A 57671-nucleotide genomic window follows, 5' to 3' on the forward strand; every position below is an offset into this window, starting at 1 on the left:
CAGAGCGAGCACGCCGGCAAGGTGTTCCGGCTTGTTGTCTTTGAAGTCGAGATTGAGTGTGATCAGCGGCCAGTCGCCGTGATTGCCGCGCTTGAGTGCATCTTCAACAACAGGGCGAACGCGCGCGAAGAAGTACTGCTCCATGGTGGGCTCGTGGCCGGTGACGGGCTCGCCATGCGCGACAACTGACCAGCTTTTGCCCGTAACCCGGTTGGTATACCAGGCGAGGTCCTGCTCGATGGCGACAGGCGTGCCGGCGGAAAGCGCGCGATCGATGCGATCACTCCACCACTCCCAGTAGGGGTAGCAGTTATGCGCATCCATAAGAGTGCGCGAACCGGGAGCAGGTATCTTTTGAGCCACGGCAACCGAGAAAGCGGAAAGAAGCAGCAGGCAGAGAAGCTGATGAATTCGCATCGACGGGAATGTCCTCATTGAACGGCTGGAGAAATATAGATGGGGTTGGAGATCAGCACAAGACTGTTGTTTGAATCGCGCACCTCGGCGCGAAGCCAATGGCGTGCGCCGTCAGACTTCCACGAGAAGGGCAGTGTCTCGGTGCCCAACTCGGTTTTCAGCGGTGCAAGCATTGGCGTCTCGCGCCCATCAAGAAAGAGTTGAACAGATGAGCGTTGGCAGTTGGCGACGTGCACATCGAAGTTGATGACGGCCCCGGCCGGCGCGTGGATTTCATCGCCCATTTTTGCAGGAGCTGAGCCGGGATCGGCAGAGGCGAGTTGGGCGTCAAGATCGATGATGCGATCGCGCGAGCCGGTGAGATCGACGAAGACACGGCCTTTACGAATCCCGTCAAGGATGGCAGAAACGGAAAGCTCGTCAGCTTCGACGACAGTCATCGGCAAGCCGATAACTGTTGCGTCGGGTGCCGCAGAAGGGCCATCGTGGTTGTCGCTGCCCGAGATTGCGATGAGCCGTGCGCCTTGAGAGATATAGCGGTTCCACATGTCGGCGCTCGAGAGCAGAGTCCGGCCGCCATTGATGACTTCAACACTGGTGAGCAGGCTCAGGTCGACCGGCGTTTGCGGCTCCCACGCGCACCCCATGCAGATCTCGCCTCCGGGTGCATCGGCGTGATTGACGGAGGCGATCGCGCCGTGGGCGCGCGCATCGCGTAGCACCGCGTTGACATCGTGGCCGGGCTGCACGCGGTAGTCGATGTATTGGGTGGTTCCGAAAATGTTGAAATGGCCCCAGAAGGTGGTCATTTCGCGGCCCGGGATGAGCAGCAGCTTGTCGAAGTACGGCTGCAGTTCACGCATGGCTTCATACTGCGATGAGGCGTTGTGGTCGGTGATGGCGATGAAGTCGAGGCCGCGCTGGGCGGCGGATTGCGCCGTAAAGAAAACAGGGCAGGGCACACGGTGGCCCGACTGCGAAGGGCAACTGCCATCGCTATGCGCGGTGTGCATGTGCAGATCGCCGCGATACCAGCGTTTGCCGGTGACGAGTGCAGCGGTGGTAAAGCCTGAATCTTCGATAGCAGAGTTAAAGCGGATCTCAGCGCGGTAGGAAGCGGAGACGTTAGGACGGATGTTCGGCACGGACAGAAGCAGCTTCCACTCGCCGGCTGGAATGGGCCCAGGCAGATACGATGGGGTCGCGTCACTCTCGGCGATGGTGAAGTGAGACTTGTTGCCTCCGCTGTTGCCGCGGAAGCGCTGCGGATCGGCGATGCCGAGGTCAAGTGTGGTCTTCTGGTCGCGGCCAGTGTAGGAGAAGTCGACCGAGATACGATGAACGCCCGCAGGAACCTTGAAGGGAACTTCAATATAGGTATGGTTCTGCGCGCCGGTCACGGTACCCTGCAGCACGAGGTCGGGATGATTCTGCTGAGCGGAGAGAACACTTGCGAACAACAGAGCAGGTAATAGAAGCATGAAGCGCAAAACATGCATGCGGAATTGTCCCGTACAGCGAGATGAAAAGCGATCGGGTCCGGGAAAGGCCTTCGCCCGGACCCGATCGGTTATGGCAATTCTAAGTTAGAAGTTGACGCGAATGGCGAACTGCATGACGCGCGGGTCAGCCGAGAGCGATGTGATTGAGGCAACGCTTCCGCTGCTCGCATTGCCACTCGGCTGGCCGAACACCGGGTGGTTGGCGAGGTTGAACACTTCCCAGCGAATCTGCGAATTCACTCGCTCCGTGAACGGAATCGTCTTGTAAAGGGCGAAGTCGAAGAGCTGAGTCTGTGGACCAACAAGCGTGTTGCGGCCCACGTTGCCGATCGTGTAAGCGCCGGGATCGGCATAGGGGGTTGTGAGCCCCGGAGCAGCAGCACCGCATGCGCTGTTCTTCGCGTCGAAGAACCAGCAGGTCTGCTTATGGACGTAGTGCACGGGCGCCACCTGGTTGGGAGGAGCCGTCGCAAAGCCATACGCATCGAGCAGACTATTTTCGCTGGACCACGCGGCCTGGAACGGATGTCCGCTGTAGAACGTGTAGACTCCAGAGGTCGTCCAATTGCCGAGAACCCACGCAGCGGGTCCGCTCGTCAACATGGCTTTTCCTCTGCCGAACGGAAGCTCGTAGACATAACTCGCGGAGATGCGATGCCGCACATCGAAGTCGGCATTGCCGTACCACATGCCGTAGTTGCGTCCGTTCGGGGCGTCCCCGGAGTTGGATTCCAGTTCCTCCGGAGCGTTATCGAGGGCATGCGCATAGGTGTATGCCGCTCGCACGCTGAGGCCGTTGTGCATGTCGCGCGTCAGGGCGGCTTGCAGGCCGTGATAGTTGCTGAACCCGACAGGGTCGAGGTACTCGACCTGGCCGAAGTTCGGATACGGCACCACGCCACCCGGTGATTGAGGCGTTGTGACGACCTGGTTGCCCTGGATCTCAACCTGGTTGTAGTTGCGCAGCACATCGAGGCTGTCGGAATGCGTGCCGACGTAATCAACCTCTGCGAGCCAGTTCGGCGTGATCTGGCGCTGTACGCCGAAGCTCCACTGCTGGACGCGCGGGACGCCGATGTTGGGATTGATAGCTCGAATGTGGAAAGACTGGAGTTGGTTGAAGTCGATAGTGGAGGGATCGAGGAAATTCGATGGGAAACCGACCGAAGGCTTGATGACAGGTGCGACGTTGCTGGCGATCGTTTTGTTGACGAGGAACGGAGGATTCAGCGCCAACTGGTTTTCGCTGCCTACCCGCTCGAGCGCCGTATAGTAGATCCCGTAGCCGCCCCGAACAACAGTCTTGTCGTTCAAGCTGTAAGAGACGCCGACGCGGGGACCGAAATTCGTCTTGTTGGTGTTTACCAGCGCGCGTTCGCTGAGTGAGCCGCCACTCTTGGCGAAGACCAGCGAGCCCGAACCCTCGGGATTGAAGTTTGCCGTTCTGTCTTTGGCCTCAACCGCGGGAGCGGCGAAGTCGTAGCGAAGACCGAGGTTAAGCGTGAGACGCGGCGTCACCTTCCAGTCATCTTCTGCGAAACCTGACGCCATCCAGAGACGCTGGTCAACGAAGAATACGTTCGTAAGCTGCGTGGATGCGGCCGCGCCGAGCAGGCCGTCGGCATACGACAAACCGCCCGTGAAAATACCGGTGAAGCCCAGGTCCCCACGCGTGCCGGGCTCGTCCTGGAAGATGTTACGCATGGGCAGGAAAAGCACTCCGCCGAACTTCATGGTGTGCTGGCCGCGTGTCCAAGCGAATGTGTCGTCGTACTGATAGAGCATGGGTATCTGCCGCTTGGGTAGGAAGTCCGGAGAGCCCAGGAAGGTCTTGTTCGTGAACTGGGTAAGAGGGACGCCCCCGCCCGAAGCGCTGTTGATCGGGATTCCGGGAACGAAGTTGCCGGCGTACTGCGTGAGGCTGTGCGGCTGCTGTTCGGCGTAGGAGAAGTCGCGCACCCAACCGAAACGGAAGTCGTTCACCATGCGCGGATTGAGGACGCGCGTCCAACCGAGCACGACGCTGGCGCCCTTGAGCTGCTGGTTGCCCCAGGCAGAGGTGGAGGTTCCGTCCGCGAGTCCGCCGAAGTAGCCCGGAATCTGACGCGTGCGGTTGAAGTAATTGAAGCGGGCGAAGACGTTGTCCTTTGGAGTGGCTGTCCAGTCCACGCGCGCGTCGTAGCTGTCGTTGAAGTCGGTGAGCGCACCCGTGCGCGAGTAATTGTTGAGCTCTGGGTAGGTTGCGCCGCCGTTCTTGAAATTCGGCTGAGGGAACAGCGCCATCAATGCGGCGACAGACGTGTCGATGCGATCATTCGGAATCTGATTGTTATTGAACGCAGTGCAGCCGCTCTTGACGTTGTACGGAATCACGCAGGTCGTCGGATCGTACACGGTCGGATACGGAGCGACGCCGGCGGCCGCTGCGGCCTCAGGGCTGAAGTCGCCAATGCGCTCATTTGCCAGCGGCACGGTGGAGATACGCGAAACACCCTGCTTCACGCGGGTGCCTTCATAGTTGAAAAAGAAGAAAGCATGATTGCGGACGATGGGCCCCCCGAGGCTGGCGCCGAACTGGTTCTGGTTGTCCTGGGCCTTCTTCGCGAGCGTCTGCTTGGAGAAGTAGTCGAACGCGTCGAAGTACTGGTTACGCACATACTCGTACGCGGTCCCGTGGAATGCGTTGGTGCCGCCCTTGGTATTCACCGAGACCACGGCGCCGGGCGCGCGGCCATACTCGGCTGAATAGGGATTGGTGATGACGTTGAACTCCGAGATCACGTCGACGGAGGGATGGGCAGCCTCGGTGCTGAGCTCCTGCACGTTTTCTGAGAAGGTATTGTTGTCGATGCCGTCGAGGATGAAGTTGTTCTGCAGCGAGTGAACGCCATTCACATTAAACGTGCCGACGCGGCCTGACGACGTGGCGCCGCTCTGATTTGTGTAGCGATTAATCTGCACGCCGGGGACGGTGCGCAGCAGGTCGTCCCAGTTGCGCAGGAACAGAGGCGTGTCGGAGATGGTCTCGTTGCTGACGATTGTACTGATGGAGGCGTCGTCGCGCGAGAGGTCGCTGGTGTTGGCTGTAACCTCTACGCTCTGCTGGGCTGTTCCCAGTGCCAGGTGAACGTCAGAACGGCTGCGGAAGCCGACGTTGATGGTCTCGGATATCTTCTGCGTGGCGAACCCGGGCGCAGCTACGGTCAGTGTGTAGTCGCCAATGGGCAGGTCGGCGAAGAAGTAGTTGCCATCGTTATCGGTTGTAATGCTCCGTTCATATGCGGTGGCTGGATTTGTAAGAGTCAATGACGCGTTGCTCACAACGGCTCCGGAGGGGTCAGTGACGTGACCGCTCAGGGTTCCGGTGTTCACCTGGCCGTGGGCAAAAGCGGATACGAGAACGACGCAAGCGATGAGGGCGAGCAGTCGGACGCGCAATGTTCCAACGGTGCGCTTCGTGATCTCGTACGCATGATTGCGCAGAGTCGTGGGGTTCATCTGGCACTCCTTGGTGGAAGTTTGGTTTTTGTGGAATTGCCGGGGACGGGTCCAGCCTCAGGTTAAGAAGGAGTGGAAACAAGGGGAACGGGTAGGGCGCGAGAATCCCGTGTATACACGTGTAAGTCACTCGCGCAGCTCATTGAAATCAGGCGGCTTTGTACAACGTGAATTTCCTGCAAACGAGCGCGCGCCCACACGGGTTCAACGGGGTGGAATTCATCTGTTGTTTACATGAGGGCTCTATCGTTTAGAAGCAGGAGCAGCAGAGAGCCCCCTTCTTCTGTTGTCCTGCTAAAGACCAAAGACATTTCCCCATATGCTCTCAGCGAAATCTGAAACGGTCTTTGCGGACTCTGCGGAATGGATGCAGGACGACCCCCGCTGGCGCGTGGCGCAGCAGGTGGCGGGTGGCCCGCACTTCGCGCGCTCGCCCTTGCTATCGCGCTTCCTGTTGTATGTCGTGTCGGAAACGCTGGAAGGCCGCCATGCTGCGATCACCGAGCACAAGATCGGCGTGGCAGTCTTCGGCAGGCCTGTCTCCTACCGCACGGACGACGACAATATCGTGCGTAACTATGCGCGGCAACTGCGCAAGCGTCTTGCTGAACACTTTGCCCGCGAAGGCAAGGATTCGCCTATCCGGATCGAGATCCCGGTGGGTGGATATGTGCCGTCCTTCCCCGAAGTGGATATTGCGCCACAAATAGAACAACCCGATGTGGCACATGAAGTGATTCCAGCGAGCGGCATCGCACTTGGCCCGTTGCACCGTCGCCCTTCGATTTCGCGCAAACTCGCGTGGCCATTGGCAGCGCTGATAATCATCCTCGCGGGATTCGTTGTCTGGTTTACTGGTGGCGGCCACACCGACCCGCGCTCTACCACCATTGATCATGCGCATGCGCTGTGGCGGGCCGAGATGCCCTCAAACGGCATTACTTATGTCGTTCCCACCGATGCCGGCTTCAATTTGATGGAGGATATGGCGCATCGCTCGCTCTCGCTGGCCGATTACATCAAGGGCCAGTACGCCGATATGCCGCCGCAGTCCATCGACGCGCATACGAGACAGGATCTCGGTACGCAGCCCTACACGGATTTCGTGAGCCTGCAGGTCGTGTCGATGCTGGCGCGCCGGCCCGAGTACGATCCGAAGCGGGTTCTGCTGCGCTTCCCGCGCGATCTGCGAGTGGACGATCTGAAGAAATCCAGCGCAGTGATCATCGGGTCGGCCGACTCCAATCCCTGGGCCTCGCTCGTAGATGCCAACGCGAACTTCCGCATCGTTCCGCAGCCGGAAATGAGCGGTGCCGCCATCATGAATATGCATCCTGAAGGTGGCGAGCAGAAGACCTATCGAAGTCACTGGGGCGAACCGGCACACGAGACCTTCGCGCTCATCCTTCTGCAACCGAACCTCAGCGGATCTGGGTACCTGCTGCTGATTGAGGGGCTTGACATCGCGGGAACGCAGGCCGCAGCCGAACTGCTCTTTTCGCAGCCCGGTATCGCCCCAATTGTGGAGCGCGCTCTGCGCAAGGACGGATCGCTACGGCCCTTTGAGGTGCTGGTGCGCGCCACCAGCATCCAGTCCAACGCAGCTGGAACCGAGATTGTTGCTTCGCGCATTCATTGAGGGGATTCCAAAGAGTTACGAGTTGGCTGAGCAAACAAAAGGCGAACGGGCTAGAATGGCGGGATGCACTTCCCCGCTGAGCTCTCCTGGGCTCACCCCATTGTCCAGGAATGGTTCGTCACACGTTTTGAAACGCCCACGGAGCCGCAGGTTTACGGATGGCCGAGCATACTGGCCGGCAAGCCGACCCTGATCTCGGCTCCCACTGGGTCGGGCAAGACGCTGGCGGCGTTTCTGGTGTGCATCGACCGTTTGTTCCGCCACGCGCTGGACGGATCCCTGGGCGCGGCAACGCAGGTGGTTTACGTTTCGCCGCTGAAGGCGCTCTCGAATGATATTCAGAAAAACCTGCAAGAGCCTCTGCGCGAGATTCAGTCCCTTGCCTTGGAGCGCGGATATCTTTCACAGGAGATACGCACCGCTGTGCGCACTGGGGATACCCTGGCGCGGGAACGCGCGGCGATGCTGCGCAATCCGCCGCATATTCTGGTTACTACGCCGGAGTCGCTCTACATTCTGCTGACTTCTCGCCGCAGCCGTGAACACCTGCAGCGCGTGGAAACAGTCATCGTGGATGAGATTCATGCGGTAGCCGACGACAAGCGCGGCGCGCATCTCGCGCTTTCGCTGGAGCGGTTGGATGCGCTGGTCTGCGGACGCAATCGTCTTGCTCCAGGCATGTTCTTGACCGGGCAGGCCGCGCCGCCCCAGCGTATCGGGCTTTCGGCGACGCAGAATCCGATCGAGCTGGTCGCGGAGTTTCTGACTGGTAGTGGGCACGAGAGGGCAGAGATTGTGCAGGTGGGCCGCAAACGCCAAATGGACGTGGAGATCGAGGTGCCGACCGATGAGTTGTCGTCCGTAACCTCGTACAAGATGTGGGAGGAGATCTTCGACAAGATCGCGGCGCACACTGAGACGCATCGATCAACGCTGGTCTTTGTGAATACGCGCAAGCTGGTGGAGCGCGTCGCGTTCGCTCTGGCGGAGAGGCTCGGCAACGAGCACGTTGCAGCGCATCATGGATCCCTGTCGCGCGCACTGCGCCTGGATGCCGAGCAGAGACTGAAGAACGGCGAGATCAAGGTGCTGGTGGCTACGGCCTCGCTTGAGTTGGGCATCGACATCGGCAACGTGGACCTGGTGTGCCAGATCGCGACTACGCGATCGATCTCGGTAGCCATGCAACGCGTGGGCCGGGCAGGGCACTGGCGCGGAGCGATTCCCAAGGGAAGGCTGTTTGCTACGACCCGCGACGACCTGCTGGAACAGGCTGCGCTGGTGCGCCGCATGCGTTCGGGCGAGTTGGACAAGCTGGAGATTCCGCCGCAGCCCATCGATATTCTCATGCAGCAAATTGTGGCGGCGTGCGGAGCCGAGCCGTGGGATAAAGCGTCGCTGTTCGAAGTGGTGCGCCGGGCTCATCCATATCGCAAGCTGAGCTGGGAGCAATACGACGAAGTTGTTTCCATCTTGTCGTGCGGCATCGAGTCGAGCCGCGGTCGATACGGCGCCTACCTTCTGCATGACGGGATTCATGGACAGTTGCATCCGCGGCGCGGTGCTCGCATGACGGCCTTGACGAATGGTGGAGCGATACCGGAGACCGCACTGTTCAATGTGATCCTTGAGCCGGAAGGAGTGCAGATCGCCACGCTGGACGAGCACTTCGCCGTGGATTCGAGCCCTGGAGACGTGATCCTGCTGGGCAACACAAGTTGGCGCGTGCAGAGAATCGATCCCGCGGGTCAGGTGCATGTTGAGGATGCACACGGCGCGCCGCCGAGCGTGCCGTTCTGGACGGGCGAAGCTCCGCAGCGGACCGATGTGCTGTCAGATGGTGTGAGCGAACTGCGCACGCAGATTTCTGACATGACTCCGAGTGTCTCGCCGGACTATGTGTCGCTCGCGCATGCAGAAGTGGCTTCGACTGTTGAGTGGCTGCGCGAAGAATGCGGACTGTGCCAGTCGGGAGCACTTCAACTGGTTGGCTATATCGTGTCGGGACGCGCGGTGTTGGGGGCTGTTCCTACCAAGCAGGCGATCATCGCAGAGCGCTTTTTCGATGACGGCGGCGGGATGCAGTTGATTTTGCATGCGCCGTTTGGTGGACGGATCAACAAGGCGTGGGGCTTGGCTCTGCGCAAGCGGTTCTGCCGTGGGTTCAACTTCGAACTGCAGGCCGCGGCTACGGACAACGGGATCAACATCTCGCTTGCCGAGCAGCATAGCTTCCCTCTTTCTGATGTATTTCAGTTCCTGACGGAGATCACGGCGCAGGAACTTCTTGAGCAGGCGTCGTTGGCTGCGCCGGTGTTCAAAACGCGCTGGCGGTGGGCCGCGAACCGGAGCCTGCAACTGCTTCGCAATTCCAAGGGCAAGCGGATACCGCCACAGGTCCAACGGACGAGGTCAGAGGATCTGCTGGCGAGTGTCTTCCCGCAAGCAGCTGCTTGCTTCGAAAACATTGAAGGCGATATTCAAATTCCGGATCATCCGCTGGTTCGCGAGGTCATGCAGGATGTCCTGCAGGAGGCGATGGATCTTCAAGGCCTGCTGGGGGTGCTGCGCGGCATCAACGATGGAAGTATTCAATGCCTGGCGGTGGACACACCGGTTCCGTCGCAGTTTGCGCATGAGTTGCTGAATGCGAATCCGTATGCATTTCTAGACGAGGCAGGATTAGAAGAACGCCGCGCCCGGGCAGTCGCCCTGAATAAGGGCATTCCGGCCAGCGTGCTGGAACAGCCAGGCAAGCTTGATGCCGCGGCGATCGCGACGGTGCGTGATGAGTGCTGGCCCGATATTCGCGATCATCACGAGCTGCACGATCTGCTGATGAGCCTGGTTGCATTGCCGGTGCAGATGGTGGAGACGGAGAAGGCAGTCCACTGGCCCGCATTGTTTGGCAGGCTCCTCTCGGATGGGCGCGCCGACATCATGCGTTGCGGCGACAATGCATGCTGGGTTGCTGCGGAGCGCATGCCGCAGGTCCGCGTTCTGTGGGGTTATGAGCCGGGCAGTCACTCTGAACGAGAAGAGGCGCTGCGCAAATGCGTGCAGGGTTGGATTCAGATATTGGGGCCGGTCACCGCAAATCAGTTTGCGTGTATGTTGTCGCTCGATGCCAAAGAGGTGTTTGCGGCTTTCATTGCTCTCGAAGTGCAGGGATTGCTGATGCGGGGCAGCTTTGAACGGCCCGTCACGACCGATGATCTCGAGACGGAGTGGTGCGAACGGCGCATCCTGCAGCGTATTCACAAGCTCACGATCGGCGCACGGCGCAAGCAGGTTGAGCCAGTTTCACCCGAAGCTTACTTTGCATGGTTGCTGGGCTGGCAGCACATCGCGCCGCAGACGCAGCTTACCGGTGAAGAGGGGCTGCTGGACGCGCTCGCCAGGCTGGAAGGGTTTGAAGCACCGGCGGTGGAATGGGAGAAGAGCATTCTACCGGCGCGTGTAGCGAACTACGATCCACGCTGGCTCGACCGGCTGTGTCTTTCGGGCGCGGTCGGCTGGGGCCGGGTCTCGCCGCACCCGGCATTTCGTGCTGAAGACGGGAGCGGGCCGCGTAGAGTGATTCCGACGAACAGTGCGCCCATCACGTTTTATGTGCGCGACTCGGCCGCATGGCTGGACCTGGCTCTTCGCGAGCATGGAGTGGATCAAGCGAAGTTGGCGAACGTGCTGAGTCCGGCGGCGTTGCGTACGTGGGAACTGCTGCAACAGAGAGGCGCATGTTTCAGTGAAGACATTCAGCGGCTTCTGAATCTGAGTGCGGAAGATGCGCGGCAGGCGCTGTGGGAGCTGGCGGCGGCAGGGCTGGCGGCAGCGGATGGGTTTGACCAGTTGCGATCGATGATTGATCCCGATCGGCGCGCGGCCGTAAGGTCCGCCTATCGCAAGGTGCGGAGCGCAGCCGGGCGGTGGTCTCTATTTGGAACTGAAGCGCCCCTAGCCGCGAATGCGATGGAGAAGGCGCGCTATGACGATGCGGCGGTTGAGTCTGCCGCGCGCATGTTGCTGACGCGGTATGGCGTCGTGTTCCGCGATGTGCTTGCGCTCGAGTCGAACATTCCGCGCTGGGGAGTATTGCTGCGAATGATGCGTCGGCTGGAGGATCGTGGCGAGGTTCGCGGTGGCCGTTTTGTGAGCGGCTTTGGAGGCGAGCAGTTCGCGTTGCCTGAAGTGCTTGAGAGCTTGCGATCGGCAAGAAATGAACGCAGTCCGTTCATGGTTGCGATTGCAGGCTGCGATCCGATGAATATGATTGGCGTGCTTCTTCCTGGAGAGCGCGTGGCGGCAGTGCCGGGGAAGAGCTTCACCTACTCGACCGAGGAGACGCCGCCGCGAGATGCGGCCGCACTACAGATCGTGCATCGCCGAAGGGTGCGCATCGCCGCGCCGCTGAGCATGGAGCGCGTGCAGCGGCTGCCGGAGCGGCAGGTCAGCTTGTTCTGAATCCAGACGCTGGTATGAGCTGAGCGTGATCCAGTTCCGCTGCGTGTTGCGGTTCGTGTGGCACAATGGCTTTTCCGGAGGATCAAGGTGGCAAAAGAATCGAGAGGGCGCGTGGGTGCGGTGTGCGGATGGATCACCTCGGTGACACTGGCGGCAGCCTCGGCTGCTGCCTTCGCGCAGGGATTCACCATTGAGCAGGCGCTGAGCGCGCCATTCTGCACTGAGCTGCGAGCGGCTCCCACAGGCGGGCAAGTCTCGTGGGTGGCGGATATCGGGGGCCGTCGCAATCTCTGGGTAGCAGCGCTGGGAACCGCTGGATCAGCGAAGCAGGTGACGCACTACACCGAAGATGATGGGCAGGAGATTAGCAGCGTCGACTGGACTCATGATGGCTCTTCGCTGGTGTACGTGCGCGGCGGCGATACGGAAGGATTGAATCCCGCGGTGCCGAATCCGGCCGATTTCCAACATGGCGCGAAAGAAGAGATTTGGGTCGTTGACGCGAACGGCGGTGAGCCGCGCCTCCTGGCAGAAGGCCACGAACCCACGGTTTCGCCGGATGGCAAGACGGTTGCGTATGTGTCGAAGGGGCAGATATGGACCGTGCGGCTGGATGATGCGAAGGCGAAGCCCGAGCAGCTGATGGAGATTCGCGGATCGCAGCATGGCTTGCGCTGGTCGCCGGATGGCACGCGGCTGGCCTTTGTGAGCGGACGCGGCGATCACGGCTTCGTGGTTGCGTATTCGCTGGCCGACAAGGCCTGGACCTACATGGATCCGTCGACTGATGGAGATGAGGCGCCAGTCTGGTCTCCCGACTCCAAGCAGATTGCGTTTCTGCGCGTGCCGGGGCAGAAGGAGGATCTTCTGTTCATGGCGCATCGTGAGGCATTGCCGTGGTCGATCCGAGTTGCGGATGCTGCAACAGGAAAGTCGCGCGAGATTTGGAAGGCCGCGGAGGGCGTGGGCAGTGTCTATCGCGAGACGCCCTCGGCGGATCAGTTGCACTGGACGGCAGGCGGCGAGCTTATCTTCCCATGGGAGCGCGATGGGTGGCTTCACTTCTATGCGTTGCCGTTAACGGGAGGAACGGCGCGGTTGCTCACTCCAGGCGGTTTCGAAGTGGAGCATATCTCGCTCAGCGATGATCGCAAGACGCTGGTGTTCGATTCGAACCAGGACGACATCGATCGGCGACATGTGTGGCGTATCGGCGTGGCATCGCAGGCGGGCCCACCGGAGCCGCTGACGCGCGGCGAAGGAATCGAAACACAACCGGTCGTGACGAGCGATGGCGCAGTGGTGGTGCTGCGTTCGGATGCGCATACGCCCATGCGCGCCGCGGCAGTTCATGGACGCGATGTTGCGGATCTTGCTCCGCAGGCGGTGCCGAAGGACTTCCCTGGCGCGCGCTTCGTCACTCCGAAGCAGGTGATCTTTTCAGCGGCCGATGGCATGCAGATTCATGGACAGATCTTTCTTCCTCCAGATCTGAAGCCTGGCGAAAAGCGTCCGGCCGCGGTGTTCTTTCATGGTGGTAGCCAGCGGCAGATGCTGCTCGGCTTTCACTACATGGACTACTACTCGAATGCCTATGCGATGAACCAGTACCTGGCGAGCAAGGGTTATGTGGTGCTCGCGGCGAACTACCGCAGCGGGATCGGGTATGGCATGAAGTTTCGCGAGGCGCTGAATTACGGCGCGGATGGAGCGAGCGAGTTCAACGACGTGATGGGTGCTGGTGTGTATCTGCGTACGCTGCCGGAAGTGGATGGCGCGAAGATCGCAAGCTGGGGCGGGAGCTACGGTGGTTATCTGACCGCGCTGGCTCTGGCGCGTGCATCGGACTTGTATTCGGCCGGCGTCGACTTTCATGGCGTGCATGACTGGAACCTGGAGATGCCCACCTTCGTGCCGTCCTATGATCCACGCGAGCGCGAGCAGATCGCACGCAGAGCATTCGAGTCATCGCCGATGGCGGATGTGAAGACGTGGCGCTCGCCGGTGCTGTTAATTCACGGCGACGACGACCGCAATGTGCCCTTCGCAGAGACGGTGCAGCTTGTGGAGGCACTCCGCAAGCACAAGATAGAGTTCGAGGAGCTGATCTTTCCAGATGAGATTCACGGGTTCCTGCTGCAGCGAAGCTGGATCAGGGCATACACGGCGGCCGCGGACTTTCTCCATCGCAAGCTGAAGACGCCCGGCACAGTCGCGGCACACTGACTCTCGCGAGTTCGTTTGCCGCGATGCGGACCACAGAAATCGTGTCCAAAGGACAAAGTTCGGATGCTTCTGGATCCCCCGCTTGGCGCGCCTCATACTAGGCGCTCCTACTGACCGATGATAAGAACCCCTCCGGCGTAGTTCGGAAGGATAATCTCGCCACCGTCAATCACAGGCGGCATGAACTTGTTGAAGAAGCGGTATTTCGCATCGACCTGCGCTCCAGACCAGCCCCAATCGTCTGAATCCCACAGCTTCTTAAGCATGCGGTCGGCGCCCACGTGCACGGGATCGTAGATGACGATATGCCCTTGGACTACATTCGCGTTCGCGTCTCCACGCGGGACAGCGCATACCAGAAGGTAGCTGTTGGGGTCTCGACCGTTGCTGGAACCTGCGCAGAACCCTCCTGGCATCCCCCCAGGATTGTTTCCGCGCACATCTGCAGATGCGTAGTCCGGCCCTTCGGCGAGGTAGGCGGGTTTCTGCGTGGCGCTTAGCTTCCATTTATGCAACTGCTGATTCTCGCCCCAAACGAAGATTGTCCAAGCGTTCAGAAGTGGATCAAACATGACAACGGGCGGAGCGTGAATGTGCGCAGTGTCTCCAAACGGCAGGAAGTTGAGGTTCTTCGGATCCGGGGGGCATGGATCTATGCCCCGGCCCGGGTCCATCGTGGCCCAGACAGGTGAACCGCCCACCAGCTTTGCGCAGTTTGCGTGTGCGTTCGAGAGGTCGGCGGGCGTGGTCTTTCCCATATTGTCCGCATGCAGACAATACAACAGGCCGTCTTTGCCGCCCCCGCACACGATGTTGAGATCTTTGACGTAAGCCAACCCACCGGATCCCAGATCCTGGTCACTGCGGGCAGCCGCTGACAACTGGGGCCATACCAAAAGCACCGGCTTACCTGCCTCGGTGAGCCGCGCCTCTACCCGGGAGTTGGCCAGCGGCATCGACATTCCGCCTCCAACCGGCTTGACCTCTTCCGATGCCATCGACATCCCGGCTAGTTTCTCCGCGGGTGCGGCATTAGCGGCGCCTGCACGAGCCTGATCAGTCCAAGGACTCCAATGATCGACCACTTTCAGCGAAGCCGCAGTGGCACCGGCGGGGGGAGTATATCGAATTTTGATGAAGCTTTCTCCCCACTGCGACACTCCGTTGAATCCCCCGTTACCGGTCATGGCGTAGCAATCCTGATCGTCATCGCAAGCCAGTCCGCTCCCGGCCATCCATATGCCGGCGCCTTTCCCCTGCGTCGTTGCCATCATCGCCGTAACTTTGTTCGTGGACACGTCGAACGCAAAGCAATAGCCGGAGGACCCATTGGCAGTTTCCTGCACTGATCCCGTGCACTGCAAAACTGTTTTGACGCCGTTGGGTTTGACCAGCACAGCGGAGCTGCGAGCCTTTCGCATCTTGGCATTGAAATCAAGGCCATCGATAAGCACGGGAGGGACCACCTGTGAACCGTCTGCAACGTTCAGGACGAACATGAAGTAGCGCGCCGTTTTCGGATCTCCGCTGTTGTCAGGTGACACCCAGCAGACCTGGTAGTACCGCGCAGTGTCGGGGTCGATCACACCGGTGCTCAGGCAGCCCCATTTGTCATTAATGTTGTGAAAGTCAATCGCTCCGCTTCCCTGGACGGGCGTTCCAAGCGCAACTTGCCAAATTCCTGAACCATCATGCGCATCTACACCGCGCACCACATTGGCCATGCTGGGCAGCACCATGACATCACGCTTGCCGAGTGCCGTTTGCAGACCGGGCAGGATCAGCGGCTGCGCTTCCATTCCGCGCGCATCCCCCACCAGTGGAACAACCGTCACAAAGGAAACACCCTTCTGCTTTACGTTCGCCTGGGTCAAAACCGTTTCCTTGTCGTTCCAGCCCGATCGCGCGTTATCCAAGGATCTCGTCAGCCACGGCTGCATACTTTGCGCTGACGAAACCTTGAAAAGTGATACGAGCAGGAGCGAAAGCAGAATCTTCTTCACTGGATAATTCCTTTGCTGGGGTGGCGAAGAAATAGAGGCCTTTGACAGGCACTCAGTGCTTGAGTTGGACGGTGATAGAACTGAAATTCTTGAATTTGCCCGAGCCTTGGCGACCGCGCGGTCTGATTGGGATCTGGTACTCAACTCCGGCTGGCGCGTACGCTACATAATTCTGCGCGGAGTTATATGCATTGGGAGCGAATGTGAAAAGCGCCCACCCATCCTGATTCGTCCATACGTCCGGTCCGTGCCCTGAGTAGTCGTGAAGGTGCCGACGCGCGCCGAAGGGGGTGTGGACCCACTCGCTGCGATGGTTGATTGGGTCCGAACTGTACCCGCAGAAAAGTCCGCCGCTCCAGGTATTGCCTCCATTGCCGTCGCGGCTCCAGCACAGAAGCGAATCGTCAACATATTCCCAAGCCAGCCGGCCGATAGCGAACGTAGTCGCAAGCCACATCATGTTTCGGATCTCGGGCGCTAGTCCGTACACTTCGTAGTCCTTGGCAAAGATGAGGGCGCCCTTGCAGGGCATCGTCAACGCATCCAGGTAGAACCACAACTTGTTATTCACAACACCGAAAGCCCCGTCGGTATCGTTCGACTCAACGTAGATGTAGGCGTGGTCAGGGTCCCTGAAGCAAAAGCCGTTCCCTACCAGGGATGACAGGGGAGCGCCCTGAGATACCGCACGGTATGCGAAATGCCGCGTGAAGTCCAATACGGGCATTCCAGTCCGTCCCACAAAAGATGCGAGTGTCGCTGGGTCGCCATCATAGACTTCAGCGTAGTTCAATCCAGGGCGCGCAGCTGCCCATGCGGAGATGATGGATGGCGCAAGCCCCTTGGCTTCGTCCAGTCGGAATCCGTCGATCCCAAGCACCTGCTGCTGCCAGTGGCCCGCCTGGATCTTGCCATTCAGCATGTAGCCGTTGGAATGCTGATATGAGGCGATAATTCCATCGTCGGGACCGTCGTTGCCCGCGAACGGAATGTCGCGTGGCTTGGGGGGCGAGAAACAATCTGTGGTCTTGGGGAAAAGAGAGTGGTCGATCTTGCCGTCTGCTCCGCGCTCGTACAGCGGCGCTGGACCGCCATACTGCCGATTCACCCAATCCTGGACGACGAGGATGCCATGCGCATGCAAAGCGTCAATCGCAGCCTTCAAATCGTCGGCAGTTCCCGTCGGGTGCAGAGGCTCCCACTGGCCGACGTCAAGGTCTGTTCGTGGGTCATAACCGAGACTGAATGGATTCTTTGTGTTGAGGAATGGCGGGAACTTTACTGCATTGCAGCCGAATTTAGCCAGTTCCGGCGCCATCGCTTTGATACGTTGGCTAAGTCCCGGCTTCATTGTGCTGTAAGTGGTGTCGTAGATGATCAAAGTCACCTCAAACGAGCCGGACGGTCAGAAGAGTGTAAGAAATCTCGTATCTGGCATGAATAGATGCCGGGTGGCAAGGGAATCGATTTGGTCACTTCACGTGAAGAACAGAGTCTTGGAAATCCGCGGTGCGAGCGGTGCAGGTCCTATTTCGAAGGTGTAATCAATACAAGCGGAGACGCGTGCCGGGGAGAATCAGGCGAGATCCTATGGGGATTCTTATGCCAGGACCGCTAATCGCGATGAGCTTAACAGATGACCTCCGACAGTTCAACGATTTTCTCGTTGGCTTCCATCGTCCATGGCGGGTCTGGAACGGCGGCCCAAGTTGCCAGGTTCCACGATACTGCCGGTAACGTAAATGTAGTCGCCCCGATTCGTCGGATACGCAATCGCATTCGCCGCCGTCTGGGACTGGTTCGTGAGCGTGGTGCTCCTGGCTGGAAAGACCGTGCAGATCATATTCATTGATGTTCGGTCGAACGGCAATGTGGTTTGGGAGAACGGATCGAACCACTCATATACGGTGCCGTCGAGCGGGACGGGATCGTGCTTGTGAACTGGCGATACTAGATCTGATTCCTTGATGCGGCCGGGCGTGATGGAACCGGCCGCTTTGCTTTCCCTTAACGCGCGTCTGCAAGAGTGGCCGCCGGCGTGAGCGCCGGATTTTCAGTGTCAACTTTTAGCTCTGTATGCCTCAGGTCGCGCACGCAGTACCAAGCCATTACCGCAAGCGGAAGCAGTAGCGCACAGCCAAACTCACCGATGAAATATGCGGTGTAGGCCCGTCGAGCCGTAATGGCGTCGAAGAACATCTGAATGGCGGCGTTGTGCGTGGCGTGCGCAATGGCTGTCGGCCATATGCTGCCTGACTTCAGCCGCAGCCAGCCCATCACTATAGCGGACAAGATCACCATCGCGGTGAAGCACGCCACCTGGTATGTCTTCGGGGTTCCTTCGCCTCCATAGCCGCCCCACACGATAGCGGGTAGATGCCACAGAGCCCACACGATTCCGCTTGCGACTACGGCTGCTTGCGGTCCCAACCATCTGGAGAGTTCGGGCACCAGGAACCCGCGCCAGCCAATCTCTTCACCAAGCGAGGCGATCATCGAGGGAAGTACAGAGAGGATGCAGATGAACCCCAGGGCAGCCGCGATCACCAACCATTCAGGTTGTCCCGGCATGCCCAGCGTTAGCCGCGCGCGCGGCATGAACGTGTCTTTGGGCAATCCGCCGAGGCCGGTCAGCCAAACTGATCCGTAGGCAAAGGTGGCATACGAGATGGGGATAAGCCACCCTACCCCCAGCCACTTCAGCTTTGTGGTCCAGCCGATTGCCTTCAATGACCGTGCGGTGATTGCACTGGCTAGCAACGCGGCCACTCCGGGGCACCACATGTACGCCAGGCTCCCCGCGTGCCCAAACACGCCTCGCTTGTCCAGGGTTGATACGGCGATGGTGAGTGCTGTGACTGTGATGAGGAAGATTGCCACTCGGTTCTTTGGTGTTCGGATACCAGGTTTCTGTCCCATGCCCGACCTCCATCCGGCAAAGAGTATGGGTCGCAATACGGGAGCGAGATACGCCTGGTTCCATCGATTTCATTGAACCTGCGCAAAACATCGAATGACATATGACACAGACGGCGAAGCCGAGCCGTCCTTATCCTTCGAGTGAGTCCTCACAAAGAGCGGCATTTCAGATTGCGCATTCTTTATGTTCTCAACACGTTGGCAATCGGCGGCGCAGAGCGCCTTGTGCTCTCGCTGGGCGAGCGCATGGCCGCGCGTGGACATGAGGTGCGCGTTGTGGCGCTTGGGCCGGAGCGGCCGGACGAACTCCCTACACACCTTGAAGTGACACGGCTTGGTATGGACAAGCATCCGGCGCGCGCGTTTTCCGGTGTCACAAAGGGCGCGCGAATTCTGCGCCAGTTTCGCCCCCATATCCTGCACAGCCATAATTTCCATGGCAACATGCTGGCGCGTGCGCTGGTACTCACATGCCGGTCCGCGAAAGTGGTTGCGACTCTGCACAACGAATATGAGGGCGGGAGGGTGCGCATGCTCGCGCTGAAACTCACCGACTTTCTCACCGAGTGCAGCGTTGCGGTGAGCCAGGCGGTTGCAGAGCGCGCCCAGGAACTCCGCATTGTGCCGCCGGAGAAATGCCGTGTCATTTTGAACGGAGTAGACATAGCTTCACTCACTCCGGATGAGCAGCGGCGGGCGAGTTCCAGATCGGCCATGGGGGCGCACCGAGACTTCATCTGGCTCAGCGCGGGGCGGCTGGTTCCGGCGAAAGACTACGGGAACCTCCTGCTGGCCTTTTCGCAGGTGTATGCAGCCGCGCCGGAAACACAGCTTTGGATTGCCGGGGATGGCGACGCCGAGTACGCGGAGGCGTTGCAGATTAAAGCCGCAAACTTGGGCTTGACGCCCGCGGTGAATTGGCTTGGCGGCCGCCGGGACATTGCCGCATTGCTGGATGCCGCCGATGCTTTCGTGCTGGGCTCCGCATGGGAGGGTATGCCACTGGCCATTGCCGAGGCGATGGCGATGGAGAAGCCGGTAGCAGCCACCGGTGTGGGAGGCGTCGGTGAACTGGTCGAGCGCTGCGGGCTCACCGTTCCGCCGCGAGATCCGCATGCGCTGGCTCGAGCGATGCTCAGTATCATGAACACGCCAGCCAAGGCGCGTAGATTCCTCGGACAATCGGCGCGGCAGCGCATCGTGGACCATTTCAACATCGAGCGCAAAGCGGATGAGTGGGAAGCGCTTTACAGGGCTGTCTGCGGTGGGATTTCGTAGTAGTTGAGCAAAGATAAAGGCCGGAGCAAGTGCTCCGGCCTTTGCTGTTTTGCGGATGACTAGAACGAGAAGATCGCCTGCAGGAAAATTCTGCGGACGGCCGCGCCGGAGCTGAACATGCCACCTGCCAGCGTGGTGGAGTGCAGGAAGCTGGACGAGCCAATGGTCCCGTTGGGCCCCCCGTAGTTGACGTTGTTGAACAGGTTCAGAGCCTGCGCGCTGAACGTCAGGTTGTACTTGCGCCCGCTGCTTGTGCCGCCGCCAAACATGCCGTGCGGAGGGCCACCGCCACCGCTGAGGCCGCCAGGTCCGAGGCCGCCTCCCGGAGGTCCGCCGCGTCCGCCGCCTGGACCGCCATGCGGTCCGCCACCATCCATGTGGGGGCCGCCGGCCGGACCGCTGCCGATCTCAGGACCGAAACCGAACCCGCGGCTGATGCGCAGATTGAAGGCAACGCCCGCGGGACCAACGCCGATATTGGCAGGAATCAGTTGTTCACCCACCGTGGGGTTCTTGTCCATGCAGCCGTAGGGCGTGGAGTAGTAGCGCTGGCTCTTTGTGTCTACGCCGGGATCGCCTGCGCACTCGGCATTTGTCGCCATACCGGGCCGCTGGTTATAGAAGTTGTTCAGCGTGTCTTGAGGCCGCGTGATGTTGAACGGCTTGCCGGACTGAGCCATCAGGAACGGGTTGAAGGTAATCTTCCAGGGCCCGTTGTAATTGGCCATAGCAAAGACCTGGTTGCGAGAGACGAATGTGGCCGGGCCGTAGTCAGCGCCGATGTCGTATGCGTTGGAGGCGTTGGAACCCGCTCCACCATCGCTGTCAGCAAAACCGAGCGTGTAAAAGCCCATCAAGCTGAGCTTGGGAGTCACCCGTCCGTTCACGCTCACGATCATTTGGTTCTGATTGAAGACCGCTTCCGGGAAATATTGGTAGATGTAGCCGCCACTGGGATCGAGTGGGAACTCGTTGGTATCGAAGTTGTACTGGTTCGCGTTGATGGTCACCAACTGATGCGCGCCGAAGGAGTGCAGGTACGTGACGGTTCCGCTGGCCGTCTTGGTGATCTGCCGTTCGATGCTCGCTCCTAACTGGCTCGTGTAGGGAGAGTGATAGCGATTGGAGACCTGGTAACGCACCGGCACTCCCTGACCGCTGGCGGCGGCCCCGGAACTCGAGCAGCTTGTCATGTCGATGGTTTCGAGGGAGGTGTGCGTCGGGTCCGAGTCCTCGCAGGTGGGGCTGTTGAGCACGATCTTGCTCTGCGTCTCGTAATGACGAACATTGAGCAGGTTGGAGGTGGAGAAGCGGTCATAGAACACGCCGAACCCCGCGCGTAGCACAGTCTTGGCTGGCTTACCCTTGCCGCCGTCGAGCGCGTAGGCCATGCCGATGCGTGGCGCCCAGTCATTGTGATCGACGACGTGGTTCTGCGACTCCCAGCGAATGCCGCCCGAGAGTGTGAATCGCTGGTTTACCTTCCAGTCGTCCTGCGCAAACAGAGCGGCATCGAACATATTGGCCTGCGTGGAGGGCACCGTTTCGCTGACGCACCCTCCGTTCCCCGAAGGCGTGCAGGTGTAGCCGGCTGCGATCGGCGTGTATTCGGGATGTGCGGCAATCAGACTGTTATATGTCTGGCCGGCCGCCAGTCCATTCTCCATATTCTTGTACGCGTCCGGATCAGAGAACGTGAATGAACCGTTGTAATTCGAATTCGTGAAGTTGTTGTCCAGGTAGTCGCGAAGCCGTGTGCCGAACTTGATGGCGTGTGCGCCGTGCGAAAGCGTGCTGACGTTCTGTAACTCGAGCCGGGTAGCGTGATCGCGATATGTCTGCGTCGACAGGCCGCCGGCGACAAAGTTACCTGAAACGCTGATGGTGCGTGCCGTCGAATCAGGGAAGTGATTCTCGTTCTGACGTTCGTATTGCAGGCGAGTCTCGTTCACCAGGTGATCGTTTACCACGAAGGCATCGCTGATCTGCACGGTGTGGTCGGTGTTGGTCTCATGCCAGGAAGCCGATGGCAGCGAGCCGGCGTTCAGGTTATTCTCTTCACCCTCCGACCAGAATCCGTAGCGCGCCGTGAGCGTGTTGCGAGCGCCTAACTGCCAGTCCACTCGTCCCGAAATGTTGGTGCGGATACGCTGGTTTGGCACCGATACGTTGTAGGAAGGGACAACGACGTATGTTCCCGATGCGTCAGGGACAACCGCGTCCTGAATCAACCAGGTATTTGCGTTACCGATGTTGCGCCTCTCGCCGGCGATGAAGAAGGACGACTTCTTGCTGATGGCTCCGCTGACGGTGCCGTTGAACATATAGCTGTAATAGCTGGGAATTGTGGGGTTGGCACCGTTTTGGGCGAAGACGTGATTGGTGTTGAAGCTGCTGTCGTTGCCCATGGCGAAGACCTGGCCATGCAGCTTGTCAGTGCCAGGTTTGGTGAGGATTTCGATGCGGCCGTAGCCCAGGCGATCGAACTCCGCCGAGAACGGATTCTGATTGATGCGAATTTCGCGGATGGCGGACTTCGGCGGAAGCTGCCCGCCGGAGAAGCCGTCAATAAAGATCTGGCCGCCATTGGGGCCCGCCGACGGTCCGGCGAGAGCGGACAGTTCGCTCGACAACTCATCAGGATCGTCGGAAAGAGCGTCGAGATCCTTGCCTTTGAGCACGATGGCATTGGCATTGCCGCTGGCTTCTGTGTTCACCGTGGGCGAGTCATCGGTGACGACGACGTTCTGCTGCTCGACCTCGATGGCCATGGCAACATCGATGCGCTTGCTGGCGCCGGCGCCGATGGCGATGATCTGCGACTGGAACGGAGCGAAGCCTGCGAATTCGGCCTTCACCACGTAGCCGCCTGCCTTCAATCCGTGGAATTCATAGGTGCCCGAAGCGTCGGCAGTGGTGGTCGCCACCTCTTTGCCATCCGTCGTCATGAGTGTGACCTTTGCGCCGGGGATCAGCGCGCCGGTGGGGTCAGTGATGTGGCCGTGCAGCGTGGCCGCAGTTGCGGGCTGGCCGGCGGCCGGAGAAGCCTGCGCCTCCGCTGACGGGCCCTGTGCCGATACGTTCACAGCACAAGCCAAGGCTGCGGCAACAATCAAATGAGCGATGCAATGAAGTCGTAAGTACACGTTTGCCTCTTCGATCTACTGCTTCTTTTCGTTCGTCACACTGGACGGATTACTGCGGGCCCGCTGCGGCTTCGGCGCCACCGCCACCTCCGACGCTCCAGTTGGAGAGGAGGTTCCTCGCCTCCGGTGCTGTCAAAAGCGGTTCGACTCCAGCCAGGACTGTGATGGCGTTGACGTCAGATGAGCCGTTCGTGCTTACGACCATCACGGCTTCGCCTTTTTGCAGATCAGTGATCTTGATCGCCGGAGCCATGCTGAGCATGTGCTGCGGATCGCCCGCCCCCGCTGCACCCTGGCCACCAGGTCCGCCACCCCAGCGTGCACCTTGTCCGCCCGGGCCTGTTGTTGGAGGTGCGCCGCCAGCTTGTCCGCCTGCGGGAGGCGTGCTGTTGGGCGCTCCCGGCGCCGCGCCGCGCGATCCGCCTGCAGCCATACCCGCGCCACCGCCCTGCCAGGCTCCGGCTCCTGCGCCGCCCGTACCCTTCAGGTGAGCAGCCAGCGCCTGCGCCGCGCGGTCGGGAATGCGCCTCATCTGCGCGTCGGCAGGAATGTGAATCGTGACCGTCTTCTTTGTGGCAAGGTCCTTCACCACGAGCGACGACGCGTTGGGATCGAGGGACGAGATGGTGCCGGCGATGTTACGGAAGGTGCCGGAGACGACCGCGTCCGCGGCAATTTCAGTGCCGTCGGCATTCTTGCTGCCGCGGGCGCGTAGTTGGTCGCCGGTCTGAATCGCGCTGAGCGGCGCAGGCTTGGCATCAGCAAAACGAATCGAGTCGGGCGGGTAGCGCAGCAGTTGGGTGGAACCGGTCGTCTTAACGGTTACGGTCTTGGCGGTTGGTCCAGCGCCTGATGTGACGGTGATGGATCCGCTGCTGAGATCGACCGATTTGACGAGGCCGGCCACACCGCGCTGCCAGGCGTCATTGTCCTTCTGATGAACCTGCGCCACGTCCGCCTGTTTCATGGCGACGAGCAGGGAAGCTGTGGGCGAGGATGCGCCCGCATCGAGCTTGATGAGAACGCGATCACCCACTGCTACATCGGTGAGCTGGATCGCGGGCGCGGCGTTCAGGTCCTTTTCGCCCGGCGCCAAGCGCTTCAGCGTGGCTGTGTCAGGCACTGCCACCTGCTGTTGCTCACCCGAGTCTGTCTTCACCGTCAAAGTGGTGCCGTTGATCGCAGTGACGGTGCCGACCAGCCGCGAAGCCTGTGCGTGCAAACCTGCTGGCACGCTTATGAATACTGTCAGCGCCGCCATGAGCGCCAAAACCTTCGTGAACGCAATTCGAATCTTCATCGTGTGCGTGTAGACCTCGCCGGGTCAATGTCCCGGTCCTTGGCTGAATCGAGCTTCATTGGGGTAGACGAGACACGGGTCCAAAAGGTTGAACCCTGCGCGAATTGTCTTTGGAGTCAACAGTTTCGACCGTAGCTGCGCCGCCTGGAGAGAACCTTAACGACGAGTGCGAGAAGCGGAGCACGTGGGCTGAAGAGCTAGCTACCCCGCCACTTTCAGAGCGATTTCCTGATACCAAATCTGTCCGAGGATTAAGCCCGATCAGGCATAAGTCACCTGGCCCAGCACCACTGCACGTTTTGCGCCGGTTGCAGCCGGGACATTGCCGGGCAGACGATGCCAGGTCATCCATGCGAGCAGGGCGAATGCCGCAGCCTCTTTCGCTTCGGCGGGCATTCCGAACCCTTCGCTGGTTGCCAACTCACAGCCAAGCGATTCCAGGCGTGAAGAAAGCATCGCCATCAGCGTCGCATTGCGTGCGCCACCGCCGGAGACGATGTAATCGATCGGTCCGCCTTGCATTTTGGCGCGTATGAATCGTGCATAGCTGCGCGAAATCGATTCCGCCGTCAAAGCCGTTGCTGTCGCCAGAGCATCCTCCGGCCGCTTGCTCAACCTGCGGCACGCCTTCAGAAAGCGATCAGCAAATTCACGCCCGAACTGCTCGCGACCGGCCGTGCGCGGTGGCTTTAAGGCGAAGTATGGATCGCGCAACTCTGCTTCGACGACATCGGCCAGCACCATTCCGCGCGCGGCGATCGCGCCGTTGCGGTCGAAGTTCCTGTCGAAGAGTTTCACAGCAAGGGCATCGATGATCATGTTGCCGGGCCCGGTGTCGAACGCCACCGCATCAGCCGCGCCTGCGCCGGCGGGAATCGCCGTAAGATTAGCAATGCCGCCGATGTTCTGGAGCACCCGTCCCCGCTTCGCATTGGCGAACATCACGTAATCGAGCAGAGGCACGAGCGGCGCGCCCTGTCCCCCGGCAACCATATCGGCCGGCCGGAAGTTCGATGCCACCGGCACCCCAAGTTGCTGCGCGATCACAGCGGCCTCGCCCGCCTGCCACGTGCACGCGAACCTCTGTCCTGCGTACATAGCCGTAGTCGCACGGTGATAAAGCGTCTGTCCGTGACAGCCGATGAGGTCCACGCTTGCCTTGTGCTTCTCAACGGTCTTCCTCACGGCGTGTGCGTATTCGAGCCCCAGGCGCCAATTCAACTGAGCGAGTTCCGCGGTTGAGGTTCGAGCCGCGTTCATGGCCTCCAGCACAGCCTTGCGCAGCACGGGCGGGTAGGGAAATCCCTCATGTGCAACCAGCGCGAGCTTTGGCCTGGCGCCCCTGCTGGGCTCAATGCGGATAATAGCGACATCAACGCCATCGGCGGACGTTCCGCTCATCACGCCCGCCACGGTCATCGCGGCCGGCTTCATACGTGTTCCGCCGGAGAGGTCAGCCGCGGCGTAACCGAGTCGCTCTCGCTCAGCTTCGTCACCTTTTCGCGGAAGAGATTCACGCGCTCGCGCAGCGCATCGAACTGCTTCGCCGTGAGGCCCTTCGGGACACCTTTGAACAGCTTCGCGCGCTTGCGCTCTACTTCGGTTGCGCGCTGCAACAGCAGTTTGTGGAATGCTGTCGATTTCTCGGCTTCAGCGATCAGCGCTTCGAAGGTGCGCAGGATCAATTCGACACTGTGACAGATTTCGAGAAGATCCGAACCCACGCGCACCGCCGCGACGGCAGCTTCCTCAATGGGCATGAACTTCAAAATGCCGCCCATCTCCAGGTCGTCGGTGAGGATCAGGCCTCGATAGCCGATTTGCTTACGCAGCACTGTCTCTATCCAGAACCGAGTCGCGCTGGCTGGAACATTCGCGCTTTTGGTCTTCGGATACGCAGCATGATTGGTCATGATCATCGGCATCAGTTTGTGGAGTTCGCGATAGGGAACGAGATCTTGACTCCAGATTTCCTTGAAGGTGCGGCCGATCTCTGGCGTGACGAAGTGCGTGTCTCCAGCGGCGCTGCCGAGTCCAGGAAAGTGCTTCCCGCACCCTGCCACGCCCTCGGATGCGAGACCAGCGAGAAACTCCCGCGTGAACGCGACAACATCAGCCGGTCCCGCGGCGGGAGCGCGGGTGCCCATCACTTCCGTCGAGACGGGCAATGCGAGATCAACGACTGGCGCAAGCGTCGTGTTAAAGCCGAATGCCTTGACTGCGCGGGCAATCAACTCGCCATGTTCGCGCGCCAGCGAGCGGCGCTTCTTGCCGAGCTTTGCGTCGGCTCGTGCCACTGCCTGCGCGGAGGGCATCGGCGCAAGAGCATCGCGAAAGCGGTTCACAGTGCCGCCTTCCACATCCACAAAGCGAGCGCTGTGCAAGGCGCTGAGCCCCGTCGCTTCATCGATGAGCGCTCGCGTCTGTTCAGGGTCAGAAATGTTGCGCCTGAACAACACCACGCCTGCCGGTCGCACCAGGCGCAGCCACGCGCGCTCCAGACCCGTGAGTTCCGTTCCGCCAAGTCCCACAACCAGCAGGCTTCCCGCCGCTCTGCGCAGATTCTTTTCCATATCCTTATTCTCGGCTGTCCTTAAGTTCCTGCTGCAACTCTTCCAGCAGGTTCAACGCCTGCAGCGGCGTAAGCGAGTTGACCTCCAGGGTCTCGATACGATCAACGATGCGCTGCGACAGCGGCGTGAAGATGGTCAGTTGCATTGGCTCTGGATCGGTCTCTACCTGCACGCTCTGCCTCTCCTGCTTCTCGTGCTGCTTCAGGATGCGACGCGCGCGTTCAATGACAGCCGGAGGCAGCCCGGCCAGCTTTGCGACTTCAATGCCGTAGCTCTTGCTGGCCGGGCCGGGCTCAATGGTATGCAGGAAGACGATGCCGCTCGCAGCTTCTTTGACGCCAACACGCAGATTGCGGACCTTCGTAAGCTTTTCCGCGAGCATGGTGAGTTCGTGGTAATGCGTCGCGAACAGGGTGCGCGCACCTGTCTCTGCGTGCAGATATTCCACGGTGGCCCACGCCAGGCTCAGGCCGTCGAACGTAGCTGTCCCGCGGCCCATCTCATCAAGAAGGATCAGCGAGCGCCGCGAGGCAGTGTTCAGGATGGTTGCCGTCTCGGTCATCTCAACCATGAAGGTCGACCTGCCGCGTGCGACGTTATCGCTGGCCCCGATGCGGGTGTAGATGCGATCGGCCAATCCGAGGCGCAGACTGTCGGCCGGAACAAAGCTTCCCATCTGCGCCATCAGCACTAACATGGCGGCGGTGCGCAGATAAGTGCTCTTGCCTCCCATGTTGGGGCCAGTTATCAGAAGAAGACTCGGCCCGTCTCCGCCGGCGCTGAGAAAGATGTCGTTTGCGATGAAGCGTCCTTCGCGCGTCTCCTCCATCCACTGCTCAATAACTGGATGGCGAGCGGCCACAGCCTCAAGCACCGGCTCATCCGACAACTTCGGGCGCGCATAGCGGCGCCCTGCGGCAAGATGCGCGAAACAAGCCAGCAGATCGGCCTCAGCGACCGCGGCAGACGAGCGCCTGATGCGGGTCGCCGCATCCAGTACGAACCGGCGCAGGTCCGCAAAGATTCGCTTTTCAATTTCTATGGATCGATCGTGCGCCGTGAGGATCTTGGTCTCGTATTCCTTGAGTTCAGGCGTGGTGAACCGCTCGGCGTTTACGAGGGTCTGCTTGCGTTCGTAATCCGCTGGCGCGAGCGCCAGGTTGGACTTCGTTATCTCGATGTAATACCCGAACACGGAGTTATAGCGGACCTTCAGCGAACCTATCCCGGTTCGTTGCCGCTCTCGATCTTCAATGGCGGCAATCGACTGCTTTCCGGTCGTCGAGATACTGCGCAGGTCATCCAACTCGCTGTCGATGCCTGCAGCGATGGCGCCGCCATCGGCCATCGTCAGAGGCGGCTCCGCCACCAGCGTGGTTGCGATTCTCGCGGTTACGCCTTCGAGGGTGTCTAGTCGTTTCGCGATCTCACTCCAGAGGGGAGCCTCCATCGTCTCGATAGCCGCGCGCACTCCGGGCAATCTGGCGAGACTCGCTCCGAGCGCGCGAACATCGCGAGGTCCCGCGGAATCGAGCGACAAGCGCGCAAGCAGCCGTTCGAGGTCCATAAGGCCTTCGAAGGCGCGGCGCAATTCCTCGCGACGCAACAGGTCGCCGGCGGCTTCGCCCACGGCCTCGTAGCGCGCCTCAATCGCCATGGCATCTACAAGCGGCCGGAGAATGGTTGCGCGCAGCATGCGCTTGCCCATTGGGGTGCAGCAGGCATCGAGCGTGCGGAAGAGCGTGGCGCGATCGTCCTGACCCTGGAAGAGCGGCTCGATTAGTTCCAGGTTGCGGACTGTGACCTGATCCAGTTCCAAAGCGGTTAAGTGTTCCTGGAAACGCAGCGAATCGATGTGAAGCGCTTCGTTCTTCTGCGTGGCGCGAACGTAGTGCAGCACCGCGCCTGCGGCAATGGCGGCCGCATCGTGGCCCACTAGCCCGAAGCCTTCGAGCGAGCGCACCTTCAATTGGCGCTCAACCAGCGGCACCGCAAAATCATGCGTCCACACCCAGTCATCGACGCGAGTCTTCGTTGCTATTCGTTCAAGTCCGACGGGCGGTTCAGCGCTTGTCGGCAGAAGCACTTCACTCGCTCCCGCCATGAGGATCGCGTCGACTGCCTGCGCCTTCGCGTTCGGGCCGGTGAATTCCGCGGTGCGGAACTCGCCCGTGGACACGTCGAGAAGCGCAATCCCGCAGACCACGGGAGCAGGGCTTGCGGCGCGTCCATTCTTCGCAGCGGATTCCTTGCCGTCGCGGGCTGTTTCAAAGTACGCGCCGAGAAAGTTGTTCTGCTCCTGACCCAGGGCACTGTCAAGCGCCGTCCCGGGCGAGAGCACCTTGATGACCTCGCGGCGGACGATCTTCTTCGTGAGCTTGGGGTCCTCCATCTGCTCGCAGATGGCAATGCGGAACCCGCGCCGCAGCAGTCGCGTCAGGTAGCTCTCAACCGAGTGGTAGGGCACCCCGCACATCGGCACCTGCCGCTCGCGGTCGCGGGCGGTCAGGGTCAGCTGCAACTCGCGGCTGGCAACAACGGCATCATCGTAGAACAGCTCGTAGAAGTCGCCCATGCGGAAGAAAAGCAGCGCATCGGGGTTCTCGCGCTTGGCCGCCGTCCATTGCCGCATGAACGGCGTGAGCTCCGCGGTCTTCGGCGGCACCTCGGCCGCCGGCGCTTCGCTCTCTGGTTCCGGGGAAGTCAGCACAGGAACCTCGGGTTGGACCTCATCCCTGATCACGTTGTTTCCAGATTATCGCGAGGCTTGCGGGCGGGGCGGTTGAATCCAGTGCCGCCTGTGGACAACCTGTCCCGAACTTTTTCGCCGTGCGCGCGATACAATTGCCGCGATTCAACCACATCTTGTTTCTGGCTTCGCATCCGGAGAAACCATCTATGAGATTCCGCCTCGGCCGGTACGTGATCATCCTCACGCTCATCGTCTTAACTGCCGGCTCCTGGGCCAAAGGGCCCAAGCCAGTCACCGGGAAGCAGTTCGATTCGGCCGCCCAGGCCGCGCTGGCAGCGATGAAGAGGCGCGCCGCTGAGCTCAACATCCAGGGCGTCGCCGTGGTCTCGTTCGCACCGGGCGACACCATCCAGGCATGGTCCTCAGAGATGGCCGTTGTAGGCCACATGACCGACCATACCAATGGAGACAAGGGCAACAACCTGCTGGCCATCGCGTATGCGAAGGCATCGGAGATGGCTAATACCCTGAAGGATAGCGGCACCTCGGGCCACACTCCCATGACCGGCGAATTCGGATGGCAGGGTGGCGTGATGGAACAGACCGCCAGAGGTTACATCATTGTCGCGTTCAGCGGCGGCAAGTCTGAAGATGATGTCCAGGTCTCGAAGGCCGGCCTGGCCGTCTTGAAGGCTCGTCTTTGAGGTGGCTGAACAGGCGTCCAAAGTGCTTGACTCATCCGTTTTCAGTACGCGATATTGTCGGAAAACTAGACTCTAGGTGACTCCCAATCCACGTATCGAAAGGATTTGAACAACTACATATGTTCTCGGCTAAAGCTCGGATTCGCATACCTCGCCCCATCAGTAGGCTCGCGGTGACAGCTGCGGCAGGTTGTCTGGTTCTCACGGCTCCGCGCCTGATCAGCCAGGGAGCGCAAGGTCAGAAACTACAGCAGGGAGTCGACCAGATCAAACAGATCCTGTCTAAGGATGGACTCTACACGCGCACCACCAAGTCCGGAGACCAGTACAAATCCGTCATGGAGCGGAAATTCGAAGTGACATCTGCGAATGGATGCCAGATGGTCGTTACATCGAACATCCACGTTCATACAGAGATGCCAGCCCAGAATAAGGTGACCGACCGCAGCTCCGCCGAGGTTTATCATCCGGATTTCTCGGCGTTCAACCCAACCAGTGTGATCGTCGAGGATCCGCAGCCGCCCCAGCCCACCTGGGAGACTACCGGGTATTTGGTTCGAATCGCAATCGAGGCCGGCAAGCCGCCCATGAAGGCATCGACCCGGATTCAGCAGACGAATGAGGAGCATGATCTTCCGCCGCTGCCCACTCTTGCCGTCTACGTCAAAACGCGGGAGCAAGCTGATCGCCTGGCCAAGGCATTCGCACAGGTGGCCACTGCCTGCCGCGCCAATCCTGCGCCCTAATTCTGGCTCGGGCCCGGCCTGACCGGGCCCGAATCTCCCTAACGGAACAGCTTCAGATCGATCCCTTCGCCCATGGCCTTATATCCGGCGTCATTGGGGTGAAGGTGGTCACCTGAGTCGTACAGCGGATTGAACCTGTTTGGATTCTGCGGATCGCGCGTAATTTGGTCGAAGTCAATGACCCCGTCGAAAGTCCCGCTGGTCCGAATCCACTGATTCACGGCCTCCCGAATCTGCTCGCCCTTATCCGTCGAGTATCCGGCCCCGCCATAGGGGGTCAGGGTTGCCCCGTAGACTTTCAATCCGTGCAGATGAGCGGCATCGACAATCTGTTTCAGGCCGAACTCCATCGTCTCCGCGGTGATCTCATCCTCCGGCCCCGACAAGCGCTGGAGCCGCCCAATGTCGTTGATCCCTTCCAGAACAACCAGGTACTTCGCCCCATTCTGCGCCAGTACATCCCGATCGAACCGCGAAATCGCCGATGGCCCGAATCCCTCGTTCAACACGCGATTCCCGCCAATGCCTTCGTTGAGCACCGAAACGTGCTCCATCCCGCGCTCCTGGTTGAGGCGCCCTGCCAGCACGTCGGGCCAGCGGCGATTGGCATTCGCCGTTGACAGCGCCCCGTCCGTGATCGAGTCTCCGAGCATCACAATGGCCTTCGACCCTTCTGTCGCCGGAACATCGACGCCGCTTATGAAGTACCACGAGGTCAGCTTGGTGGGCGAGGGAAGTGTTGCCGCACCAGACACATTACCCTGGGCGATCCAGCCATCCTGGTCCGCGAACCCGTGAAAAGTCTCCGCACGCATGGTCTGTGCCGGGACGTAGAAGCTGATCGCCAGATCCGACAACGGAGCGGCTTCCATCGCCACCGGGTCCGAGTAGATCGCCGCGCCCGGCGCAATCCTCACGCTGGTAGCGCCTCCGAATGTCACGGGATGATCCGTGCCGTCCTTGACAGCCCCGCCCCCCGCGCTCACTGCCACATGGGCATCGCGCAGGGTCAGCGGATCGGGGCTGAACTCATTGGTGAACCGTACCCGCACCTGGGCGCCGCCAGCCGAGATATGAACGATCTCCCGCACCGTTGTGCCGCTGAACACTTTCATGCTCCAGCCTTCGGTCACGCCCATGGGCGAGGTGGCCCACGTCCCCACCCAATGTGTCTGTCCCTGAGCCACGGCAGTCGTAGTCAAAGCGGCCAAAACCAAGCCGCACAAGCGATTCAGCATCTGTTGTCCCTCCGTAAATCGAAGAAGAATTGAATTCTCCGACCGATCACCAGCATAACGGGCGACCTGCGACACTCGCCGCCACCTGTTGCGCCGGAACCCCAGCCTCGACCAAATGAATGACATCGCGGCTAAGGTGATTTGGATCACAGGTATACTGGAGAGTTACGGCTTAACGTAAACAACAGAATGGTTTTGCTTTGGCTAAGAGTGGCGGCGATTCTCTACGCGGGAGCGAGTATCGCCATCTTCCCCGCCGTCCTCCACAACCGGGAGCGCTGGAAGAGCGTCGCCGTCCACCTGGGTGGGCTGGCATTCTTCTTCCACTTCGTTTCGGTTGTCGAGATGCTCGCGCTGGCGCATCGCTGGGTGCCGGCTGGGGTGCGCGAAACCGAGTCGCTCCTGGGGCTTGTGGTCGCAGGCCTGTTCTTCCTGATGTGGTGGCTCTATAAGGCCATGTCGCTGGGCATATTCGCCCTGCCAGTCACATTCTTCATCGTCTTCGTTCCCGCGCTCGGCGTCGAAAAGTACGTCTTCCCGTCCTACGGCGTACGGATGAGCTGGCTCGTCGCCCATGTTGTCGCGCTGATGGCGGCCTACGCGGCGCTCGGCTTCAGCATCGTGGCCTCCGGCATGTACCTGCTGCAGGAGCGGCGCATCAAGTCCAAGGTCAAGCCGGGATCGACCAACGGCCAGACCTCGGTGGAGTGGCTGCCCCCGCTCGACACGCTTGAGCGCATCGCGCACGCCACCCTCCTCTTCGGATTTCCCTGCATGACGGTCGGGCTGGTGATTGGCTCCGTTCTCGTGCAGGAGACCGATCTCGGCGCGGCCTACTTCCGCGATCCCAAGATCCTGGCCTCGTTCATCATGTGGGCTTCCTACGTGCTGCTGCTGTTCTGGCGCAGCCGTGCTGGGCTCCGCGGCCGCAAAGCCGCTTATCTCTCCGGCGCCGTCTTTCTGGTCATGCTGGCCGTTTGGGCGGCCAACCAGTTCAGCCAGGTGCACAGGTTCGGTGCGCCATGAGCTATACCGTCCTGGGAGTGAACCACAAAACGGCCCCCATCGAATTGCGCGAGCGTATTGCCATCAGCCGCGATGAACTGCCCGAGGTCACCCGCGCATTGGCCGCGACACCCGGCGTATCCGAGTGCATGATTGTCTCCACCTGCAACCGCGTGGAACTGATCACAGCCACCGATTCGTCCGAAGTCGACCTCTCGGCATTCCTCTGCAACCAGTTCGGTCTCGACCCTGCACTGCTCTCCGGCCACATCTACCAGCATCGCGATCAGCAGGCCGTCCGTCACCTCTTCCGGGTCGCTTCCAGCCTCGACTCCATGGTCGTCGGCGAGTCGCAGATCCTCGGACAGGTCAAGGAAGCCTTCGCTACTGCGCGGGCCGCAGGCACCGTGGGTTCTGAGCTGGACCACCTTCTCCAGAGCGCCTTCTCAGCGGCCAAGAAAGTTCGTTCAGAAACCGAAATCGGCTCAAACTCTGTATCGATCGCATCGGTCGCGGTTGAGCTGGCACGAAAGATCTTCGGCTCGCTTCAGGGCCGCACGGTGTTTCTGGTCGGCGCCGGAAAAATGAGCGAGCTGGCAGCGCGGCACCTGGTCCAGCAGGGCGCCGGGACGATCCTTGTGACCAACCGCACCATGGAACGCGCGCAGCGGATGGCCGAGCCGTTCAACGGCCAGGTCATTCCGTTCGAAAAACTCTACGACTACGCCGCCGAAGCCGACATCATCATCACCTCGACCGGCGCGCCGCACCACATCTTCCGCCGCGAGCATGGCCAGGCGTTCCTGCACAAACGTCGCAACCGGCCCATGTTCTTCATCGACATCGCCGTACCGCGTGACGTCGACCCGGCGATGAACAAGGTCGAAGGCCTGTTCGTCTACGACATCGACGACCTGCAGCAGGTGGCCGCCGCGCACATTGCTGAGCGCAAGAGCATTGCCGCTGGGGCCGAGGTGCTGGTCGAGGGCGAGGTCGAGCGCTTCCACCAGCGTCGCCGCACCGTCAATGTTGCCCCTGTGATCGTCGCCCTGCAGCGCCAGGCCGAAGAACTGCGGCAGGCAGAGATACGCCGCATTCAATCGCGCCTGGGCTCGCTCACCGCGGAGCAGGCGGCCGCTGTCGAAGCCCTCACGCGTGGCCTGATGAACAAGTTCCTTCATCCGCCCATGCAGGCGTTGAAGCAGGCGGCTCGCGAAAACGATGCGGTTCGGCTTGATGCGCTCTGCGAGACCTATTCGCTGCCGAACAGCCAAGCCGGCCCTGAAGCCGTCGCCGCTCCGGCAGAGCAGTCCAACCGAACTTCCCCGGACGCCCCCGCGCCGGAAAGACAAACCAGCGTGGCAGGTCGCCGATGAACTTACGCATAGGAAGCCGTGGCTCCCAGCTTGCCCTGTGGCAGGCCAACCATATCAAGGTTCTGCTCGAAGGCCAGGGGCATACCGTCGAGATCGAAATTATCAAGACCACCGGCGACCGCCTGCAGGAAGTAACCTTCGCGCAGGTGGGCTCGAAGGGGATGTTCACCAAGGAGATTGAAGAAGCCCTCGCCGAAGGCCGCGTTGATCTCGCCGTGCACTCGCTCAAGGACTTGCCGACGGAGCTGCCGGAGCCCTTCGCACTGGCCGCCACCCCACCGCGCGTCGATCCGCGCGATGTTCTGGTCTCGGCGAAGTACGATAACCTCGCCGCCCTTCCGCAGGGAGCCGTAGTAGGCACCAGCAGTCAGCGCCGCCGCGCCCAATTGAAAGCCCTGCGCCCTGACATCGAAGCCGTCGAGTTTCGCGGCAACGTCGATACGCGTTTGCGCAAGCTGGGCGAGGGCCAGGTGGATGCCATCCTGCTCGCCGCGGCCGGGCTTGACCGCCTAGAAAAGACGGATTGGGTACGCGAGCGCCTCGAGCCGAGTGACTTCTGTCCCGCCGCCGGGCAGGGATCCCTAGGCATCGAAACCCGCAAGGACGACGAGTCCACCATCGCCGCGCTGGCCTTTCTAAACGATCCTCACACGCGCTTTGCCGTGACCGCCGAACGTGCCGCGCTGGCTGCACTCGGTGGAGGCTGTCAGGTTCCCATCGGAATCCACTGCCGCATGATGCAGGCAGGCGATGTGTGGGAGATCTTCGGCGTCGTCGCCAATCCGGACACGGGCCAGACGATCCGCGTCCATAAAACGGCAGTCGCCTGGGGCACAAATCCGCAGGACTTCGGCCGCCTCGCTGCCGAAATGTTGTTTGAAGCAGGGGCCCGCGAGTTGCTGACGAATGCGGCGCCCGTTCCCGGCGCGGCCGACTGACAATGAACCAACCGCTCGCTGGCCGCCGCATCCTCGTCACGCGCGCCCGACATCAGGCCGGCAAACTCAGCGACGGCCTGCGTGCTTTGGGCGCCGAACCCGTCGAAGTCCCCGTCCTCGAAATCCAGCCGCCTCAGTCGTACGCCCCGCTCGACGAGGCGCTCCGCAATCTCACCATCTACGATTGGCTCATTCTCACCAGCGCCAATACAGTCCGCTCAGTGGTCGAACGCACGGCGGCACTAGGCATCTCACCCCGCGAGGGCAGGTTGCCGGAGATCGCGGCGGTGGGAGCAGCCACGGCGAACGCGGCGCGCGACGCAGGACTGGACATCGCCGTTCTCCCCCGCGAGTACGTGGCTGAGTCGCTGGTCGAGGCTCTGGCTGGACGCGTGGCCAATCGCCGCATCCTGCTGGCCCGGGCGGAGATTGCGCGCGACGTAATTCCCGATGCCCTGCGCGCCGGCGGAGCCGCCGTCGATGTGGTTGATGCCTATCGTAACGGCGTTCCAGCCCAAGCGCCGGAACTGCTGTGGCAGGCCCTCGCGCGCCCCATAGCCGCCGCTGCGTTCACCAGTTCCTCCACTGCCTCGCATCTGGCCGAAGCGGCAACCAGGGCAGGCATCGCGTTTCCGCTGGCGGGAGTGCAGGCTGTCTCCATCGGCCCGGTCACCAGTCAGACGCTGCGCGACCTGGGCTGGCCGCCGGCCATCGAAGCCGATCCGCACGACATCCCTGGCTTGATCGCGGCGCTGACGAAGCTCCTTCAGAGGGTGTGAGCAAGGGGACTGGTCCTTGCTCTTGTCTTCCCACAACCGTGACAGCCGTCACGGACTCGATCCCCTGAAAGAGCTACTCTTTACCTAAGGCTGTGCTCGATGCAGGGGGAGCGCAGCCTTCGAAGTTTAAGCGAAAGTTTACTAGAAAATTAGCTACCCCTCCCCCTGTTTTTGCTTCTCCAAATCTTCGCTTTTTGGTCCAAAAATTTGACAACTTAAACAAATAAATAAACTTAGTTAAAGATGAAATTCCATAGGCTCATTAAGGGCCGCAAATCGCGAGTGTAATAAATTAGTAAACAGTTTCCTGCCGAGAGTCTACGACCACCAAGTCTTGTCCTTGGAGTGGCAGAGCGTCTCCAGATTGCAGTCCTTGCACTTGGGGCTCCGGGCAATGCAGACCTGCCGCCCGTGATGAATGACCTGGTGGGAAAAGTCGATCCACTTCTCATGCGGCAGAATCTTCATCAGCTCCTGTTCGACTGCCTGCGGCGAGTCGCCCTTCGCCAGGTCCAGCCGGTGCGCAATGCGGAACACGTGCGTATCGACCACAACGCCCTCGGCCTTGCCGAAGCTCACGCCCAGCACAACATTGGCGGTCTTGCGGGCCGCGCCGGGCACAGTGATCAGCTCGTCCAGTGTCTCTGGCACCTTGCTGCCAAACCGGTTCGTAATCGCCTCCGCCGCCCCCTTCAGCGATTTCGCCTTGTTGTTGAAGAACCCGGTGGTCCGAATCAGCTCGATCAGCTCAGGGATCTCCGCCTTGGCCATCGCCGCTGGAGTAGGGAAGCGCTCGAACAGCTTCGGCGTGACCATGTTCACGCGGACGTCCGTGCACTGCGCGGAGAGAATGGTCGCGACCAGCAACTCCCACGGCGAGCGATGATCCAACGCGCAAACCGCGTTAGGGTACGCCTCATCGAGCGCCTTGAGGATCTCCTTCACCCGCTCAGGTGAGCGATCGCCACCGAGTGCTTTGGTTCGCGCGATAGCTGTCTGCGGCGGCTCGAAAGACTTCTTAACGGCTTTCTTCTGGGCGACTGTTTTCTTAGGCGACTTCTTAGCAGCTTTGCTGACCGGCATGATTGGAGTTTAACCGCTAGGGCGACGCCGAATTGGGGAGTGAAAGACGCAGCGACTCAGCCACCTTGCGCGCAATGTCATCCTGGATAGTGAGCAGATCGCTTTTGGGCTGGTCGTAGGTCTCGGACCAGACGACGAAGCCGCTGTTCGCCCTGATGAGCCGCACGTCCACGCGGATCCAGTCACCGGATTTCCGGAGGCTGCCGTCCAGCACGTAGGAGACGCGGAGACTCTTCGCGATCTCAGCCACCTGCACGTTTTTGTCCTTGAAGTAGAACGAGGACGTGGGCGGCGTTACCTGCAGATTCGGAATCTTGCTGATCTTATCGATCAATTCTTCGGTGATTCCGTCGGCAAACTCCTCGTCCTTCATTCCCTCGGTGAGATCGAGCAGCGGGACCACCGCCAGAGACCGAGCCGGAGCGGTATCAGAGGCATGTGCAGGAGTGGCGCCAATCTTTCCGGAGCGGGAGTGCAGCAACCAGAAAATGACTGCGGCTCCGAGGAGCAGGACAGCGCCGAGAACAGCAATTCCGCGCGACCGATTGGAAGGCCGTGGAGCAGGAGCTGACGGCATACGCGACGAGTCCGCCGCGGGCTGCGAAGCTGCTTCCCGCTGAACAGCAGCGATGAGCCGGTATCCGAGCCGCGGGACTGTTTCAATGTAGCTGGGGCTCTTCGGATCGTCGCCCAGGAGGCGGCGCAGGGAGGCGACGGCCTGATAAACGGAGTCCTGGCTGACGGCCACATCGCCCCAGGCGGCGTTCAGAAGCGACTCGCTGGAGACGATTTCCCCGGCGTGTTCGGCCAGGCAAAGCAGCACGCGCAGCGTACGAGCGTCGAGGCGCGCTCTCTCGGCTCCGCGAGCGATGTCGCCGGACCTCTCATCGACACGCCATTGGCCAATCGTAAGCACTGAGGAAGAGGCGCGGTTCCTTTGGAGAGCGCGCACGCGAGCAGGTCGCTTCGCGGCGCTTCCCGATTGTAACAAGGGGAAAGTTGAGCACCGGCGTCGGATTCAGGGCAATTCAGAAGGTTTCAGATGCGGTTCAGGACTTTGAAGAAGCGGCATGAGTACATGGGTCAGGTCGAGCTTGCGGCCTCGACACCGAGAGGACTCATGAATATGCAGAATGCAAATGCCAGTGTGTGTGGATCGCGTGCACTGATGGCGATTGGGATCGCCGGCGGGATCGCCGGCACGCTCGACCTCACCCAGGCATCGATCCTGTTTGGCCTGGACGTGCCGAGAGTGATCGCGGCGGGGCTGCTGGGAAAAGCCGCAGTGCATGGCGGCACAGGAATGTGGATTCTTGGGGTTTGCCTGCACTATTTCATTGCCATCAGCGCAGCCGGAATGTTTTACGCCGCAAGCCGCCGGTGGACCTTCATGACCGAATACCCGCTAGTATGCGGGCTGCTCTTCGGCGGCGTGGTGGAGGAGGTCATGAACCTGATCGTGCTGCCGCTCTCCGCGCTGCACGCGAGGGGACCCTACGAACTCAGCGACCTGCTTCAGGGACTGGGCGTGCACGCAGTGGTATTTGGTCTTCCCGTAGCGTATTGCATTCGTCACTGGGCTCCTGCTGCCCCGCGCGTGGCGAAAGAAAGCGAGCAGGCGACCATCGTTTAAGGGAACGTCCTGCCCGCTTCGGACTACACCTTGCCTTCCATCCAGCCGTGCAGCTTATCGATCTGCAGCCGCAGAGCGAGGAAGAACTGCCCAAAGAGGGCATACTCGGCGCTGACTTCGTCGAAGCGCATCTCGTAGATCAGCTTCTTGAAGATGATCGGGTCATCGGCGAAGAGGTCTACGCCCCATTCCCAATCGTCCATGCCGATGGAGCCGGTGATGATCTGCTTGACCACGTCGCCGTAGCGGCGGCCGATCATGCCGTGCTCATGCATCATCCGCTGGCGCTCGGGAAAGGGGACGGAGTACCAGTTCTTCTGCTCGTCACGCTTGCGGTCCATGGGATAGAAGCAGAGGTACTTCGCATTGGGCACGCCGGGCCAGAGGCGCGGCTTCATGGCTTCAGCGCCCCGCTGCAGCGAGGTTTCAACTTCGAGGTTCCACTCCGGCGAAAACTCCGGGTATCCTTTGGCCGCCGCGGTCTCATAGGTCTTGCGCGTGGACTCGTACAGCCCCAGCTCGACTACCGACACATAGGAATGGCGCAGGTCCAGAAAGTCATAAAGCGCCGTCTGTGCAAGCTGCAACTCCACACGATTGAGAGCTTCAAAGGAGTTGCGGAAGTGCAACAGAATCAGGTCGCCCTTGTGGCCGAGTTGAGAGAACAGCGCGGTCTGCACTTTCCCCGACGAGTCGCTCTCAAGCGACTGCAGCGCTGCCGTGAAGTCGTTCACCATGCGGGTGCGCTCGGCGGCCGGCACAGCCCTCCACGCCTTCCAGTCGAAGCGGAAGAACTGGTGCAGGGTGCTGGCGCCTTCAAGCGTGAGTGGGACAGGAGGAAAGTCAGACAACGTGCACCTCGCAATGGGTTGAGATCAAAGTCCATCGTAGCAAAGCAGTGGTAGGAGAAATGGGCGTGGAGAGCGCGGCAGCGGCGCTGCGCGATCCGGGACCGCGATCTTCATGGACCTATATACTTAAATCGCGCATGAGCGAACGGATTCTCGCCTTTTTATTCCAGTTTGTCACCCATATCATCGATGCCGGCGGATACGGAGGCATTGCTGCGCTGCTGTCTCTGAACTCCTGCGGTGTACCCATTCCATCGGAGTTGATCCTGCCGTTCTCGGGATACCTGGTTTACATGGGTAGGTTCAACCTGTTTCTGGTGGCCACGGCGGGCGCCGTGGGCTGTAACATCGGCTCCGCGGTCGCGTATTGGATTGGCGCCAAGGGTGGCCGGCCGCTGGTCATGCGCTACGGCAAGTGGGTGCTGATGAGCGCTCATGACGTTGACCGCATGAGCAGGTTCTTCGAGCGCTATGGTTCAATCGCGATTCTGGTCGGCCGCATGCTTCCGATCGTGCAGACGTTTGTGGCGTTCCCGGCGGGCATTGCCAGGATGCCACGCCTGCGGTTCCACATCTACACAACGGTGGGTTCGTTCATCTGGTACACCTGCCTCGCGTGGGCGGGGATGAAGCTGGGGGCCGCGTGGAATACAGATCCGCGCATTCAGCAGATATTCCATCGCTTCCACCTGGTGGTGGAGATCGCGCTCCTGCTGGCCGTGGTTTACTTCGTCTGGTCGCATCTGCGGCGGCGCGGCCATGCGGATGTGGCGTGACGCCCGGCACGTGATTTGAGCCCGTTTCGGGGCGTACACTGACTATTCGCGCAAAAGATCTACGGGACCCATTCTGCTCGTCCCGCACGAAGCAAAAGGAAGGATCAGGAAAAAGCATGTCGACTGAGGTACAGAGCGGCCAGAAGACCGCGCAGAACGCTGCGCCCGCCAAGGGCAAACTGGGTGTGATGGTCGTCGGCTTGGGCGCCGTCGCCACCACCATGATCGCCGGTGTTGAAGCGGTGCGCCGCGGGCTCGCGAAGCCCATTGGCTCGCTGACGCAGATGGGCACCATCCGCCTGGGCAAGCGGACCGACAACAAGTCGCCCCTCATCAAAGACTTTGTTCCGCTCGCCGATTTGAACGATGTCGTCTTTACCGGCTGGGATATTTTCGAGGACAACGTCTACGAGAGCGCCGCGCACGCTAAGGTGCTGGACAACGAGACGCTGCAGCAGCTCAAACCCTATCTGGAAGCGATCAAGCCGCTGCCCGCGGTTTTTGACCAGTACTATGTGAAGCGCCTGCACGGCACGCACGTGAAGAAGGGCAAGAACAAGATGGACCTGGCCAACCAGGTTCGCGAAGACATCCGCAATTTCCGCAAGACTGTAGATCGCGTGGTTATGATCTGGTGCGGCTCCACGGAAATCTTCCTTGAGCCGACGGCAGTTCATGCGTCGATCGAAGCGTTCGAGAAGGGCCTCCAGAACGACGACATCGGCATTGCACCTTCGCAGATCTACGCGTATGCCGCACTGACCGAAGGGGTGCCGTTCGCAAACGGAGCGCCGAACCTTACGGTCGATGTACCGGCGATGATCGAGCTGTCGAAGAAGAACAACGCTCCCATCTGCGGTAAGGACTTCAAGACCGGCCAGACCTTCATGAAGACTGTGCTGGCGCCGGCCTTCAAGGCTCGTCTCCTCGGCGTTTCGGGCTGGTACTCGACCAACATCCTCGGCAACCGCGACGGCGAAGTGTTGGACGATCCGGAGTCGTTCAAGACGAAAGAAGAGTCGAAGCTGGGCTCGCTCGAGTACATCTTCCAACCCGAGCTCTACCCCGACCTCTACAAGGACATCTTCCACAAGGTCCGCATCAACTACTACCCGCCTCGGGGAGACAACAAGGAAGGCTGGGACAACATCGACATCTTCGGATGGCTCGGCTATCCCATGCAGATCAAGGTGGATTTCCTGTGCCGCGACTCGATTCTGGCGGCGCCGATCGCGCTTGACCTGGTCCTCTTCCTCGATCTGGCGCAGCGCACGCCTTCACTTCGCGGCATTGGCATCCAGGAGTGGCTGAGCTTCTACCTCAAGTCGCCGCAGACGCGCGAAGGGCTCTATCCCGAGCACGACCTGTTCATTCAGTTGATGAAGCTGAAGAACACGCTGCGGCACATCCAGGGCGCGGAACTGATTACGCACCTCGGGCTGGAGTACTACGACTAAGCACCTGCACCAAATTGCAATGGAAAGCCCCATCCGGAATGGATGGGGCTTTTCATCTGAGCCAGTCCGTCTCGGTCGCCGGGCGACTCGCTTACATTCCAGTCACCGATCGATCGCTCAGCAGTTTCAGCCCGCGGCCTCCGACGATCATTACGTCATCGACTTCCACGATATCGACAAAAGGGTCTTCGATGTTCTCGGTGTCGATGATCTGGTGCCACGGATTGCCGCTGGGCGACTCCGGCAAGGTGAACTCCACGCCCTGGTAGGAGGCATTCACCAGCAGCAGGAAGCTGTCGTCGATCAGCCAGTCACCGTCTTCGTTCATCACCTGGAGGGTGCGGCCATTGAGCATGAGGGCGATGGCGCGGGCCCAACTGGAGTTCCACTCTTCGTCGGAGACCTCGCTCCCGTTGGCGCTATACCAGGCAATGTCCTTGATGACCTTCACCAGCGAACCGTCGCTGCGCTTGCGAATTTCTCGATCCTGGAAGAACTTGCGGCGATGCAGGTTGGGATGGTCGAGGCGGAGGCGGATCAGGTTGCGCGTAAAGTCGCGCAGGCGCTTCTGCCGGTCATCGAGATCCCAGTTGAACCAGTTCAGTTCGTTGTCTTGGCAGAAACCGTTGTTGTTGCCGTTCTGGGTGCGTGCCACCTCGTCGCCGCCGGTGATCATGGGAACGCCCTGGCTGAGCATCAGGGTGGCCATGAAGTTTCGCATCTGGCGCTCGCGCAATTCATTGATGGCGTCGTCGTCTGTGGGACCTTCCCACCCGTGGTTCCAGGAGTCATTGTTGTCTGAGCCATCGCGGTTGTTTTCGCCATTGGCTTCGTTATGCTTCTGGTTGTAGCTCACCAGATCGTTCAGGGTGAACCCGTCATGGGCCGTGACAAAGTTAATGCTGGCGTAGGGCTTGCGGCCGTCGCTCTGATAGAGGTCGCTGGAGCCGGTGAGCCGGTAGGCGAAGTCGCTCAGCATGCCTTCATCGCCTTTCCAGAAGCGGCGCACGGTATCGCGATACTTCCCGTTCCATTCGGCCCATAGGACAGGGAAGTTGCCGACCTGGTAGCCGCCGTCGCCCACGTCCCACGGCTCGGCGATCAGCTTGACCTGCTCCAGAACCGGGTCCTGATGGATGGTGTCGAAGAACGAGCTCAGCCGGCTTACTTCGTGCAACTCGCGGGCGAGCGTCGAAGCAAGATCGAAGCGGAAGCCGTCCACGTGCATCTCTGTGCGCCAGTAGCGAAGGGAATCCATGATCATCTTCAGCACTTGCGGATTGCGCACGTTGAGGGAGTTGCCGGTCCCGGTGTAATCCATGTAGAACTGCGGGTCGTTTTCAATCAGGCGGTAATAGGTGGTGTTGCAGACGCCTTTCCAGCAAAGCATTGGGCCGTGGTGATTGCCCTCGCAGGTGTGGTTGTAGACCACGTCGAGAATGACCTCGATTCCGGCGGCGTGCAGCGCCTTAACCATCTGCTTGAACTCGCGCACCTGCCCGCCGTGGTCGCCGCTTGAGCTGTAGCGCGACATCGGAGCGAAGAATCCCAGAGTGTTGTAACCCCAGTAATTGCGCATTCCCTTGTCAACGAGAAACCCCTCGTCGATGAAGTGATGAATGGGCAGCAATTCCACTGAGGTCACGCCGAGGCGCTGCAGGTAGTCGATGCTGGACTCGTGCGCGAGGCCAGCGTACGTGCCCCGGAGCTCCTCGGGGATGCAGGGGTTCTTGATCGAGAAGCCGCGGACGTGCATCTCGTAAATCACCGAGTCGGACATGGGGATATCGAGCGGCTCATCGCCTTCCCAGTCAAAGCTGGTGTCGACGACAACCGATTTCGGGACGTCCGCGGCGTCGTCTTCCTCGCTCATCTTGTTTGTGTCGCCTGACAGCAAGTCGTAGCCGAAGACGGCACCTTTCCAGTTCACATCTCCGGCGATGGCTTTGGCGTAGGGGTCGACAAGAAGCTTGTGGAAATTGAACCGCAGGCCGCGATGAGGATCCCAAGGGCCCTCCACTCGAAAGCCGTAGAGTTGTCCCGGCTTGATGCCGTTTACAAATCCATGGAAGACGTGGGCCGTCTTTTCGCGCAGGGTGATGCAGTCGGTCTGGGTACCGTCGGGATCGAAGAAGCAGACATCGACGCGCGTGGCGGCGTCGGAATAAACAGCAAAATTCGTTCCCCTCCGGTGTGCAGTCGCACCGAGAGGGTAGGGCTTACCAGGCAGCAGCGTGCGGCTCATATATTGCTTTAGGATGCAGGGTTTGTTGAAGCTCGTTGTTTCTGCTTGATTTTCAACGAATTGCACCGTCTGACGTGCAATCTTGGAAGGCCCGGTTAAAAGCGCTGAGACCGGTTGGTGAGCACGACGGAGGTTTCCACCTGGCGCTCGGGAATCTGCCAATACTTGCGAAGCAGGCGTTCTTTTTCGTCGTGGCTGACGGTCCTGAATCCGTGGCGTTCGTAGAACCGGATCGCCCAGGTTGCGTCGGCCCATGTTCCGATTAGTACCGGTCCCCGCGCCAGCACACTCAGGCGTTTCAGCATGCGGCCACCGATACCTCCGCGCTGGCGCTCCGTCAGGACGTAAGCGTGGCGGATAAGGGTTACGTCCTGCACGTACTGCAGGCCCATCACGGCGGCAATGCCCCCGGAGTCTTCGTAAATCCAAAACTGCACTCCGGCGGCGATTTCGATGCGCAGCTCTTCGCGAGACATGTAGGGATCGTGTAGGCGGTCGGGCGGAATTGAGCCACGATACGCCTGAGCACCATCGTTGATGACGCTCCAGATGGATTCGAAGTCGCCGCCGTGGGCGGGACGAATGGGGTCGTCATCACGCATAGGCCCAGGTTCCTGTCTCATTGGAGAGTGATTTTTGAATCTATGCCGCGACGGCCGCCGCCATACGCCGCACTGCCAACACGGTAATGTCGTCCTCTTGCCCGAAGGACTTCGCCGCGTCGGCAATATAGAACGCCGATTGATTGCTGAGGTTATGGACGCGGTCGAATCCGAACAGTTCGCCCGAGCTTTGGCGAGCCTCAACGACGCCGTCGGACATCAGGAGCAGGCGGTCGCCTGGATGCAGGTAGAGACGCACTTCGGGGTAGCTCACCTCGGGCAGAACGCCCAGAGGCAGGCCTCCCGGCAGGTTGACTTCCTGCGTATTCAGATAAGGCGGCAGGTGGCCGGCATTCGCCATCACCACTTCGCCGTTGGCCGCGAACCACACCGCCTGGCAGGTGGTGATTCCGTCGCTGCCCGCGAGAACGCGGTTGAGCGATTCCAGGATTTTCGACGGGCTGCGCTCCGCACTGCGACGCAGTGCGCCCATCACCATCGAAACATTCATTGCAGCTTTCAGGCCTTTGCCGGCTACGTCGCCGATGACCACGAGCAGGCCACCTTCAGCGGTGGGCTCGACGTGGTAGAAGTCGCCGCCGACCTCGGCTGCCGGATTGTAGACGGAATCGATTTCGAATCCGGGCGTGTCGAGCTTCTCCTGGGGTATGAGGAGTTCCTGCACATTGCGGGCCGCGGCCAACTCGCTCGAGGCGCGTTCGCGGTCGCGCTGAATGCGCAGGAAACGGAAGAAGATGATGACGACGATGGAGAGCAGGCCGATGAAATCGGCCACGGTAGCGAAGTGAATCGGAATCGGCCCCGCCATCATAGTCAGCGGCGACTGGTAGTTGCGGCCGGTCCAGTCGGCCATGTTGCTTGAGAAGACCGGCTCAAGGACGCCAACGAATTCCAACACAAGAGGGAGCAGCAGCAGCCCAGCCTCAAAGTTGCGGCGCGCCGTTGCAGCGATCAGAGTGATGAAGGAGAACAGCAGCCAGCCGATGATCCAGGCGATGCTGGCGATCACGCTGACGACAAAAATGATGACAAACACGGTGCTGCGGTCGACCACCAGCAGCGACGGGCCCACCACCGCCAGAACCGGCGCGGTGTACCGCATGATCGGGATAATGACGCGCTTGCGCTTGTTCTCCCAGCGTCGCCTCAAATCCAGCAGCGATATCAGGAACTCGAAATATAGATAGGCCGAGATCAGCACCATCTGCAGCGTGTACGAGCCGTAGCGGATTAGATCGAGGCGGGCAGAGCTTCCGGCCAGTTCGAAGAAGGCTATCGGAGCCTGTGCCAGTTCGTGCAGTCCGAGCCACAGATACTCCGTGTGCCCCTTCTGGGTGAAATAGAGCGCCAGGAGGAACAGGCCCAGGACAACGAGCAGGATTGAAATTACCAGGCGCGGGAGGCGCTCGAACAGACTGTGGTTCGTCCAGAGCTCGAGCTGTTCGTTGAGATCGGCCAACGCGCCCAGGTGGAATGTACGGTTCGCGAAAAACGCGGTGTATGTCTTCCACCCGACCGGGACATAGATGCTCCGAACCACCAGCACCAGGTTCGTCTGGGAAGAGGGCACATCGAGCACATACATGCGCGAGATTGACTGGTAGCGTTCGGGATGGTCGTTGTGCGCTCCCTGCGCCTGGATAAGCTTTCCGTTCGCGTAGATATCCGGTGTGAGGCTCTCCGCTCCTCCGATGTTCACGTTGGTGCTGTGGGAGACGGGCAGTTCCACCAGGAGAGCCAGGGGTCCGTGGTTCGGCGCCAATTTAATGTGCATCCGGAACCACACCCAGGGCCGCTTGTGGCCTGGCCCGCGGCGGTCATTGTAATCGGGGTCGGGAGGTTCCTGCTTTGGATCGACTGACCCTGGCGGAGGCGGAGGGGCAGCGGGGCGGTCTTCGTCGGGGACGTCCGCTATGGCATCTTTGGCATCCCGCACCTTCCAGGTGGAGTCGTCGAAATCGGGCTGGGCGGCGTCCTGGTTGGAGGTGATCCCGACCCGCCAGCCCTTATCGAGCACCGCAGGAGAACCCATCGCGGTCGCGTCGAAGATTGCGTCTGATGTGCTTTCGGCGGGCTCCGGAACAGCGGTCGGGGGAGCCGCGTGGCCGTGCGGGGTCAGCAATCTAGCGATTGGGTTGCGGGGACGCGGCTGCGGTGGCTGGGCGAGTCCCAGCACAGTTCCGCAGACCATCGCCAAAGCCACGATCACAAGTCCTCGGCGCACCTAACCCCCTGATTTACCCGTGGACTCCACTTTAATGCAGAAGCTGGCAAGCTCCAAAGAATCAGCTGCGGTTGGTGGTTCATTTGTTAATTTTCAGCCGATCGGATGCCGCGCGCTTTGTGACCGTCCCATCGGCCTTCTGGTCCCGCGTCTCTGGTGCCTGGTCCTGATTGGAATTATTCTTCCTTACGGGTGCCGAACGAGCACATACTAGCGTCTAACAGTTCGAGCGAAGCGGAATGCATAGATTCGTATGCGGAGGTGAGGGTATGACGACTGGTCTTAACAGGTCCCCGAGGTGGGCGGGAACGGTCGCCGGGCTTGCCCTTGCGTTGACGACAGCCGTCTGGTCGCAGTCCGCACCTCCGTCTGACCAGCAAACCGACAAGCAGCAGGCTCCCGCTGCGCAGCAGCCAGCCGCCCAACAGCCCAGCGCCCAGCAGCCCGCGGCGCAGACCGGCGACAGCCAAAGCCAGCAGCAGCCGGCCAGCACCACCGCTGACAAGCCCGCCCCGGGGACGCAGCCGGTTGCCGGTGACGTTCCGGCGCCTCCGCCTGACACGAAAGCCGACAAGAAAGATAAGCACAACAAGAAGAACAAAGGCGACAAGGACGAAGCCTCAGCCAAGGATTCCGACGAGAACGTGAAGGTCGATCCCGACAAGGTGGTTGAAGTCGGCAGCGAGAAGCAAAATGTGAAGCCGGGCAGCAAGGAAGACGTCAATGCTGTGGGCAATCGCGAGATCGGCGGCCGCGGCATGGGCAACTGGTACTCGACGGACTCGGAGATCAAGATGGGCAAGGGCTATGCCTCCGAGATCGAGAAGAGCACGAAGTTCATCACCGACCCGGTGATCACGGAATATGTGAACCGCGTGGGACAGAACATCGTCAAGAATTCCGACTGCAAGGTTCCGTTCACGATCAAGATCATCGATTCCGATGAGATCAACGCCATGGCGCTGCCGGGCGGGTTCTTCTATGTCAACTCCGGGCTGATTCTGAACGCCGATGAGGAAGCCGAGATGGCCGGCGTGATGGCTCACGAAGTTGCTCACGTCTGCGCGCACCATGCGGCACGCGAAATGACCCGCATGAACTACACGCAGATCGGCATGGTGCCGTTGATGATCATGCTGCCGTACACGTGGACCGGATACGGCATTTACGAGGCCACACAACTCGCGATTCCAATTGCGTTCCTGAAGTTCAGCCGCGACTTCGAGGCCGAGGCCGATTACCTGGGCGTGCAGTACATGTATCGCGCCGGGTACGATCCGCAGGCGTTTATCAGCTTCTTTGAAAAGGTACAGGCGCTGGAGAAACGCAAGCCGGGCCTGGTGGCCAAGGCGTTCTCCGACCACCCGCAAACTCCGGACCGTATCCTGCACTCGCAGGAGGAGATCGCGCGCATCTTGCCGGCGAAGGACGAATACACAGTTACGACCTCGGAGTTCGACGACGTGAAGGCTCGGCTGGCGCGGATCGAGAACAAGCGCCGTCTGACCGACACCAAAGACAAGAACAAGCCCTCGCTGCGCCGGGCGAGCACCAGCAGCGATCCGAACGCGCAGGGAAGTGACAGCGGGGACGATCGGCCGACGCTGCATCGTCGCGAGGACCAGCAGCAGTAACTCCAAGTCATAACGTTCAAGAAGCGGGCGAGCCGAATCGGGCTCGCCCGCTTTGCACGCGGTCAACTTTCGCTTGTGCCCGGTTTTCGCAGAGGGTAGTCTGTTCATTAGACCCTCCGGGAAATCTCTCTCTGGCCGCCGATGATCGTGCGGCTATATCTCTGGACAAGGGGGCGCGAGGGTAGTTGGACGGGCTATCTCTATGAAAAAAATAGCGCTGGCGGTTGCTGTCTTTGTATTTATTCTGCTGCTGACCAAGATTGCCAATCAGGTGCCGCCGGCGCCGCCGCCGGGCACCACCTTCTGGCTGAAGGCCCAGCACGTGATCCAGTGCAGTGACACGGAGATCACGATGGTCGATCCGAAGCAGAAGTCGACCCACCTCTACAAGGACAACAGCTGGCCGGATTGCTCGACCTACGACGGGAACTCGGTTCTGGATTTCTATTTGGCCCGGGGCGACAAAACACACTACCTTTCAAGCGAGCAGACGGCCTGGTGGCGCAAGCAGCTCTAGCCGGGCTGGTTGCGATCCAGTACATTTCTGTGATTTCCGTAGTGAGTGGCCCCCGGCCTTGATCTTTCGTTCGCGCCGCGGGCTTGTTCCGTTCAGAGGTGGTCGAGGCGCTCAAAACTCGAACTGGACTGCGGGGAGAGACTGCGTGCCTTCGGTCCGCACGCCGTCGAGCTGCCAGGGATCGAGGCCCAGAGCCTTCAGGATGGTAGGCGCGACCTGGAGGGTACCGACCTCGCTATAGACCGTCTTCGCCTTGAACTCCGGATTCGAGAGCAGCAACATCACGTTGGTGTCATCGTGCGCGAAACCGCCGTGTTCCTCCTGCTTCTTGGTGCTGCCGGTGTAGATCACGCCCACGTTCGGCGTGACGATGATGTCCGGGGTGCGCGGGTCGCCGCTGGGGGGCAGCCCCGGGGTGTTGTAGTTGAGGGCGACGGTGGGGCCGTAGAAGATCTGGCCTGCTCCGATGGCCTGCTTGTTCGCCTCCAGCAACGAGACCGCCTGCGGGGTGTAAGAGGGGTTGGTCAGCCAGAGCAGCGAGACGTCGTCTTCAGTGGAACCGATGCCGGAGCCATTCGGATCTTCTGACGGAGGCATGGCGGAGTGCAACTGATTTGAGATCAGCGTCGCCGGTGACAGGCCGTTGGTACCGCTGTGGCCGGGGATGGGGAAGAACAGGTTGGGATCGATTTGCGGGGAATCTCTTCATCGTATTCTCCTCGTTAAAAAGGGGTTGCAATCGCCAGGGGGGCGAAGTTGTAGTCAGGTTCAGGGAGCAGAGTCTGCGCAGGTGCCGCTGGCTGAAATGCGGGTGACTGCGAAGGGTTGAGCACAAGGCAAGAAGAGAAGAGTTCAGGACGGAACTCCGGGTAGAGAGGCGGGGAGATCGGACTGTTCCCGTCTGCCGAAATATAGGGGCCGGGGAGACGGGCAGGTGTTACAGGACGGTTTCAGAGCGGTCAATTCGTCGTCATTTTGCGGGAGAGCTTTCGGGGCTCGGTCCGAGCCTAGCCTCGGACCCGGCACCATAACCATTACCGACCCATTGCTTGTGCTCTGGCCGGCTCGGGGCCCCACGGCTTGCGTGCGAGAAGCGCGATGTCAGTACGGAGAGTGGGCCGGACCCGGAAAAAACCCGAAAGCCCTTGAACTCCCGGCAAAACCGCGTTATACACAAGAACACCGGCAGATCTGCCGGAATCTCTCGCTCATATCGGAGGCACACTTATGCGTATAGCCCGGTCTAACCTTCTTGTCCCCGAGGTGCGTGAGGTGATGGATATCCGCCAAGCCTCTGATTATTTGGGGATTTCGCCCGACACTCTGTACAAATACGCTTCCGAGGGCTTTGTGCCGGCATTCAAGCTGGGGAACCGCTGGAGGTTCAAGCGCAGCCGGCTGGATGAGTGGATGGACCGGCAGTCGGAGATCCAGTCCGGCGCAGTGGACGTGCAGCCGGAGCAGAAGAAACCGCCCAAGGCGGCGGGAGATTGAATTAAGGTTCGAAGACTTCCACTTTGCCCAACAGGCGGCGAGACTAGAAGGTAGACAGCGCTGCCCGCATGGACGAACAGAACCTCGGACTCTTTCTACAAATCGGTGATGACATTGTTGCCGACCTGGCGCGCGCCGGTTATTTCGCACAGCTTGATGACCGCCTTTGTCCGGCTGATCCCGCTCAGCCGCGGACAGAGTGTATTCATCGGTTCGTGGGGTCGATAGCCATTCTGCGCGAACTGCCGGTGGATCTCTACGATATCGAGCGGATTCTGAATTTCTTTCGCGCCCAGGGAGCGCACTGCGACTGCCAGGTGCTGATGAAGCTGGCGCCGGAGAGCCGGTTTCGGGAGCAGTGCGGGTCGGCGGCGGGGTAGAGGGCCATTCCACTTCCAACTTGCGTAAATCGGTTCTCGTCTTCGTTCGCATCCAAGGGGAGGGAGGAGGGCCTCACATTGCCAATTCAAACCGATGGATCTGCAGCCAATCACATGGTAGTTCGGGCGACGGGCAAGCTCACAAAGGATGAACTCATCCAGTTCAGGAAGGATTTTGAGCTATTTTTGCACGACCGCGGGAAGCTGCGCATGCTTTTCGATGTGACGGAGTTTCATGGATGGGATTCAGTAGGGGCGTTGTGGCAGGAGGCCAAGTTCGACCTCGAGTACCTCTCCAAGGTTGAGCGTTTGGCGGTGGTGGGAGCGAAGAAGTGGCAACAGGCGCTGGAAGCCGCAGTGAAGCCCTTTGCGCATCCGACGACGCGCTACTTCGAGGCCGGTGAGATGCAGGCCGCGCATGATTGGCTGATAAGCAAGTAGCCCTACCGGTTCACATGGCCGTTTCCATCCAGGCGCGGTCGCGCAGGGGAGCGGGCTCTACGAATTTAGTTTTGCAGTCGAGACAGAGCAAGGTTCGACGCAACTCACCGATGGCTGTCATATCCAATAATCTGTGACCTTCGTGTGAGTGGTGGTCCGGGTCTTGTTTAGGATCCTGTAGATATGCCATGCATCACCTCGCGGCGGTGTGGTTCTCATCATCTGAATTGAAGCCGCATGAAGATGGCGTGATGTTTTTTGCAGCTTTAACAGGGAAGCGCTACGCTCATAAGACCGACGTAGTTCAGGTCGGATAGACATTGGGGTCCTTTCAGTCCTTCGTTCCTCTGCTGCGAAAGGAGACTCGATGGAAATTCAGTGCCGTTATTGTTTCTCTTCGGACCTTCATCGCTCTGGTCCTCGCGTTTACGATGTAGTGCCAATGTTGCTGCTATTGCGTCCGGTTCGCTGTCACACCTGCTCGCGCAGGCAGTTCCGGCCGCTCTGGCTTACACGGCGAAAGTCTCGATCGAAGGACAAGAAGGCCGCCTGATTGATAGCCCGGCGGATATCCGATTTTGGGTTCGGATCTCGGAACGGTCCCCAGATCTGTTTCATCATTGAAAAAGCGCAGGGCTGCGCTGTTGCCGGTACCACCGGGCAGGGGTGCTTGTGCGCCTGCGCGGGTGCGCCGCAGCATGATAAAACTAGACGGGTGGAGCACTTACGTCGCATTGGCGCATTGCGCCGCAAGCTGACTCGGACCGGACTTTCGGGGCTCCTGGTCACTCATCTTCCCGATCTCAGATACCTTTGCGGGTTTACCGGCTCCAGCGCTGCCCTGGCAATTACCCGACGCACGGCGCGCATGTTCACAGACGGACGCTACATTGCTCAAGCGAAAGCCGAGGTTGCGGGAGCGCAAGTGGAGATTGTCACGCGCGCTCCAGCGATAACCGCCGTGGAGTGGCTGGCCGCGCAACTCGCGAGCCAGGGAGCGTCGCAACCGGAGCAGTTCGCTGGGTTCGACCCGGTTCACACGACCGTGGCCGATCTGCAGCGCTGGAAGGCCGCACTGCCCGCGAAGCTCAGGCGCAATTTCCTCACGCCGATTGCTGCGCCGCTGGTGGAGCCGCTGCGGCTTGTGAAGGATGAAGACGAACTGCGGATCATGAGCGAGGCCGCTCTGCTGGGGTGCCAGCTCTTCGATCACATGCTGGGATATTTGCGGCCGGGACTTAGGGAGATCGAAGTGGCAGCGGAACTCGAGCACCAAGCGCGCCTGGTTGGCGCGGAGGGGATGTCGTTCGACACGATAGTTGCTTCAGGGCAACGATCGGCCCTTCCGCATGGGCACGCAACTGAGGCGCGTCTGCCGCGACGCGGATTCCTCACGCTGGACTTCGGTATAATCCACGATGGCTACTGCTCGGATATGACGCGTACCGTTTACTTTGGCAGCCCCAGGCCAGAGGAACGCAGGGCATACCAGGCAGTGTTGGAGGCACAGGAGGCAGCCGTTGCGGCGGTGACCGCGGGCGCCATATGCGGCGATGTGGATGAAGCCGCACGAAGCGTTCTCCGCAATGCGGGACTTGCCGAGGCATTTACCCACTCCACCGGCCACGGAGTGGGACTTGAGATTCACGAATCGCCGCGTGTCGGCGCGAATCAGACTACCCGCCTGCAGGCAGGCATGGTAGTGACCATCGAACCGGGCATTTATCTGGAGGGCCGGTTCGGCATACGCATTGAGGATATGGTGGCCGTAACGCGCGATGGAGGCGAGATCCTGACGCCGGCGCCGAAGACCCTCATCGAACTTTGATTGCGTTTTTCTCCGCTCGCTCGAAGGGCGAGAAAAGTTAAGGAACGAATGAAACCCGAAGATATTGATGATCTCAAGCAACTGGTCGAATTCCTCAAAGAGAACCAGGTGGCCGAATTCGAGCTGGACCAGGGCGACCAGAAGATTCGGCTCAAGTTCAAGCAGCCCGAGGTGCCTGCGCCTATTGCGCATGTGATCGCCGGTGCACCGGCGATGATGGCTGCGCCTGTTCCCATGACCATGGCTGCCCCTGCGCCGGCTGCCGCGCCGCCGGCGGCTGCGCCTGCGGCTGATCCTGACGCAGGGCTGCACATCATCAAGTCGCCCATCGTCGGGACGTATTATGGCTCGCCGTCTCCTGGTTCCGCGCCGTTTGTTGCGCCTGGAGACCGCGTGGAAAAGGGCCAAGTGATTTGCATCGTAGAAGCCATGAAACTGATGAACGAGATTGAGTCCGATGCATCGGGTGAAGTGGTGAAGGTGCTGGTGTCGAACGGGCAGCCGGTGGAGTTTGGGCAGCCGCTGTTTGCTGTGAGGACAGCGTAGTCAGCGTGATAGCGGCGTTAGTCGAGTCAGGCTGACGCCGCAGTCGCTTCTTCGACGTACGCCATGGCTAACTCCGCTAAGTCCCGCTGAAGGATAAGAATGTTTCGCAAGGTACTCATCGCCAATCGCGGCGAAATCGCATTACGCGTCATTAACGCCTGCAAGGAAATGGGCGTTCGCACCGTCGCTGTCTATAGCGAGGCCGATCGCAACTCGCTGCACGTCCGGTTTGCCGACGAGGCTATCTGCATTGGGCCGCCGCGTCCGGCGGACAGCTATCTCAACGTGCCCGCGGTCATCTCCGCTGCGGAGATTGCCGACGTTGACGCGATCCATCCGGGGTACGGGCTGTTGAGCGAGAACGCCAACTTCGCCGAGGTCTGCCGCGCTTCGAACATCAAGTTCATTGGGCCTCCGCCGGAGGTGACGCGTCTGATGGGCGAAAAGGAAAAGGCCCGCCAGGCGATGAAGAAGGCCAAGGTGCCGATTCTGCCTGGGTCGGATGGAGTAGTTGCGGATGAGGCCGACGCGCTGCACTGGGCGAAGAAGGTCGGATATCCCGTCATCCTGAAGGCCAAGGCCGGCGGCGGCGGACGGGGCATGCGCATTGTGCGCACGCCGGAAGAGCTGCCGAACCTGTATCACTCCGCGTCGACCGAAGCTGCGAACGCGTTCGGCAACGGCGAGCTTTACATGGAGAAGTTCATCGAGCGGCCGCGGCACATTGAGTTCCAGGTGCTCGCCGATGAGCACGGCAATGTGGCTACGCTGTTTGAGCGCGAGTGCTCGATTCAGCGGCGGCATCAGAAGCTGATTGAAGAAGCGCCGTCGCTGCAGGTGACACCGAAGATCCGCCAGGAGATCGACCACACCCTGCGCCGCTGCCTTACGGAGATCGGATATCACAACGCTGGCACGATCGAGTTCCTGATGGATGAGGACGGCTCGATCTACTTCATCGAGATGAACACGCGCATCCAGGTGGAGCACCCGGTAACGGAACTCATCACGGGCGTTGACCTGGTGAAGGCGCAGCTGCGGATTGCTAGCGGCGAAAAACTCAGCGATATACTGCCAGCCAAGCTGGAGATACGCGGCCACGCGATCGAGTGCCGCATCAATGCGGAGCATCCGGTGAAGTTCACGCCTTCGGCCGGCAAGATCACGGCGTTCAATGTGCCAGGCTTCAACGGCGTACGGGTGGATACGGCGCAGTACGCGGAAGGCGTGGTGCCGCCGTATTACGACTCGCTGATTGCAAAGCTGATCGTGCACGGCAACACCCGCGCCGAGGCGATCGCCAAGATGGAGCGCGCTCTGAGCCAGTTCGTGGTGCAGGGGATCGAGACGAGCATTCCGCTGCACCAGGAAATCTTCCAGAATGAAGATTTCCGGCATGGCGTGTTCGACACGAAGTTCATGGAGCGGTTTCTGGCGGCCAGGAACAGTTAGGCAGATCGGGTCATGAATCTGACTATCGTGCCCGTGTCGTTGATCATCCTAGCTGCCGTTTCCGTGCCCGCCGCTATGTTGATCCCCAGGTCAAGAGCGAAGGGCCGGATGCGGCTCGCGGGCTCACTGCTGCTTGGAATGGGCTTCATCTCCGAGTTTCCTGCGGCGCTGCATGATGTGCCGCCACTGTGGCGGGCTGCCTTGGTTCCGATCGGTGGCCTTTTTTTGGTTTGGGCAGGGATACGGAAATATCGGCGCGATCCTGAGGGCCGCACCTCTCCAGCGCAGATCCTGTAAGACTTCAACAACTCCAGCCCTCAGGCCCGACATCAAACCGCGGTTACTTTCCGTCCTTTCTGCGGCCGTCAGTTGCGCTGGCAGGCAATGTTCAGCTTCAGGTCCAGGCTTCCTGTCACGGCACCGTAAAACTCCGGTGCTGCTCGGGACGCGCTGTTGGTAACCAGCCGACAGTCTCCAGTGTGGTGTGGTTGATCCTTCTAATGGTGCGTGCCATGCACTTTCGTGTACTTAACTATGGGTGTACAGCGTGTCAATCTCTAGAATCACTGGCGAATATAGCCGGTGGCAAAGGTGAAAATATGAGCTTCGAACCTGAGCAACTGGAGATTCTTAGACGTACAGCAGAAGAGGATTTCAAGCGGGATATGGCGGATATTGAGCGACTTCAGCGGCGGCTTTTCGGAGCGGCCATGGTCGCCGCACCACCTGCTGTTTCCACACCGCGAGCTCTCTCGTACGGAAGGCTGGATCCAACAACCCAGCCTTCGTTTGAGGGAATCGCTTCCTCGAGCCTTTGATTTTGTCGGCAGTGATGGACGAATCGGAATGCTCGCTGAGTAGCGACGTTACGATCGCCGGCGAGTGGAGTGTTCAGCGATGGGCCGGCTGCAGAGGTCGCGGTGTGCCGGGCATCGGCTCACTGCGCTCTTCTCCAGCCGATTCCGTAATGACAGCCTCCAGGGCGCTCATATACGTCTGGGCCATGAGAGCGGGGCTCAGTCCGTATTGGGCGGCGATGGCTTCGCATTCGGCGATGTCGTTGGTTTCGAGCGCTTCAAGCCAGGAGAGCAGACATCGCTCGCGCGCCGCGCCGCCGGCCAATGCATCGCAGATCTCCCTGCGCAGAGGCAGGCCAGGGAGAATGGTGTGCATGGGGACCTGGAGCATGGCGGGCAGAAGGCTTAGCATTCCCAGCAAATACATCTCTTCAGAATCGAGGCCGGCAAGCTTCGCGGCGTCAGCGCAGAACCGCGCCCTTGTCTGCGCCATGTGCAGGAGTTCCGAGGACTGATTCTGGTTGAGAGCGCATTGAATGGCCAGTGTGGCGATGCGCCGAAAGACCTTGTCGCCGAGGATCAGAAGGGCCGTCTCGAGGGACTTTACGGGATTTCGGACCGCGCAGAGCGGTGAATTGACGAACCGCAGCACACGGAAGACGAGCGATGGGTCGCGGCTGACGAGCGGGACCAAAGTCTTGAGATCGAGCGGATCCTTGAACAATTCCTGCAGGATCTGCATGTGATGCGCCCGGTCGGCGGGGACGGTGGCGTTGGGAAACAGTTCTGGATGGCAAAAGTAGAAGCCCTGGAAGTACTGCACTCCCGCGGCGCGCGCCTTGCGATACGTATCGTGAGTATGGATGTTGTCGGCCACCACGGTGGCGTGGGTGCGGTAGAGCTGGTTGCACAACAGGTGCCAGTCGGGCGAGTCGAGGTTGGTGATGTCGACCTTAATGTGATGCGCCAGGCTGAGCAGCGGCTCACGCGGGTCGTCGAGCGAGTAGTCGTTGAGGGCGAGACGGAAGCCCATCTCCTTCAGGCGGATACATTCGCGTTCCACCGAGGCGGGTACGCTGTCAAAGCGAGGAATGGCGAGCACGGTCATGTGCGGCGGCAGGCCTTCAAAGAGCGCGGCTTCGAGCGCCTCGGCGCCGCACTGCACGAATCCCCATGCGCCACCGGTGAAGCGCTCGATTCCGAAGAAGGAGAGCACGTCGAGCATGCCCCGCGAGGCGTGGGAGAGGCCG

At 60.4% G+C, this 57671-nt stretch carries 43 protein-coding genes (2 of these 43 cut by a window edge); 23 read left to right on the top strand and 20 right to left on the bottom strand.

The annotated features are described in order from the left end of the window. The 3 genes from MOP44_RS17760 to MOP44_RS17770 all read right to left on the bottom strand — a co-directional run. Window positions 1–417 carry the 5' end (the start) of a hypothetical protein gene (locus MOP44_RS17760; RefSeq protein ID WP_260791588.1) on the bottom strand. It extends 561 nt beyond the left edge of the window, so 417 of the gene's 978 nt are visible here — the first part of the coding sequence; it begins with the start codon at window positions 415–417; the stop codon falls past the left edge of the window. Between the two features lie 14 nt (window positions 418–431). Continuing rightward, window positions 432–1877, bottom strand: a complete 1446-nt coding sequence (locus tag MOP44_RS17765; RefSeq protein WP_260791589.1) for a CehA/McbA family metallohydrolase — start codon at window positions 1875–1877, stop codon at window positions 432–434. A gap of 126 nt (window positions 1878–2003) precedes the next feature. Further along, entirely contained in the window at window positions 2004–5417 is a 3414-nt protein-coding gene (locus tag MOP44_RS17770; protein ID WP_260791590.1) for a TonB-dependent receptor, read from the bottom strand. Between the two features lie 319 nt (window positions 5418–5736). Between MOP44_RS17770 and MOP44_RS17775 the strand changes: the two genes are divergently transcribed. The 3 genes from MOP44_RS17775 to MOP44_RS17785 all read left to right on the top strand — a co-directional run bounded on the left by MOP44_RS17775 (window position 5737) and on the right by MOP44_RS17785 (window position 13743). Then, window positions 5737–7056, top strand: coding sequence for a hypothetical protein (locus MOP44_RS17775; RefSeq protein ID WP_260791591.1), 1320 nt, complete (start codon window positions 5737–5739; stop codon window positions 7054–7056). A 63-nt stretch (window positions 7057–7119) separates the two neighbouring features. Beyond that, window positions 7120–11517 (top strand): DEAD/DEAH box helicase, encoded by a 4398-nt coding sequence (locus MOP44_RS17780; protein ID WP_260791592.1) that lies wholly within the window; start codon window positions 7120–7122, stop codon window positions 11515–11517. A gap of 87 nt (window positions 11518–11604) precedes the next feature. Continuing rightward, window positions 11605–13743 carry a S9 family peptidase gene (locus tag MOP44_RS17785; protein WP_260791593.1) on the top strand — a complete coding sequence of 713 codons (2139 nt, stop codon included), beginning with the start codon at window positions 11605–11607 and terminating at the stop codon, window positions 13741–13743. Between the two features lie 107 nt (window positions 13744–13850). Here MOP44_RS17785 and MOP44_RS17790 read toward each other — a convergent pair whose 3' ends face one another. Next, the gene (locus MOP44_RS17790) at window positions 13851–15746 is read right to left on the bottom strand and encodes a hypothetical protein (RefSeq protein ID WP_260791594.1); all 1896 of its coding nucleotides are present in this window, start codon (window positions 15744–15746) and stop codon (window positions 13851–13853) included. Between the two features lie 52 nt (window positions 15747–15798). After that, the gene (locus MOP44_RS17795; RefSeq protein ID WP_260791595.1) at window positions 15799–17127 is read right to left on the bottom strand and encodes an alpha-amylase domain-containing protein; all 1329 of its coding nucleotides are present in this window, start codon (window positions 17125–17127) and stop codon (window positions 15799–15801) included. Window positions 17128–17554: 427 nt separating this feature from the next. On the opposite strand from MOP44_RS17795, the gene MOP44_RS28125 reads away from it, so the two are divergent. Continuing rightward, window positions 17555–17686, top strand: a complete 132-nt coding sequence (locus MOP44_RS28125) for a carbohydrate-binding module family 20 domain-containing protein (protein ID WP_390905499.1) — start codon at window positions 17555–17557, stop codon at window positions 17684–17686. A 67-nt stretch (window positions 17687–17753) separates the two neighbouring features. Here MOP44_RS28125 and MOP44_RS17800 read toward each other — a convergent pair whose 3' ends face one another. Continuing rightward, window positions 17754–18665 carry a CPBP family intramembrane glutamic endopeptidase gene (locus MOP44_RS17800; RefSeq protein ID WP_260791596.1) on the bottom strand — a complete coding sequence of 304 codons (912 nt, stop codon included), beginning with the start codon at window positions 18663–18665 and terminating at the stop codon, window positions 17754–17756. A 171-nt stretch (window positions 18666–18836) separates the two neighbouring features. Between MOP44_RS17800 and MOP44_RS17805 the strand changes: the two genes are divergently transcribed. Continuing rightward, entirely contained in the window at window positions 18837–19943 is a 1107-nt protein-coding gene (locus MOP44_RS17805) for a glycosyltransferase (RefSeq protein WP_260791597.1), read from the top strand. Window positions 19944–20002: 59 nt separating this feature from the next. Here MOP44_RS17805 and MOP44_RS17810 read toward each other — a convergent pair whose 3' ends face one another. From MOP44_RS17810 to mutS, 5 genes are all read right to left on the bottom strand, one after another. Continuing rightward, the gene (locus tag MOP44_RS17810) at window positions 20003–23089 is read right to left on the bottom strand and encodes a TonB-dependent receptor (RefSeq protein ID WP_260791598.1); all 3087 of its coding nucleotides are present in this window, start codon (window positions 23087–23089) and stop codon (window positions 20003–20005) included. 49 nt (window positions 23090–23138) lie between these two features. Beyond that, a complete protein-coding gene (locus MOP44_RS17815; protein ID WP_260791599.1) occupies window positions 23139–24389 on the bottom strand; it encodes a DUF5666 domain-containing protein in 1251 nt (416 codons plus the stop codon). A 261-nt stretch (window positions 24390–24650) separates the two neighbouring features. After that, the gene (locus tag MOP44_RS17820) at window positions 24651–25823 is read right to left on the bottom strand and encodes an anhydro-N-acetylmuramic acid kinase (protein WP_260791600.1); all 1173 of its coding nucleotides are present in this window, start codon (window positions 25821–25823) and stop codon (window positions 24651–24653) included. Next, complete coding sequence (gene nagZ / locus MOP44_RS17825) at window positions 25820–26962, bottom strand: beta-N-acetylhexosaminidase (RefSeq protein ID WP_260791601.1); 1143 nt, start codon at window positions 26960–26962, stop codon at window positions 25820–25822. The genes MOP44_RS17820 and nagZ overlap by 4 nt, the downstream gene beginning before the upstream one ends. A 4-nt stretch (window positions 26963–26966) precedes the next feature. Further along, a complete protein-coding gene (gene mutS / locus MOP44_RS17830; protein ID WP_260796673.1) occupies window positions 26967–29594 on the bottom strand; it encodes a DNA mismatch repair protein MutS in 2628 nt (875 codons plus the stop codon). A 266-nt stretch (window positions 29595–29860) separates the two neighbouring features. Between mutS and MOP44_RS17835 the strand changes: the two genes are divergently transcribed. Both MOP44_RS17835 and MOP44_RS17840 read left to right on the top strand, forming a co-directional pair. Further along, a complete protein-coding gene (locus MOP44_RS17835; protein WP_260791602.1) occupies window positions 29861–30358 on the top strand; it encodes a hypothetical protein in 498 nt (165 codons plus the stop codon). 173 nt (window positions 30359–30531) lie between these two features. Next, a complete protein-coding gene (locus MOP44_RS17840) occupies window positions 30532–31104 on the top strand; it encodes a hypothetical protein (protein WP_260791603.1) in 573 nt (190 codons plus the stop codon). 38 nt (window positions 31105–31142) lie between these two features. Here MOP44_RS17840 and MOP44_RS17845 read toward each other — a convergent pair whose 3' ends face one another. Next, window positions 31143–32342 (bottom strand): SGNH/GDSL hydrolase family protein, encoded by a 1200-nt coding sequence (locus tag MOP44_RS17845; protein ID WP_260791604.1) that lies wholly within the window; start codon window positions 32340–32342, stop codon window positions 31143–31145. Between the two features lie 189 nt (window positions 32343–32531). Here MOP44_RS17845 and MOP44_RS17850 point away from each other — a divergent pair, with 189 nt between their 5' ends. The 4 genes from MOP44_RS17850 to MOP44_RS17865 are packed head-to-tail and all read left to right on the top strand — an operon-like array spanning window position 32532 to window position 36440. Next, window positions 32532–33368: a cytochrome C assembly family protein gene (locus MOP44_RS17850; protein ID WP_260791605.1), complete on the top strand. Its 837-nt coding sequence runs from the start codon at window positions 32532–32534 to the stop codon at window positions 33366–33368. Then, the gene (gene hemA, locus MOP44_RS17855; RefSeq protein WP_260791606.1) at window positions 33365–34723 is read left to right on the top strand and encodes a glutamyl-tRNA reductase; all 1359 of its coding nucleotides are present in this window, start codon (window positions 33365–33367) and stop codon (window positions 34721–34723) included. Before MOP44_RS17850 ends, hemA begins: the two co-directional genes overlap by 4 nt. Further along, complete coding sequence (gene hemC, locus MOP44_RS17860) at window positions 34720–35661, top strand: hydroxymethylbilane synthase (RefSeq protein WP_260791607.1); 942 nt, start codon at window positions 34720–34722, stop codon at window positions 35659–35661. Before hemA ends, hemC begins: the two co-directional genes overlap by 4 nt. A 2-nt stretch (window positions 35662–35663) precedes the next feature. Then, the gene (locus MOP44_RS17865) at window positions 35664–36440 is read left to right on the top strand and encodes a uroporphyrinogen-III synthase (protein WP_260791608.1); all 777 of its coding nucleotides are present in this window, start codon (window positions 35664–35666) and stop codon (window positions 36438–36440) included. Between the two features lie 318 nt (window positions 36441–36758). Here the strand turns inward: MOP44_RS17865 and nth are convergent, their stop codons facing one another. Continuing rightward, on the bottom strand, window positions 36759–37523 hold the full coding sequence (nth, locus tag MOP44_RS17870; protein ID WP_260791609.1) for an endonuclease III: 765 nt from the start codon (window positions 37521–37523) through the stop codon (window positions 36759–36761). Window positions 37524–37539: 16 nt separating this feature from the next. Beyond that, entirely contained in the window at window positions 37540–38439 is a 900-nt protein-coding gene (locus MOP44_RS17875) for a winged helix-turn-helix domain-containing protein (protein WP_260791610.1), read from the bottom strand. A gap of 126 nt (window positions 38440–38565) precedes the next feature. On the opposite strand from MOP44_RS17875, the gene MOP44_RS17880 reads away from it, so the two are divergent. Then, complete coding sequence (locus MOP44_RS17880) at window positions 38566–39156, top strand: hypothetical protein (RefSeq protein WP_260791611.1); 591 nt, start codon at window positions 38566–38568, stop codon at window positions 39154–39156. A 23-nt stretch (window positions 39157–39179) separates the two neighbouring features. Here MOP44_RS17880 and hemQ read toward each other — a convergent pair whose 3' ends face one another. Then, window positions 39180–40007, bottom strand: a complete 828-nt coding sequence (gene hemQ, locus MOP44_RS17885) for a hydrogen peroxide-dependent heme synthase (protein ID WP_260791612.1) — start codon at window positions 40005–40007, stop codon at window positions 39180–39182. Between the two features lie 137 nt (window positions 40008–40144). Between hemQ and MOP44_RS17890 the strand changes: the two genes are divergently transcribed. Then, entirely contained in the window at window positions 40145–40783 is a 639-nt protein-coding gene (locus tag MOP44_RS17890; protein ID WP_260791613.1) for a DedA family protein, read from the top strand. A gap of 116 nt (window positions 40784–40899) precedes the next feature. After that, entirely contained in the window at window positions 40900–42240 is a 1341-nt protein-coding gene (locus MOP44_RS17895) for an inositol-3-phosphate synthase (RefSeq protein WP_260791614.1), read from the top strand. Between the two features lie 91 nt (window positions 42241–42331). On the opposite strand, the gene glgX is transcribed toward MOP44_RS17895, so the two are convergent. From glgX to MOP44_RS17910, 3 genes are all read right to left on the bottom strand, one after another. After that, a complete protein-coding gene (glgX, locus tag MOP44_RS17900) occupies window positions 42332–44485 on the bottom strand; it encodes a glycogen debranching protein GlgX (protein ID WP_260791615.1) in 2154 nt (717 codons plus the stop codon). Window positions 44486–44580: 95 nt separating this feature from the next. Then, window positions 44581–45087 carry a GNAT family N-acetyltransferase gene (locus MOP44_RS17905; RefSeq protein ID WP_260791616.1) on the bottom strand — a complete coding sequence of 169 codons (507 nt, stop codon included), beginning with the start codon at window positions 45085–45087 and terminating at the stop codon, window positions 44581–44583. A gap of 40 nt (window positions 45088–45127) precedes the next feature. Continuing rightward, window positions 45128–47332 carry a PP2C family protein-serine/threonine phosphatase gene (locus tag MOP44_RS17910; RefSeq protein WP_260791617.1) on the bottom strand — a complete coding sequence of 735 codons (2205 nt, stop codon included), beginning with the start codon at window positions 47330–47332 and terminating at the stop codon, window positions 45128–45130. A 269-nt stretch (window positions 47333–47601) separates the two neighbouring features. Between MOP44_RS17910 and MOP44_RS17915 the strand changes: the two genes are divergently transcribed. Next, complete coding sequence (locus MOP44_RS17915; RefSeq protein ID WP_260791618.1) at window positions 47602–48966, top strand: M48 family metallopeptidase; 1365 nt, start codon at window positions 47602–47604, stop codon at window positions 48964–48966. A gap of 202 nt (window positions 48967–49168) precedes the next feature. After that, window positions 49169–49483: a hypothetical protein gene (locus tag MOP44_RS17920; protein ID WP_260791619.1), complete on the top strand. Its 315-nt coding sequence runs from the start codon at window positions 49169–49171 to the stop codon at window positions 49481–49483. A gap of 111 nt (window positions 49484–49594) precedes the next feature. On the opposite strand, the gene MOP44_RS17925 is transcribed toward MOP44_RS17920, so the two are convergent. Then, window positions 49595–50080 (bottom strand): hypothetical protein, encoded by a 486-nt coding sequence (locus MOP44_RS17925; protein ID WP_260791620.1) that lies wholly within the window; start codon window positions 50078–50080, stop codon window positions 49595–49597. 630 nt (window positions 50081–50710) lie between these two features. Between MOP44_RS17925 and MOP44_RS17930 the strand changes: the two genes are divergently transcribed. The 7 genes from MOP44_RS17930 (at window position 50711) to MOP44_RS17960 (ending at window position 55921) form a co-directional block, all read left to right on the top strand. Continuing rightward, a complete protein-coding gene (locus MOP44_RS17930; RefSeq protein WP_260791621.1) occupies window positions 50711–50977 on the top strand; it encodes a helix-turn-helix domain-containing protein in 267 nt (88 codons plus the stop codon). A 68-nt stretch (window positions 50978–51045) separates the two neighbouring features. Further along, a complete protein-coding gene (locus MOP44_RS17935; protein WP_260791622.1) occupies window positions 51046–51357 on the top strand; it encodes a hypothetical protein in 312 nt (103 codons plus the stop codon). 78 nt (window positions 51358–51435) lie between these two features. After that, complete coding sequence (locus MOP44_RS17940; RefSeq protein ID WP_260791623.1) at window positions 51436–51798, top strand: SpoIIAA family protein; 363 nt, start codon at window positions 51436–51438, stop codon at window positions 51796–51798. Between the two features lie 715 nt (window positions 51799–52513). Then, window positions 52514–53626: a M24 family metallopeptidase gene (locus tag MOP44_RS17945; protein ID WP_260791624.1), complete on the top strand. Its 1113-nt coding sequence runs from the start codon at window positions 52514–52516 to the stop codon at window positions 53624–53626. Window positions 53627–53674: 48 nt separating this feature from the next. Next, on the top strand, window positions 53675–54172 hold the full coding sequence (accB, locus tag MOP44_RS17950; RefSeq protein ID WP_260791625.1) for an acetyl-CoA carboxylase biotin carboxyl carrier protein: 498 nt from the start codon (window positions 53675–53677) through the stop codon (window positions 54170–54172). Window positions 54173–54271: 99 nt separating this feature from the next. Continuing rightward, window positions 54272–55624 (top strand): acetyl-CoA carboxylase biotin carboxylase subunit, encoded by a 1353-nt coding sequence (gene accC, locus MOP44_RS17955; RefSeq protein ID WP_260791626.1) that lies wholly within the window; start codon window positions 54272–54274, stop codon window positions 55622–55624. A gap of 12 nt (window positions 55625–55636) precedes the next feature. Then, entirely contained in the window at window positions 55637–55921 is a 285-nt protein-coding gene (locus tag MOP44_RS17960) for an LptF/LptG permease family protein (protein WP_260791627.1), read from the top strand. Between the two features lie 594 nt (window positions 55922–56515). On the opposite strand, the gene MOP44_RS17965 is transcribed toward MOP44_RS17960, so the two are convergent. Beyond that, window positions 56516–57671, bottom strand: the 3' portion of a protein-coding gene (locus MOP44_RS17965; protein WP_260791628.1) for an EAL and HDOD domain-containing protein. It continues 173 nt past the right edge of the window; 1156 of the gene's 1329 nt are visible here — the last part of the coding sequence; the start codon falls outside the window, past its right edge — the gene reads right to left on this strand; the stop codon is at window positions 56516–56518.

Origin of the sequence: Occallatibacter riparius, assembly GCF_025264625.1 — a bacterium.
GTDB lineage: Bacteria > Acidobacteriota > Terriglobia > Terriglobales > Acidobacteriaceae > Telmatobacter > Telmatobacter riparius.

Excerpts from the sequence above, each read along its gene's own strand:
- MOP44_RS17770 (WP_260791590.1), bottom strand. The coding sequence starts at position 5,417 with ATGAACCCCACGACTCTGCGCAATCATGCGTACGAGATCACGAAGCGC.
- MOP44_RS17775 (WP_260791591.1), top strand. The coding sequence starts at position 5,737 with ATGCTCTCAGCGAAATCTGAAACGGTCTTTGCGGACTCTGCGGAATGG.
- MOP44_RS17780 (WP_260791592.1), top strand. The coding sequence starts at position 7,120 with ATGCACTTCCCCGCTGAGCTCTCCTGGGCTCACCCCATTGTCCAGGAA.
- MOP44_RS17800 (WP_260791596.1), bottom strand. The coding sequence starts at position 18,665 with ATGGGACAGAAACCTGGTATCCGAACACCAAAGAACCGAGTGGCAATC.
- MOP44_RS17815 (WP_260791599.1), bottom strand. The coding sequence starts at position 24,389 with ATGAAGATTCGAATTGCGTTCACGAAGGTTTTGGCGCTCATGGCGGCG.
- MOP44_RS17820 (WP_260791600.1), bottom strand. The coding sequence starts at position 25,823 with ATGAAGCCGGCCGCGATGACCGTGGCGGGCGTGATGAGCGGAACGTCC.
- nagZ (WP_260791601.1), bottom strand. The coding sequence starts at position 26,962 with ATGGAAAAGAATCTGCGCAGAGCGGCGGGAAGCCTGCTGGTTGTGGGA.
- mutS (WP_260796673.1), bottom strand. The coding sequence starts at position 29,594 with ATGCGGCAATGGACGGCGGCCAAGCGCGAGAACCCCGATGCGCTGCTT.
- MOP44_RS17835 (WP_260791602.1), top strand. The coding sequence starts at position 29,861 with ATGAGATTCCGCCTCGGCCGGTACGTGATCATCCTCACGCTCATCGTC.
- MOP44_RS17845 (WP_260791604.1), bottom strand. The coding sequence starts at position 32,342 with ATGCTGAATCGCTTGTGCGGCTTGGTTTTGGCCGCTTTGACTACGACT.
- MOP44_RS17850 (WP_260791605.1), top strand. The coding sequence starts at position 32,532 with ATGGTTTTGCTTTGGCTAAGAGTGGCGGCGATTCTCTACGCGGGAGCG.
- hemA (WP_260791606.1), top strand. The coding sequence starts at position 33,365 with ATGAGCTATACCGTCCTGGGAGTGAACCACAAAACGGCCCCCATCGAA.
- hemC (WP_260791607.1), top strand. The coding sequence starts at position 34,720 with ATGAACTTACGCATAGGAAGCCGTGGCTCCCAGCTTGCCCTGTGGCAG.
- MOP44_RS17865 (WP_260791608.1), top strand. The coding sequence starts at position 35,664 with ATGAACCAACCGCTCGCTGGCCGCCGCATCCTCGTCACGCGCGCCCGA.
- nth (WP_260791609.1), bottom strand. The coding sequence starts at position 37,523 with ATGCCGGTCAGCAAAGCTGCTAAGAAGTCGCCTAAGAAAACAGTCGCC.
- MOP44_RS17880 (WP_260791611.1), top strand. The coding sequence starts at position 38,566 with ATGCGGTTCAGGACTTTGAAGAAGCGGCATGAGTACATGGGTCAGGTC.
- MOP44_RS17890 (WP_260791613.1), top strand. The coding sequence starts at position 40,145 with ATGAGCGAACGGATTCTCGCCTTTTTATTCCAGTTTGTCACCCATATC.
- MOP44_RS17895 (WP_260791614.1), top strand. The coding sequence starts at position 40,900 with ATGTCGACTGAGGTACAGAGCGGCCAGAAGACCGCGCAGAACGCTGCG.
- glgX (WP_260791615.1), bottom strand. The coding sequence starts at position 44,485 with ATGAGCCGCACGCTGCTGCCTGGTAAGCCCTACCCTCTCGGTGCGACT.
- MOP44_RS17905 (WP_260791616.1), bottom strand. The coding sequence starts at position 45,087 with ATGCGTGATGACGACCCCATTCGTCCCGCCCACGGCGGCGACTTCGAA.
- MOP44_RS17915 (WP_260791618.1), top strand. The coding sequence starts at position 47,602 with ATGACGACTGGTCTTAACAGGTCCCCGAGGTGGGCGGGAACGGTCGCC.
- MOP44_RS17920 (WP_260791619.1), top strand. The coding sequence starts at position 49,169 with ATGAAAAAAATAGCGCTGGCGGTTGCTGTCTTTGTATTTATTCTGCTG.
- MOP44_RS17925 (WP_260791620.1), bottom strand. The coding sequence starts at position 50,080 with ATGCCTCCGTCAGAAGATCCGAATGGCTCCGGCATCGGTTCCACTGAA.
- MOP44_RS17930 (WP_260791621.1), top strand. The coding sequence starts at position 50,711 with ATGCGTATAGCCCGGTCTAACCTTCTTGTCCCCGAGGTGCGTGAGGTG.
- MOP44_RS17935 (WP_260791622.1), top strand. The coding sequence starts at position 51,046 with ATGGACGAACAGAACCTCGGACTCTTTCTACAAATCGGTGATGACATT.
- accB (WP_260791625.1), top strand. The coding sequence starts at position 53,675 with ATGAAACCCGAAGATATTGATGATCTCAAGCAACTGGTCGAATTCCTC.
- accC (WP_260791626.1), top strand. The coding sequence starts at position 54,272 with ATGTTTCGCAAGGTACTCATCGCCAATCGCGGCGAAATCGCATTACGC.
- MOP44_RS17960 (WP_260791627.1), top strand. The coding sequence starts at position 55,637 with ATGAATCTGACTATCGTGCCCGTGTCGTTGATCATCCTAGCTGCCGTT.